The organism is Streptomyces sp. NPDC002809, assembly GCF_040295435.1.
Classification (GTDB): Bacteria; Actinomycetota; Actinomycetes; order Streptomycetales; family Streptomycetaceae; genus Streptomyces.
In genome coordinates this window covers 56,015-112,156 of sequence record NZ_JBEOVJ010000016.1, presented here as the reverse complement: position 1 = coordinate 112,156, position 56,142 = coordinate 56,015, and the positions used below count along the sequence as shown (strand labels likewise).

Sequence of the window (56,142 nt, the reverse complement as noted above, 5' to 3'; positions counted from 1 at the left end):
TCACTTCCGGTGCCGAAGCGGACCCTCGACCTCGTCGGTGACCTGATACGCCGTGAACGTAATCGGATGGGCACCCGCTGGCGCAAGGTCCCTGCGGGAACCCAGGCGTTGATCGTGCTTGTCGTCCTCCGCTATGACCAGCGGCTTTCCGACATGGCCGGCGGCAACCAGATCTCCGCCTCCACCGTGCGCCGCTGGGTCCAGGAGGTCCTGCGTCTGCTGGCCGCCCGCGCCCCGCGCCTGGACCGAGCTCTGAAGAAGACCGCCAAGAAGGGCGGAGTTGTCGTCCTGCTCGACGGCACCCTGATCCGCACCCGACGCCGCACCGGGACGGAGAACCGCAAGAACTGCAGCGGGAAGCACAAGTCCCATGGCCTGCTGTTTTCTCGCGCTGGCCGACGAGAAGGGCACTCTGATCTGGATCTCCTCCGCCCGGCCCGGCCGGTCCAGCGAGATCACCGCCGCCCGCCACGACAAGATCACCGCACACCTCCGCAAGACCGGCCTCGGCGCCCTGGCCGACCTCGGGTTCGTCGGCCTGGACGACGAACCCGACGACCACCCCGTCATCGCCGGCCGCAAGGCCACCCGGAACCACAAGCTCACCGAAGCGGAGAACGAGGCTAACCGCCATGCTCAGCCGCGAACGCGCCGCCGTCGAGCATGGCTTCGCGAACTTGAAATCCTGGCGCATCCTCACCAAGGTCCGCATGAGCACCCGCCACGCGACCACCCTCCTGCGGGCCTCCTCGTCCTCGCGAACACCGAAGTCCAGAGGTGACCGACGATCTCCCCGCAACGATCATGACGCCGACCGGGGCGAGTACGTCACTCCTGCCCCACACCAGCCCCCTGACCTGCAAAATCAGGATGAAAAGTTCTCAATGAGTTCCCGCGTGTTCCAGGGGTCGTCGTCCCAACAGGCGCCGGTGCGACGGGAAAGGCCAAGTAGGAAGCCGCCTCGCCCGACCGGAGCGATGTTCCTCACAAACATTGAACGGGGGTGCCGGTGTAAGGTCGAGACCGCCCTTGACCTGCACAAAGCAGGCAGGGAGCCGTCTTCGAGGAGTCCACAGTGCTGCGCACTCTGTTCAAGTCAAAGATCCACCGGGCCACCGTGACCCAGGCCGACCTGCATTACGTCGGCTCCGTCACGATCGACGCCGCGCTGATGGAGGCCGCCGACCTGCTGCCGGGCGAGCTTGTCCACATCGTCGACATCGACAACGGTGCCCGCCTGGAGACGTACGTCATCGAGGGCGAGCGCGGCTCCGGTGTCATCGGGATCAACGGCGCGGCAGCCCACCTCGTGCACCCAGGTGACCTGGTCATTCTGATCAGTTACGCGCAGGTCGACGACGCCGAGGCGCGCGGACTGGTTCCGCGTATCGTCCATGTCGACGCGGAGAACCGGATCGTCGAGCTCGGTGCCGACGCCTCCGCACCCGTGCCGGGTACCGACACCGAGCGCAGTCCGCACGCCGTGCCCGCGGCGCGCTGAAGTGCCTCACTGAGCGAGGGAGTATCTCCATGGCAGAGCAGGCCGGACAGACCGGACGGGTCGTGCCCGACATCCGTGACGACAGGGCGGCGGGCAAGTTGCTCGCGTACGTCGACGGCGAGGCCGCCGGGATCATCGTGTACTTCGTGCTGGACGGGACGCCCGCGGCGCTCGTCGCCGTGCACACCGTCGTCGAGCAGGGGCACGAGGGCAAGGGCATCGGCGGTTCCCTGGTCAAGGAGTTCTACGCCATGGCGGCCCGCGAGGGTGTCCCCGTCGTCCCGCTCTGCCCGTACGCGGCGAAGTGGGCGTCGCGCCACCCCGACGAGGCCCCCGAGGCCCCGGTGGAGCTGGTGGAGCGGGCGAAGAAGGAGCTCGCCGTTCACCCCGAGCTCTACTGAGGCCTCGGCAGGTGCCCGCGTCACGGCCGATGGCTTCCTCGTCCGAGGCGGCGCGGTTCCGGACGCGGGCCGGGGTGCCGGTAGCGTGTCGCGGATGAGCCTCGCACTCCTGCACACCTCTCCGGTCCATGTCCCGGTCTTCGACGCCCTGCGCGACGCCCACCACCCCGGTCTCGTCCTGCGCCACCTCGTGCACAAGGACCTGCTCGACCGGGCCGGCGTGCAGGGGCCGGAGGCGGTGACGGGCGACGTCGAGGCACTCGTCGCCTCTGCAGTAGCCGACGGGGCCACCGCAGTGCTCTGCACCTGTTCGACCATCGGTGCGGTCGCCGAGTCCGCCGGGGCGCGGCTCGGTGTCCCGGTCCTGCGCGTCGACCGGCCGATGGCGGCCGCTGCTGTCGGCGCGGGACGGGTCGCCGTCCTGGCGGCGCTCCCCGCCACCCTGAAGCCGACCTGCGCGTTGCTCGAGCAGGAGGCGGAGCGGGCCGGGGAGGCGGGCCTGGAGGTGCGCACCGTGCTGGTCGACGGCGCCTGGGAGCGCTTCGAGGCCGGTGATCATGACGGGTATCTGGATCTCGTGGCGGCCGCGGTCGACGCCGTGACGGAAGCCGATGTGATCGTGCTGGCCCAGGCCTCCATGGCGGGCGCGGTCACTCGTACGGCCACCCGCATCCCGGTCCTGTCCAGCCCCCGGCCGGGTCTGGACGCCGCGGCCGCCGCGGCCGCGCACTGACGCCCTCACCGGCGACAGCCGGCGGGCGCCGGGTGACCGCGTGGACGAGGCAGTGGGCCGGCCGGAGCATCCGCAGCCCGGACGTGTGGGCTCGCCGGGCGCGGGCAGCCGCTCCGGGAGACGGTGGAGGAGATCCACCCCGATTGTTCGGAGGCCCGAGATGACCCACCCGTTCCCCGACCCGGTACCGCCGGCGCCCACTCCCGGACCGCTGCCGGGCCCGCCCCGGCCGCTGCCGGAGCCCACTCCGGTGCCGCCCGGCCCGGGGCCGACGCCGCCCGTGCCCACGCCCCCGGGCCCGGCGCCCGACCCGATCCCGCAGCCGCCCGCGCCGAACCCCGAGCCGGTACCGCCGCCCGAGCCGGAACCCTCACCGGTCGGCTGACCGCACCGGCGCCTGCGGCCGAGGGGCTCAGCCCTCGGCCAGTACGGCGTTGGCGCGGGCCGTGAGTTCGGTCAGTATCCGGCCTGCCGCCGCCATGTCCTCGGCCGGCAGGTCCGCGTACAGCCGGGCGGTGATCGTGGCGATGCCGGCCCGCTGCGCACGGTGCGCCTCCTTGCCCGCGGCCGTCAGGGCCAGCCGTGCCACGTCGGCCGACCGCTCCTCCAGCAGCCCCTGTGCGAGCAGTCCGGACAGGGCCGCTTCGGCGGTCGTGGTGTCGACCTTCAGCGTGGAGGTCATCCGCTCGACCAGCCGGTCGCGCTCGATGATCCCGTCGCTGTCCGCCGTCGCGTTCAGTGCGACGGACTGGTGGAAGGTGGCGCCTGTCTCCGCCAGCAGCCGTTCCAGAACGGCGCGCGTGGCGTAGTGGGCCTGGCCGATGACCTGGCCGTTGACGCCGGGTGCGGTGGTCATGATGACTCCTCGGTGGATGGATCGATGGCTGGGGGAACCGGCGCGTCGAGCAGTGCTGTCAGCGTCCGGGTGAACGCCTCGGTGTCAGGTCCGTCCAGACCGCCCAGCGGTGCGAGCAGTCCGTCGACGAGCCGGCGCACGATCTCGACCGCGCGGTCGGCGACCGCGAGGCCTTCGTCGGTCAGGGACAGCTGGACGGCCCGGGTGTCGGCGGGGTCGGTGGCCCGCTCGACGAGCCCGGAGGCTTCCAGGCTGCGTGCCAGCTTCGAGACATAGAGCGCTTCGAGCCCGGTGTGGTCCGCGAGTGCGCGCTGACTCGGCCGCAGCCCCGCCCGCTGCATCCCGAGCAGGGATCCCAGCAGTGAGTACTGCGCGTGTGTCAGCCCGAGCGGTCCCAGTGCCCGGTCGATGGACACCCGCCATTTCATCGACAGGCGCCAGACCAGGAAACCGGGGGTCGGACCCTCAGGTGCTTTGCTCATGACAGATACAGTACATGGATACTATGTACATGGCTACTAAATGGTGGCGGGCGGCTCGGCGACCGCCCGTGAGGGGGTCAGGAGTGCAGGCGCAGCAGGGCATCGGCATGCGCCAGCCCGCTCTCCGCGACGATCGAGTCCAGCGACTGGGCGTCGCGTACCGGAGCGAAGCGGATCGCCGGCCCGTCCTGCCCCGAGCCCGCCCCGGTGCTGAATCCGTACACAGCGGGCCGCGGCAGGCTGTTGTAGGCCCACGGCGTGGAGAAGTAGTACGCGCCGGTGTCGTACAGCACGACGTAGTCGCCTGCCCGTAGCTCGGGCAGCTCCCGGGCGTGCGCGACGACGTCTCCCGCGAAGCAGCACGGGCCCGCGATGTCCTGGACAAGCGCCGGTCCCGTCTTCGGGAGCCCGTCGGCGTCGAACGCGCCGACCCGCAGGGGCCAGGCGTCAGGCATGAAGACGGTACGGGTGGCGGTCTGCGCGCCCGCGTGGGTGAGTGCGATCCGGCGGCCCCCGGCGTCCTTGGTGTACTCCACCAGCGCGCCGATGAAGCCGTTCTTGGCCAGCAGCGACCTGCCGAACTCGGTGACGAGCTCGTACCGCCCGTCGAACAGCCCCGGCACCGCTCCGCGCAGCGCGGCCGCGTAGGCCGCGAACGTGGGGCGGACCGTGTCGTCGGCGAAGTTGACCGGCAGGCCGCCGCCGATGTCGAGACCGGTGATCTGCCGACGGCCGAGTGCGGTGTTGATCTCCTCGGCCAGCCCGTACGTCTCACCGATGCCCGCCGTGATCAGCTCCAGGGAGCAGCCCTGCGAACCGACATGGGCGTGCAGGCGAGTGAGCCACGGGTGCGCCGCGAACGCCTCCACGACCCGCTTCCGCGCGCCGGGATCGCGCAGCGCCACGCCGAACTTGGAGGTGGCCGTGGCCGTACTCATCGCATCGATGGAACCGCCCCCGACCTGGGGATTGACCCGGAGCCCGATGGCGGACACCGCGTCAGATGGCCGCAGTGCGGCGATCCGGTCCACCTCGTCGAGGTTGTCGGCGTTGAGCGCCACCCCGAGCGCCAGCGCCATTCGGATCTCGTCACGCGTCTTCGCGGGGGAGTCGAGGACGATCTTCGACGGCGCGAACCCCGCGTCGAGCGCGATGCGCAGTTCACCAGGGCTCGCGACCTCGCAGCCCATGCCGCAGTCCGCGAGGAGCCGCAGCACGGGCACGAGCGACGCGGCCTTCGCGGCGAAGGTGTGGAGCACTCCGGGGACCTCGGCGAACGCCTCGTGGAGGGCGGCGACCGAGTCGCGTACCCCGTCGGTGTCGACGAATCCGGCGACCGGGCAGGACTCGCCGAGCAGCCCGCCGGCGACGGCGTGGCGGACCGCGGCCGCGACACGCACGGAGGAGGACGGGGCGGATGGGGACGGAACGGAGGAGGGCGGGGAAAGGCTCATGGGATCGGAGTCGGTGATGGTCGCCCCACAGTCTCTGCCCGGCAGGACAGCATCGGTGCAGGCTCTTGTCCGGACGGTCAACGGACCGTACGGACCATATGGACCGGAGCCAAACCTATCCGCTGAGGTGTACCGCGAGCGTGATGAGCAGCCGGGTGTCGGAGTCGTCCAGGTCCACACCGAACCGCTCCCGGGCGCGCCGCGGCCGGTACCCCGGCGCGGTGGCGGCCACCGGGCCCGCACCGGCCGTGAAGGGGACGCCACCGGGCAGCGACGCGGCCGGCATCCCGGGCTCGCGGCATCCCGGGCTCGCGGCCCCGCGGGCCAGGCGCAGTGCGTCACGTTCCTGACCTTCGCCGACGGGAAGCTGGGCGAGCAGCCGGTCGCCGTCGTGCAGCACCTGGACCGAAGGGCGGTAGGGGCACGGCGTGCGGCGCGAGGACATCGAGGGTGCGGTCGCCCACGGCCGGCTCCGGACCGTGCCGTTCGAAGACGACCGCCGGGCAGGTCGCCGCACCGGGCGACAGGCCCAGGGGCCAGGGATCAGGCATGGGCGCGGCGTTCCCGTCCCGCGCAGCAGGACGTGCGTTGCCGGCTCCCGGCTCCCGGCGGCAGGCCGCTCCGCGCCCGCGCAGCCGGTGGCGTACAAGGAGGGGTGCGGCGGCCTCCGCCGCACGACGCGGCGCACCGGCGGCGTGCGGAGACAGCGTGTTCCTGTCCGCGGCGTCCCGGATGGAGCGGAGCCCCCTCGGGACCGCTGCGGACTCCGATGAGGTGGATGCCCTGCTCGTCGTGGCCGCCGAGCACACGAGCGGTGGGCCATGTCCTGTCCGTGAAGCCCGCTCCGGCCCGCCCGCAACGCTCCCGAGGAGCCGCGCCGCAGGTCAGGCGATGATCGGGACCACGGCCTCCGGGGTCAGCATCCGGAACGTGAACGACTGGTGGAAGTACAGCCGGATATCCGTCGCGTCATGGTCCTCGTAGCCGATGGACAGGTCCTCGCCCAGGCACAGCTCGAAGTCGCCGCCCCGGGTGGACAGGAGCACCCCGCCGGCCACGGCCGGGGCCCACAGGATCTGGTCGTCCAGCAGCCTGGCCAGATGAGTGGAGACGGGATAGCCGTGGTCGGACGTCTCGGTCGCCTCCGTGAACGCGTCCGCGCCCAGGAGCAGCCGGTACGGCCCGTCGACACCCGCCAGCCGCAGCCGGGTCAGCGCCTGGCTCACCGTGGCCGGATAGTCCCGGGCGTCGGCGGGCAACGGCAGCGGGGCGTGCGAGGAGCCGTCCCGCAGACCGGCGATGCCGGCCGCGGCGTAGCCGTCGATGATCGCCATGTCCTCGGCGAACGCACAGGTCCGGGCCGCGTCCTTGACGGGCTGCCAGTCGCTGTCGTCCGAGCCGCGCTCGACGTCGTCGACGGCCGCCCGCGTCACGGTGAACGGCACCCGCCACTCGATGACGGGCATCGACGTACGGGCGCGCGCGACGACGTCCGGGGTGGGCGGATCGATGTCGCGCAGATGGCCGTCGCCGACCGCGGCAAGTTGCGGCCCCTGCGGACCGCTGACGTCGATGACGCGGCGGCCGGCCAGATGGCGGCTGAAGGTGCGCCGGGCCTCCTCTTCGATCTGGTCCCAGGCGGCCTGGGTGACAGGGGCGAGTTCGCGATGGAGGTTGTTCATCTCTGGGCGCTTTCTTGCAGGCTGCCGATGCGCAGCGAACCGTTCCGGACCACCGGCGCGACCACGGCCCTGGCCACCGGCGCGGACGCCGGCTCCGGCTGGGGTGTGGCCTCGGCGGAGGCGGGCGACGGCGGCGGGGCGCCGAGGAAGTCGGCGTCGGGGGCGTGGAAGAGCGTGCCGGTGACCGCGGTCGAGAAGTCGAGGATGCGGTCGTGGGTGCCGGGAGGATCACCGAGGAACATGTTGCGCAGCATCCGCTCGGTGACGTCGGGGTCGGCGGCGTACCCGATGAAGTACGTTCCGAACTCGCCCTGCCCGAAACTGCCGAACGGCATGTTGGCGCGCAGGATGTCGCGCTCCGTGCCGTCCGGGTCGGTAATGGTGTTCAGCGCGACGTGCGAGTCAGCGGGTTTGACGTCGTCGGCCAGCTCGACGTCGGTGAACTTGGTCCGCCCGATCACCCGCTCCTGCTCCTCGGTCGTCAGCGCGTTCCAAGTCGTCAGGTTGTGCAGGTACTTCTGTACGACGACGTAGCTGCCACCCGCGAATTCGGGATCCTCGTCCCCCACGAGGGCCGCCGACCGGGCATCGTCGCCCACCGGGTTCTCCGTGCCGTCGACGAACCCGAGCAGATCCCGGTGGTCGAGGTAGCGGAACCCGTGCGTCTCGTCGACGACCTTCACCGCCCCGCCCAGCCGGTCCAGCAGCTGCGACGCCCACTCCCAGCACACGTCCATGCGCTCGGCCCGGATGTGGAACAGCAGGTCGCCCGGGGTGGCGGGGGCGTGATGGCGGGCGCCGTGCAACTCCTGGAAGGGGTGCAGCAGAGCCGGTCGCGGACCGGAGAACAACCGGTCCCAGGCATCGGAGCCGAACCCGGTCACACAGACCAGCCCGGCATCCGGGTAGCGGAACCCGATGGAGCGGGCGAAGGCAGCCAGATCCGGCAGCGCCTCACGGACGACCGGCTCACCACCGGGCTCGATCGTGGCGACCAGGATCAGCGCCGCGCTGGTCAGCGGGGCTACGACGGGCCGCGCCGCGGCCCGTTCCTCGTTGATGTCGGGCATGCGGCGGCTCCATGAGCTGGCTCGGCGGTACGGCGCGGTGGAACACGGCCCCGTCGCAGTACGGCGAGCGGGGCCCGCTGCCACTTACCCACACCCCGGGCCCCGCCGCACCCCGGGTCACCCGACCGGGCGACCCTGCAGCGAGCCCGGCGCCCCCTGGGCCCGACGGCCGGAACCGGGCCGGCGACGCGCCGGCAGGCGGACCGGCAGGCGGACCGGGCTTGTGTCTCCCCCGGGGGGAGACAGCAGGGTGTGCACATGAACGGCGACACACATCTCTCGATCGGCGAGCTGGCCCGGCGGACCGGGCTCACGGTCAAGACCGTCCGCTCGTATTCGGACCGCGGGATCGTGGCGCCCTCGGGCCGAACCCCGGCCGGCTACCGCCGCTACGGGCCCGACGCCGTGGCGCGTCTTCAGCTGGTGCGGACGCTGCGTGCGCTCGGACTCGACCTGTCCACGATCCGCGAGGCAGTGGCCCGGGACACCCCGCCGGCCGAGCTCGCCGCAGCGCACGCGGAGGCGCTCGCGGCGCAGATCCGAGTGCTGAGCGTGCGACGCGCGGTGCTCATGGCTGCCGCCAGACGCGAATCGACCCCTGAGGAGATGGATCTCATGCACCGACTGGCCACACTGTCCGAGGAAGAACGACAGGTACTGATCCGCGAGTTCCACGACGAGGTCTTCACCGGTTCAGGTATGGGGACGGGCATGTCGGGCGTCATGAGGTCGATGACGCCGCAGTTGTCGGACCACCCCGCCGAGGAAGAGACCGAGGCATGGATCGAACTGGCCGAACTGTCCCTGGACCCCGGCTTCCGGACGGTCATGCGACGCACGGCCGAACACCATGCGGCGGACCGGGCCGGTCATGGAGCCGGCCTCCCCGGGCGCGGTCCGGAAGTGGTGATCCGTGACCACGCAGCCCCGGCACGCGAGGCGGGTGTCGCCCCGGGCTCCGCGCAGGCCGGTCCCGTCGTCGACGCGGTGACGGCCGCGTACGCGCGACTCTGCGGCCGACCGGACGACGACGCTCTCCGGAAGCGGCTGCTGGCCCGTCTCGACACCGTCAACGATCCGCGCAGAGAGCGGTACCTCCATCTGCTCGCCGTGGTCAACCGATGGCCTGCTCCGGACCGGCTGTCGCCCGAACTGGACTGGTTCAGCGCGGCGCTGCGAGCCCGGATCCCCGACTGATCCGGCCGGTCCCGGACTGCCGGGCGGGCGCGCCCGCCTGCAGGAGATGGCCACGGACCAGGCCGACGCAGGGGTTCGCGGGGTGGCTCAGACCCTGCGGGTGGTGGCAGCCGTCTGCCTCATTCCCGTCATCCCATGGGCTCTTCCGTCGATGTGCTCGCGATCCTGCGCGGGTCCATGCGGGCGCGCGGCCGTACCGTCGGATCCGTCGGCGCTCCTGCGGTCCGGGTCCGGGCAGCAGGAGCGCGTAACCCTCCCGGGCGCGGAGCGCCCCGGCTCGCCGAAAGATGTGACATGGCAAAGATCCTTTTCGTTGTGACCGGATCCGACCACTGGATTCTGGCCGACGGAACCGCGCACCCGACCGGCTTCTGGGCGGAGGAGGTCGTCGCCCCGTACGAGCGCTTCCGGGCCGCGGGACACGAAATCGTCGTCGCCACCCCCGGTGGAGTGGTTCCGACGGTGGACCGGGGGAGTCTGGCCCCCGAGTTCAACGACGGCCAGGAGAACGCCGACAGGATGGCGGCGTCCGTCGCCGGCATGGCCGAGCTCCGGCAGCCGCTGAAGCTTGAGGACGTGGACCCGGCGGACTACGCGGCGGTGTTCTACCCCGGCGGGCACGGCCCGATGGAGGACCTGGCAGTGAACGCCCACTCCGGCAGGCTGCTGACCAGGGCTCTGGAGTCGGGGATGCCGCTCGGTGTCGTCTGCCACGCCCCGGCGGCCATGCTCGCCGCCACGAAGGACGACGGCACCAACGCGTTCGCCGGGTACCGGCTCACCGGCTTCACCAACACCGAGGAGAGCCAGGCGGGCTTCGCCGACCGGGCCAAGTGGCTGCTTCAGGACCGTCTCGTGGAGGTCGGCACCGACTTCCAGGAGGGCGAGCCGTGGACGCCGCACGTGGTCGTCGACCGCAATCTGGTCACCGGTCAGAACCCGGCATCGTCCGGCCCGCTCGCCGACGAGCTGATCAAGCGGATCGGCTGAAGCGGATCGGCTGAGCGGGTGGGCTGAAGCGGGTCGGCGGAAGCGAGTCGGCCACGCCTGTTGTCGACCGCTGGATCAGTCCGCCTCCACCTCCGACCGGTCTCCGCCCCAGAGGGTGTGGAAGGAACCCTCCACGTCGACGCGGCGGTAGGTGTGGGCGCCGAAGAAGTCCCGCTGCCCCTGGGTGAGCGCCGCCGGCAGCCGCTCGGCGCGCAGACCGTCGTAGTACGACAGCGCTGCGGCGAACCCGGGGGTCGGCACTCCCTGGCGCACCGCCTCGGCCACCACCGCACGCCAGTCGTCCTGCGCCGCGCCGATCTCCTCGGCGAACTGCTTGTCGGAGAGCAGGCTCAGCAGCTCGGGCCGCGTGTCGTACGCCGCGCGAATGCGGTCCAGGAAGGCCGCCCGGATGATGCAGCCGGCCCGCCAGATCGAGGCCACGGAACCGAGGTCGATGTTCCAGTCGTACGCCTCGCTGCCCGCCCGGATCTGATGGAACCCCTGGGTGTACGAGACGATCTTGGACGCGTACAGGGCCTGTTCCACCCGGTCGGCGAAGGCGGCGGCCTCCCGTTCGCCGAGCGGCGCGGGCGTGGGCCCAGCGAGCTCCTTCGCCGCATCCCTGAGGTCGGCGTGGCCCGACAGCGACCGGGCGAAGACGGCCTCAGCGATGCCGGAGACGGGCACGCCCAGATCCAGTGCGATCTGCACCGTCCAGCGCCCGGTGCCCTTCTGCTCCGCCCGGTCCTGCACGATGTCGACGAAGGGCCTTCCGGTCGAGGCGTCGGTGTGGGCCAGGACCTCGGCCGTGATCTCGATCAGATACGAGTCGAGGCGTCCCGTGTTCCAGCTGCGGAAGGTCTCGGCGATCTGCGCGGGGGAGTACCCGGCCACCGTGCGCAACAGGTCGTACGCCTCGGCGATCAGCTGCATGTCGGCGTACTCGATGCCGTTGTGCACCATCTTGACGAAGTGACCGGCGCCGTCCGGACCGATGTGTGCGGTGCAGGGCGTGCCGTCCTTCGCCTTTGCCGCGATCTTCTCCAGCATCGGCCCCAGCGACTCGTACGATTCGGCCGAACCGCCCGGCATGATGCTGGGCCCGTTCAGCGCCCCCTCCTCGCCGCCCGAGATGCCCGCGCCCACGAAGTGGACGCCGCGCTCGCGCAGCGCCTTCTCGCGGCGCCGAGTGTCCTCGAAGTGGGCGTTGCCGCCGTCGATGATGACGTCGCCCTCGTCCAGCAGAGGCGCGAACTCCTGGATGACCGCGTCCGTCGGCTTACCCGCCTTCACCATGACGACCAGGCGCCGCGGCCGTTCCAGCGCAGCGACGAACTCCTCGGGAGTGTGCGCGGCCACGAAGGACCCCTCGTCGCCGAACTCGTCGACCAGGGCGTCCGTCTTCGCCGTCGTGCGGTTGTGTACCGCGACGGTGTAGCCGTTGCGGGCGAAGTTGCGGGCCAGGTTGCGGCCCATCACCGCGAGTCCGGTGACGCCGATCTGCGCAGTGCCGCTCATCTGTCTGCTCCTGCAGTGTGTCGGGATGCGGGGGACCGATCCGCAGGCGGGGAGGCCGGTGGTCGGTGGTCGGTGGTCGGTGGTCGGGAGGCTGCGATGTCCAGTATGGATACGGGACGGGGGGACGGCCTGTTCAACGGCCGCACGGCACCCGAACCTCGCGCGTGGGACCCGGTCCGTGCACGGGCGGACCGGGCGTAGGCCGCGATCCCGACGGCTCGTCCGGCGCCGGCCGTGTTCCGCGTCCGAACACCAACAGGGCGCTCCGCTGCTGTTGTTCACCGGCTCTTGACACTCCTGGAGCGGTGACGCGACACTGACAACGCCTTGGAGAGCGCTCTCCCAACGGATCCGGGTCCGTTCCCTCTCCTGCAGTCTGCCCGCGTCGTCCCACTCCCCGCTGTCGGCGCGGTGCACAAGCCCGCGGTGATCACGGCGATCCGTGACTACCGCGGGCCGGCGGCTTTCCCGGCCGGGCGCCCGCCTGTGTATATTCCGGAGAAAGCTAAGGGGTCTAGGCAGTACTTCGGTGGGGGTGGGGATGGTTCGCGCGGGACTCACGACCGACCGGGTCGTGGCGGCGGCGGCCGACCTGGCCGACTCGATCGGGTTCGACAAGGTCACCATCTCCGCGCTGGCCCGCGGCTTCGGCGTCAAGGACGCCAGCCTCTACTCCCATGTCAAGAACCTCCAGGATCTGCGGACCCGGGTCGCGCTGCTGGCCGCCGGTGAGTTCATCGACCGGATCGAGGCGGCGGTGGCCGGCCGGGCCGGGAAGGACGCCCTGACCGCGTTCGCCGACGCCTACCGGTCCTTCGCTCTGGAGTGCCCGGGCCGGTACGCGGCGACGCAGATGCGCGTCGATCCTGCCGTCGCCGCCGAAGCGCCCGCGTACCACCGGACCATCGGGACCACCGCGTCGATGCTGCGCGCCTACGGCCTGGCCGAACCCGACCTCACGGACGCGGTGCGGCTGCTGCGCAGCACGTTCCACGGGTTCACGGCCCTGGAGGCCGACGGCGGATTCGGTGCGCCGCGCTCCGTGCAGGTGTCCTGGGAGCGCGCGGTGGAGGCCCTGCACTTCCTGCTCTCCAACTGGCCGTCGGCGATCGGCGGGGCAGGGCGCGGCGCGTGAAGCCGTGGCGGCCCCGCTGCCGACAGGCGGGCCACCAACCTTGCGCAAACGGTCGTCCCGGCCGCCCGGAACCGCTGCGGAGGTCTCTGAGAGCGATTCGGCCTGCCGGGAGCTCTGCTGAGCCATGATGGCCGTGCTCTTCTCGCGTGCTCGCGCAGACCCTTCTCCACTTCAAGGCGACCCGGCGCGGACCCGCAAGCGGGCGAGCCGGACGCTCGGCCACTCGATCAGCAGCGGCATGCCCTGACGAGCTTCCGAGTCGTCTCTTGATCGCTCTCTCCGGCCCGTCCGACGTACAGCCGCCGTCAGCCGGAGGCCGAGGGCAGCGCGCTTGCTGCGGGTTCGGTCTCGGGAGCGAGGAGGAAGTGCTGGGCGGGGCTGTCGGTGCAGGGGCCGGCGACCGCCACGGCTGACGCGGCCTTGGGATCCGTACCCGAGATGCCGATGCACCGCCCGTCGCTCGCGGACCGGATCCGGTACGGCTTGCTTGCCCCGGCGGGTGAGGCCGGCGCCCCGGTCGCGTCGACCCGCTCGAACGTGAACACCTGGGCGGTCCTGCTGCTGCGGCAGTCGTCCCAGGGTTCGAGCAGCCCGCTGGTGAGAACCGTCAGACAACCCCAGCCCTGCACGGGATGCACCCACTTGACGAAGTAGCGGCCGTCGCCGAGTGGTTCGATCCTGGTGTACGGGGGCGTGGACCGAGAACACGCGAGCTGCACGGCGACCGTGTCGCCGCCGGGCTCACGGCCCTCGGTCACGCACAGGCCGGTGGCCCGGACCGGTCGGATGCTGTACCACCCGGTTGCCGGGTCCTGGGACGAGGGCGCGGTCGCTGCGGGACCCTTGCCCGGATCGCCGGGCAGGATCAGCCAGGCGGCGATGCCCACCACCAGCACGGTGGACAACGACACCAACAGGCGGGACCCCACGGTACGGCGCCTACCCCGCGGCCACCTCGGCAGAGATCCGGGCTCCGACCGGGTCGTGGGGTGCCCGGCACCCTCCTCCATGCTGCGACCGCGTGCACCTCCGGCTTCGGAGCGGCCTTCGATGCCGTCACCGTCGTCGGCCGGTGACGATGACGACAGGGCGGCGCGGCCGTCGGGGGCACCGGCCTCCGTCGTCGGGCGTTGTGCCGAACCGCCTTCCACTGCAAGGCGGTTACGCGCCTGGAGCCAGGCCTCGACATGCTCGCCCGCGCCGCAGGCGTGGACGAAGGCATTCAGCATGTGCGGCCGCGGCAGCGCCTGCCTGCGCAGTACGTCCGCAATCGTGCTGCGCGGCAGGACCCGCCCCTCCCGCTCCGCGCGCTCTTCGAGTTGACGGTATGTCAGCCCAGAAGCGTCCTTGAGCCGCTTCATCATGGCCACGAACTGCTCGACACTGTCGGCTCGTTCGGGCTCTGTGCCCCCCGTGGTGTTCATGACTCCATCCTTGGCCCTCCGTCCGGCGGGCAGCAAGAGTGCTCTGCGCAGCCCGGAGCTTTGTCCGAAAGGCGGTGGTGACCAGCCCGGACAGCAACGGACTGTCCGGGACACCGGACATCCCTTGCCGGACGCAGCTCCGGCCGAGCAGTGTCGGTGCTGCCCGGCGGAACAGCCAGGCACATCCACAGGCCACACAGGAGTGTTCTCATGCGCAACAACGCACGGACCGCACGCATCGTCCCCCTGGCGCTCGCCGCCGTCTTCGTCAGCGGGCTGAGCGCCACCACTGCCGCTCCGGCACAGGCGCGCACCGAGACGCAGGCGTCCGTCAAGGTGAGCGACGCCCACTACCTGCGCTTCAACAAGGGTTCGGTCACGAACTCCCGCCTGGAGCTGGTCAAGCGCACACCCGGCCGGGACAAGGTGATCAAGTCGTACAAGGCGGGCTCGGGCCAGGTCAAGAACACCTGCGCCGTCGGCAAGGGCTGGCTCCCCAACGCCGGCGCGAGCAAGCCGTACGCCATCGAGTGGCACCGCAAGAACTTCGACGGCATCATCAACGGCCTCGTCATCAAGATCGCCGACCGCAAATGCCACAACGGCACCAAGCGCACCGAACTGTTCATCCACAGCGAGATGAAGCCGAACGGCAAGAGCGGCGTCATCGAGTCCGAGCGGTGGACCAACAGCAACCCCAACGACTACTACTCCAACGGCTGCATCAAGCTCAACCCGACCAACATCAGGGACCTGTTCAAGCGCCTGGACCGGATCGGCTGGCCGAAGAAGCTGTACGTGGTGAACTGACCTGCCTCAGCTCTCTGTTCACGGTGCCCGGGAGGACCTCCCGGGCACCGCCTGCTGCTTGCGGGCTCCGTGTGGCACAGGGCCGGGGCGGGCGTCCCCGCTGTGCACGGCCTCGGACCTTGCCGGTGTTCCCGCGGCGGCCTCGGGCAGACAGGTGTTCCCCGCGCGGCCTCGGGCAGGGTGCGCGGGATTCGGAGCCGCAACGAACGGATGACGAGTCCGCTGCTCCGGCCACATCCACGGACAGCGCGAAACCTCCGGCGACGGCGGTCGTCCGCCGCGGCCGGAGGCTGCTGGGTGGCCCCTGGACCCTTGCTCCCTTACCGGGCGGGGGGTCAGGCGGCCCGGCGCGAGCGGCCTGCCGCTGCTTCGCGGATCAGCTCGGCGTAGCGCCGGCCGCTGCTCTTGACGGTCCGGCGCTGCGTCGCGTAGTCGACGTGGACCAGGCCGAACCGCTTGTCGTAGCCGTACGCCCACTCGAAGTTGTCCAGCAGGGACCAGGCGAAGTAGCCGGCGAGCGGGGCGCCCTTGCGGACGGCGCGGGCGCAGGCGGCGAGATGCTCCTCCAGGTACCGGGTCCGTTCCGGGTCGTGCACCGATCCGTCGGCGAGGACGACGTCCTGGTACGCCGAGCCGTTCTCGGTGACGTAGATGCGCTGGACGCCGTATTCCTCGGTCAGGCGCAGGAGCAGTTGTTCCAGTCCCTGGGCGTGGACCTCCCAGTCCATGTGGGTGTGGCGGGATCCGGGCAGATAGACCTGCTTGGCGTGCGGGACGGGGCCCTGCGCGTCGGCGGTGACGACCTGGCGGAAGTAGTAGTTCACTCCCATCCAGTCGAGCGGCGCCGCGATGAGTTCCATGTCGCCCTCCTGCACGGGGAGTTCGACTCCGTACAGGTCGACCATGTCCTGCGGGTAGCCGCGCCCGAGGATCGGGTCGAGCCACCAGCGGTTGGTGTGCCCGTCGCCGCGCACGGCGGCCGCACGGTCCGCCTCGCGGTCGGTGGCGGCCTCCACCGGGCTGAGGTTGTTCACGATGCCGACCCGGGCTTCCGGGCACGCGGCCCGTATCGCCTTCACGGCGAGACCGTGTCCGAGGTGCAGGTGGTACGAGGCGCGGACGGCGGCGGTCAGGTCGGTGAGACCTGGCGCCATCGTGCCCTCCAGATGGCCGATCCAGGCCGAGCAGAGCGGTTCGTTGAGTGTCGCCCAGTCCTTCACGCGGTCGCCGAGGCGGTCCACGACGACGGAGGTGTAGGCGGCGAAGTGCTCGGCGGTCTCGCGGACGGTCCAGCCGCCGCGGTCCTGGAGCGCCTGCGGGAGGTCCCAGTGGTAGAGCGTGGGGAACGGGGTGATCCCGGCGTCGAGGAGGCCGTCGACCAGCCGGTCGTAGAAGTCGAGACCGGCCGCGTTGACCGGGCCGTCGCCCCCCGGGACGATCCGCGGCCAGGCGAGCGAGAAGCGGTACGCGCCCGCCCCCACCTCCTTGATCAGGGCGATGTCCTCCGGGACCCGGTGGTAGTGGTCGCAGGCCACGTCCCCGGTGTCGCCGCCGTCCACCTTCCCCGGGGTGTGGGAGAACGTGTCCCAGATGGAGGGCGCGCGGCCGTCCTCGGCCACGGCTCCCTCGATCTGGTACGCGGCTGTGGCGACGCCCCAGGTGAAGTCGGCCGGGAGGGCGCTGAGGTCGTTCACGGACTTCCTTTCCGAAGTGGTCACTTGACGGCTCCCGCCGTGAGACCGGCGACGAGGTAGCGCTGGAGGAGCAGGAAGCCGGCGACGATCGGCACGCTGACGACGAGCGAGGCGGCCATGACCTGGTTCCAGTAGACGTCGTTCTGTGTGGCGTAGCCCTGCAGACCGACGGCGAGCGTGCGGGTGGTGTCGTTGGTCATGACGGAGGCGAAGAGCACCTCGCCCCAGGCCGTCATGAACGCGTACACGGCGACGGCGACGATGCCGGGCACCGCGGCCGGGACGACGACCCGGAACAGGGCGCCGATCGGACCGCAGCCGTCGACGAGCGCGGCTTCGTCCAGGTCCTTGGGGATCGAGTCGAAGTACCCGATGAGCATCCAGATGGAGAAGGGCAGCGAGAACGTCAGATACGTGAGGATCAGTCCGCCGCGCGAGCCGTACAGGGCGATGCCGGTGCTGTTCCCGATGTTGACGAAGATGAGGAACAGCGGGAGCAGGAAGAGAATGCCCGGGAACATCTGGGTGGAGAGCACCGTGACGGTGAAGACGCGCTTGCCACGGAACTTGTAGCGGCTGACGGCGTACGCCGAGAACACCGCGATGATCACGGACAGCACCGTCGCCGAGCCGGCGACGACCAGCGAGTTGACGAAGTACCGGGCGAGCGGGACGGTCTCCCAGATGTCGAGGTACGGCTTGACTGTCAGCCCGGACGGGATCCAGTGGAACTTCCCCGAGACGTCCTGGAGCGGCTTGAGGGAGCTGCTGACCATCACGTACACGGGCAGCAGGACGAAGGCGGTCAGGAAGGCCAGGATGACGCGGCGGGTCCAGAGGAAGGACTGCGGCGCGGCCATCGGCGACCGGGACCGCGATCTCGATTTCGCCGCTCTCGGCAGTGCGGCCGGCTGGGCATGGCTAGGCATCTGCACCCTTCCTTCCGCGTGAGGTGATGAGCAGGTAGACGGCCGTCACGACCAGCAGGAACAGCAGCAGGAGCACGGACATCGCGGATCCGGTGCCGAAGTTCCAGGTGACGAACGACGACTGGTAGATGTGGATGGAGATGAGGTCCGCGTTCTCCGGTGCCGCCTTGCCGAACAGCACGTACGGGGTGTTGAAGTCGTTGAACGTCCAGAGGAACAGGACGAGCACCAGGACCTGGTTGACCGGGCGCAGCGACGGCAGCGTGATCTTGCGGATCTGCTGCCAGATGCCGGCGCCGTCGATCGCGGAGGCTTCGTACAGCTCGCGCGGGATGTTCTGCAGCCCCGCCATCACGATGAGGAAGGCGAACGGCCAGCCCTTCCAGACCGATACGACGATCAGCGCGTAGATGCTGTTGTCACCGATCAGCCAGAAGGACGGCTGGTCGGTCAGCCCGAGCTGGTCGTGGAGCACGTGATTGACCAGCCCGTTGTCCCGCTGGAACATGAACGCCCAGGTGATGACGGCCGCGTAGACCGGCAGTGCGTACGGGACGAGGAAGATCGCCCGCAGGAAGCCACGGCCGCGGAAGTTCTCCTGCAGCATGATCGCCGCCGTGACACCGAACAGCCACGCCAGGCCGACGGCGAAGAACGTGAAGACACAGGTGACGAAGAACGAGTGGAGCAGCGCCTCGCCGATCGGGGCGTTGAAATCGACGGCGATCCTGTAGTTGTCGAGGCCGGTCCAGGGCGCTGCGCCCCAGTTGCCGATGAAGAACTGCGTGAGCTGGCGGAAGCTCATCACGATCCCGATGATCATCGGAATCACATGGACGAGGAGTTCGAGCAGGACGGCCGGCAGGAGCAGGAGATAGGGCAGTCCGCCCTGGCGGATCCGGCCGGGGATGCGCGGCAGTCTCCTGCGCGCACCCCCGGCGCCCCGGCTCGTCACCCTGTCCGACTTCTCGGTACGGCTGTCGGTGGTCACGGTGGCGGTCATGGAAGGTGCCTTACTGCTGCATCGTCTGCTGGGCCTTTTCGAGGCGCGCCTTGACGGATTCGGTGGTCACGGGGCGTCCGGCTGCGGCGTCGGCCCACAGCTCCTTGACCGCGGTGCCGACGGCCGTCTCGAACTGCGACTCGTTGGGCACCTGCGGCAGCGGGGCCGCGCTCTTGGCCAGCGTGTCGCGCAGGACCGCGAGGTCGGGCGCCGAGAACGCGGCGTCGGCCTGGGCGGTCTTGACCGGCGGGATGGATCCGTAGGTCTTGTTGAGCAGCTTCTGCTCGGCGTCGCTCGTCATGAACTTCACGAACTTCTTGGCGCCGTCGATGTTCTTGGTGTTCTTGAACACCGCCATGTTGATGCCGGCGACCATCGAGTTGATGTTCTTGCCCTGGCCGGGGGTGCCGGACGCGACGGGCACGGGGGCCGCGCCCCAGTCCTCGGGCTTCATGCCCTGGGCGGCGAACGTCGAGGCGGCGGCCTGCCACAGCACCATCGCGGTCTTGCCCTTGGCGAAGTCCGTCAGGGACTGGTTCTGGGCGTACTCGGCGTTGCCCGGCGCGATGATCTTGTCCTTGGCCATGAAGTCGATGTACTGCTTCACGGCGGCGACGGCGCCATCGGAGGTGAACGTCGGCTTTCCGGCCGCGTCGAAGAAGTCCGCGCCGTGCTGCTGTGCCAGGACGAAGGTCTGGTGGATGTTGTTGGAGAGGTTGGCGCCCTCCGCGCCCAGGCCCCACTTGCCGTTCCTGGAGAGCTTCTTGCCGTCCTCGACCAGCTCGTCCCAGGTGGCCGGGGGCTTGGCTATGCCCGCTTCGGCGAAGCTCTTCTTGTTGTAGTAGAGGGCGTACGCGAGCGAGTACAGCGGGACCGCGGAGGGGTCCTTGCCCTTCGCGCCGGCCGAGGCCACCGCCGAGTCGACGAAGCGGTCCCGGCCGCCGATCGCGTCGAAGTTCGCCTTGTCCCAGGGGAGCAGCGCGCCCGTCGCCTGGAGGGAGGCCGACCAGGTGTTGCCGATGTTCAGCACGTCGGGGCCCTGACCGGACGTGGTGGCGGCGAGGATCCGGTTGAGCAGGTCGGCCCAGGGGACGACCTCCAGCTTGACCTTGATGCCGGTCTGCTCCTCGAACTTCTTCAGCTCGGGGGTCAGGATCTTCTTGTCGGCCTCGATGCTGGGGCCCTGGTTGGACGCCCAGTACGTGAGGGTCTTGGGCGAATCGTTGCTGCCGCCGCCCGAGGACGTACCGCCTCCGCAGCCGGTGACTCCGGCGGCGATGGAGATGGCGAGGGTGGCGGCTGCTGCGGCTCTGATGGTGCGCATGCGGGATGGCCCCTTTCCGGGGAGGAAGGCCGCGTTCGAGAAACGAACGACCTTCAGGGCTTAATTTATGACGTGATTTAAGAGGTGAGAGAAGGTCGCGTCAAGTCCCGCGGTCACGGTATGTTGCGGGAAGGGAAGGAGCCACATGGCTGAGCGCAACAGACGGACCGTGCGTGACCTGCGACGGGGCAACCGGGCGAGGGTATTGCAACGGTTGTATTTCGACGGCCCGCTGAGCCGCCAGGAGCTCGGTCCCGTCACAGGGCTGAGTTCAGGTTCCATCAGCAACGTCGTCGCGGAACTCGCCGCGGAGGGTCTCCTGGAGGAGGCCGGTGTCGTCGACTCCGACGGCGGTCGTCCCCGCACGCTGCTGCGGGTGGCTCCCGGGGGCGGCCTCCTCATCGGCATCGACATCGGCGAGACCCGGATCAGGGTCGAGCTCTTCGATCTCGCCCTCACCGAACTCGCCCGCACGGAAAGGCTGCTGGCCCAGCACGGCTACGACGTCAACCGCATCGTCGGCCACGTCCGCAGCGGGGTCGCCGACGTCCTGCGGGACGCCGGCGCCGATCCGCGCCGGCTCCTCGGCATCGGGATCGGCGTCCCCGGCATCATCGAACGCGACGCACCGGACGGCTCGGTCGGGGACGTGGGCTCCGTCGTCCACGGCCAGACCATCAACTGGAGCGCCGTCCCCTTCGAGCGGCTGCTCCGTGACGCCGTCCGGGTCCCCGCGGAGGTGCCGTTCTTCATCGACAACGGCGCCAAGACGCTCGGCCAGGCCGAGATGTGGTTCGGCGGCGGACGCGGCGCGGGCGCCTCCGCTGTCGCTCTCATCGGCTCAGGCGTCGGTGCCTGCGTCAACCACGGCGACCTGCTCGACGAGGACCGCAGCAGCATGGCCCTCGAATGGGGTCACACCACCGTGCAACTGCGCGGCCGACGCTGCCGGTGCGGCTCGACAGGGTGCCTGGAGGCGTACGCGGGCGCCGAGGCGATGCGCGAGCGCTGGCACGAGGCGGGCGGCCCGCTGCCCGCCGACGCCGACGACGAGACCGCACTCGCCGCGCTGCTCGCCGCCGCCTACCCCGGCCCCGGCGGCGAACCCGACCCGCTGGCGGTCTCGGTCCTGGACGAGACGGCCGCATGTCTGGGCGCCGCCCTGGGCGACCTGATCAACCTCTTCCTGCCCGAGCGGATTCTGCTCGGAGGGTGGGCGGGCCTGCTGATCGGCCCGCATCTGCTGCCCGACATCCGCCGTTACGCACAGGAGTACGCGCTCCGCCATGCCGCGGCCCGGACCACGATCGAGCTGGGCCGGCTCGGGCCCGACGCGGTCACGGTCGGCGCCGCGACACTGCCGCTCGCCGACTTCCTGGCGAGGGGCGGCAGCCGCCCCTCGCCCGAGCCGCAGTCCGGCGGCCCGGCACCGGGTTTCCGGACCGCCGCGGATTCCGTACGGAACCGGGAACGGACGACGTCGGACGCGGCGGGGTGAGGTGAGACGCGTTGAGGTGGGACGCGGGGAGGCGGGAGCCGACGGGTGTGCATGGCGGCGGCGCGCACCGGCGGCGTCGGCACCCGGGCAGGGCCGGAATCAGGGCGGGGTCGGTACTGGGGCAGGCGAGCGCCGCAGGTCCGGCCGCCCTGGCTCATGGTGAGGGCGATGACCGGGATGTGGGGCGCCACGCGGCCGGCCAGGTCACCTCCTGCGCGACGGCCCCCGGCACGCCGAGGCTCGCCCGGGCGCGTTCCACGTAGCGGCTGCGCGCACTCCGGAACTCCTGGAACGCCTGATCCCAGTTCTGTTCGACTTCTGTGGGAACGCCCCGGGCCAGGGTCTCCAGCCGCCACAGGCAGTGGTCCAGTGTCTTGGACGCGGTGTTCGCCTCGGTGTCACCGAGGAGCCCGAGCGTCTCGGACAGGGCGGAACGGCGTGACTCCAACTCGCCCAGCTCCGTGAGGACATCGGGCGTCGGCTCCAGCTCCATGGGCCCGGACACCAGACCCCGGGCGGCGGCGATCATGTGATAGCGGGCCGCCAGCTCCTTCACGGCATGGGCGTACTCCGCGTAGGCGGTCAGGCGGTGCTCGTCCCACCGCACCGCCTGCTGTCTGCGCCACCTCGCCCGCTCGTTGAGACTGCTCACCAGGAAAGACATCAGCGCTCCGAGAGCGACGCCCGCCAGGGGGAGTATCCGGTCGGTCAGACTCACACAGGACCCCGATCACGTAGTGCGGCACCTACCTGATCTTTTCCGTTGCGGCCGGGCAGCACAACACCTCCCGGGGCGGCGGGCGATGACCGTGCCGGCACCGGCACCGGAACCCGCGCCGACGCGCGCACCGCACCGGCATCGGCACCGACGCGCGGCCCAGCACCCGCGCCGAAGCGCAGACCCGGACCCCGATCGCACCCGGACTACGCCGAGTCGCGGACCACCAGTGCGGGTTCGAAGATCACCGACGTCGTCGCCCCGTCCGGCTTCGACAGCCGGTCGATCAGCAGCCGGGCCATCTCGGCTGCCATCGCCTCGACCGGCTGCCGGACGGTGGTCAGCGGCGGTCGGCAGGCGGATGCCGCGCTGCTGTCGTCGAACCCGATCACCGCGACGTCCTCGGGCACCCGCCTGCCGTGCTCCCGCAGGACGTGACAGGCACCCATCGCCATCAGGTCGTTGGCGGCGAACACCGCGTCCAGATCAGGGTGCTCGACCAGCAGCCGTTCCATCGCAGCCTCGCCGCTCTCCTGGGTGAACTGACCCTCGGCGATCGGGATGTACGGGTGCCCGTGTTGCGCCATCGTGTCGCGGAAGCCGGCCAGCCGCTCCTGCCCGGCCGGAACGTCGAGCGGCCCGGTGATGGTCGCGATGCGCCGGCAGCCGCGGGTCAGCAGATGCTCGGCGGCCAACCGCGCACCGTCCTGGTGGGCCAGGTCGACGTAGCTGATCCGGACCGGCCGGGCGGGCCGGGCGTACAGCACCGCGGGCAGTCCGGCCTCCGTGAGCAGGCCGGGCAGCGGGTCCTCCGCGTGGGTCGAGACGACCAGTGCGCCGTCGGCGCTGCCCTGGCGCAGGAACGAGACCACGTCCTCGCGGGCCCGTGACGTCTCGGCGAACATCAGGACCGGGTGCATCCCGCGCGGCCGGAGGTAGTTGACCACCCCGGTGACGACCCGGCCGAAGAACGGGTCGGCGAAGACCTGCGCGGTGAAGGACGATCCGCTCTCCGGATCGGCCGCGTCCGCCGCCGGCCCACCGTCGGAGGCTTCGGGCTCGACGCCCGCGCCCGACACCACCAGGGCGATGGCGTCCGTGCGCCGGGTCACCAGGGAGCGTGCGGCCCGGTTGGGCGCGTAGCCGGTGAGGGCGACCGCCTGGCGCACGGCCTCCTGGATCACGGGGTCGACATTCCGTACGCCGTTGATCACCCGGGAGACGGTGGCGCGGGAGACACCGGCCGCCCTCGCCACGTCTTCAAGGGTGGGTGTACCGGCCGAGCGCAGATCATCCGTCATGAGCGCATTTATAGCATCAGTGGAGAGCGCTCTCCGTGACGTTCCGAACCGTTACCGGAGTCCGTTCCGGAGTCGTACCGGAGTCCGCACCGGCCGGAGTGTTCGTTTCGGTTGCCGTCACCGTCGCGCCCAGCGGCAGATCGCCCGCCGAACGGCCGCTCAGCAGCGTGAAGTCGCCCGCTTCCGTGTCCCACCCGTGCAGCGGGACCGACCAGTGCGCCAGGCCGCGGCCGGACACCCGGACCACCGCGACCACGCTCTCGCCGGGATCCGCCTCGACCGCCGCGTACCCGATCAGGCGCAGGGCCGGCCGCTCGACCGACGACCCGCTCCTGGCCAGATACACCTGGACCACCTCGCGACCGCGCCGCGGTCCCGAATTGCGCACCCGGACGTGCACGTCGAAGGCCTCCCCGGCCCGTACCGTCGCCGGGGTCGTCAGCTCCTCGTACTCCCAGCCCGTGTAACCGAGGCCGTGGCCGAACCAGTAGGCCGGCACGGCCCCGGACCGCAGCCAGGCCGCATAGCCGATGTGCAGGCCCTCCTCGTAACGAAGCTGCCCGTCGGCTCCGGGGGCGGTGTCGAGCACCGGTACGTGGTCCTGGGCGGCGCCCCACGTGGTCGGCAGCCGGCCGCCCGGCTCGGACCGGCCGAACAGGACGTCCGCCAGCCCGTTTCCGGCCTCCTGGCCCGGGAACCACTGGAGCAACAGCGCGGGCACCCGGGCGTGCCAGGGAAGGGTGACGGGGCCGCCCGAGTTCACCACGACCACCGTGCGCGGATTGGCCCGCGCCACCGCCCGTACGAGCGCGTCCTGGCCCTCAGGCAGGCTGAGGTTCCCGCGGTCGTGGCCCTCCGACTCGCTCTCCTCGGTCGTGCCCACGACCACCACCGCGACATCCGCCGCCCGCGCGGCGGCCACGGCCCGGGCGAGCTCGTACCCCGCGTCCCCGGCCGGCGGGGCGGCGGCGAGGACGGTCGCCACTCCGGTCCCGGGGTCCAGCGAGCGCCGTGCCACCACCTCCACCTCCCGGCCCGCGACCACTTCGGTCTGCACGGAGCGCAGGGGAGGCGCGACATGCACCCGGGTCGGATCATCGCTGTCCGGCGGGAACGACCCGGAGAGGACTTCCCGGCCGTCCACGGACAGCGAGAGGTCGCCCCAGCCGCCCACCGCCCAGGTCCACAGACCGCCCACGTCGGGGCGGACCAGGGCCCGGATCTCCACGGCCGCGGAGCCCTCGGCCACGACGGAGGGCTCCACGATCCGCCCGGACAGCCGGTGCTCGGTGTGGAGTTCGTCCCCGTTCCCGTCCAGCAGCCTGACGAGCACGCCCGGTTCCCCCGTGCGCGGATCGCGCGACCCGTCCCGGGCGAGCGGGAGGGGGCGGGCGGACGGCGGCAGCCCGGGACGATGGGTCACTGTCGCCGAGCCGTCGAGCGCCTCCTCGATTCCCGCCAGTGGCGTCACCACCGAGTCGGGGAACACCTCCGCGCTGCCCCCGCCCTGAATGCGCACCGCGACGGCGTGCGGGCCGATGACCGCGACCGAGCGCAGCTCCGCCGGATCGAGTGGCAGCAGATCCCCGTCGTTGCGGAGCAGCACCGAACCGGCGGCGACGGCCCGGCGCAGCAGCGCCCGCTGGGCACCGGGCGCCACCACCGGCCGCCACACCGGCCCGGGTGATCCCAGCGCACCCACTCGCCCGGCGAGCCGGAGCAGGCGCCGCACCTTGTCGTCGATCACCTCGGGGGAGACCAGACCCTGCTCCAGGGCGGTGAGCAGACCGGCCGCCCACGGGCCGGCCGGCCCCGGCATCGCCAGGTCCTGCGCGGAGCGCGCGGTGTCCAGGAGTGTGCGCACGCCGCCCCAGTCCGAGACCACGGGCCCCTCGAACCCCCAGTCCTCCTTCAGCGGGTGCTCCAGCAGCGGAGAGGCGGACATGGTGACGCCGCCGACCTTGTTGTACGCGGACATGACCGCCCAGACGCCGGCCGCCACCGCTGCCTCGAACGGGGCGAGGTAGAGCTCGTGGAGCGTCTGTTCGTCCATGCGCACGTCGACGTTCAGCCGGTCCGTCTCGGCGTCGTTGGCGACGAAGTGCTTGGCGGTGGCGGCGACCCCGCCGGACTGGATGCCCCTGACGAGCGCCGCGCCGGTCCGCCCGGTCAGGAGGGGGTCCTCGGAGAAGCACTCGAAATGCCGCCCGCCCAGCGGGGACCGGTGCAGATTCAGCGTGGGCGCGAGGAGGACGTCCACCCCTTTGCGCCGCGCCTCCGTGGCGAGCAGCGTACCGAGATCCGTGAGGAGACGCTCGTCCCATGAGGCTGCCAGTGCGGTCGGGGAGGGCAGGACGAGCGACGTCTCGCGCTCGTCCCAGGTCTCGCCACGCACCCCGGCGGGTCCGTCGGAGAGGACGAGGGGGCGTAGCGCGACGGTCGGCTCGCCGTGCGTGCGCCAGGTGCTCGCACCGGTCAGCAGACGCACCTTCTGTGCCAGGTCGAGCTTCTCCAGCAGCGGATCGATCTCTTCGTCCGTCATGACGGTCATGCCCCTTCAACCCCCCGCGCCCCGAACGGATCGGAGAGCGCTCTCCCGAACTGCCGCGCCCAGCGTCGCTGGCCGACGCCGACCGTGTCAATGGGGGACGGTTCCGGACGGGGCCGGGTGCCACCCGCCGCCGGTGGTGGCCGGAACTCGCTGTGCCCTTGTCATCACCCGCTGTCTGCACATAAGTTGACCGCTTGCGACGTGTCCTACTGCCTGTGGGGGAGCCACATCATGGCCGCGAACGGACGGCACCGCAGATACCAGCCCAGCCGCATCAACCGTGCTTCGCTCACGGTCACGGCGGGCGGCGCGGGCATTGCACTCCCGCTCATCGCCGCCGCATCGGCGGGTGCTGCGTCAGGAGATGTCTGGGAGAAGGTCGCCGCGTGCGAATCCACCAGTAACTGGCACATCAACACGGGGAACGGCTACTTCGGCGGGCTTCAGTTCACCCGTTCGACCTGGGCGGCCTACGGCGGCACGGTCTATGCGCCGCGCGCGGACCTGGCCACCAGGGACCAGCAGATCGCCATCGCGGAGAAGGTCCTTCAGGGACAGGGCCCCGGTGCGTGGCCGGTCTGCTCCGGGAAGGCGGGCCTGACGCGGGGCGGTGACGGACCGGACATCAGCGCGCAGTCCGAGCGGACGGCCGAGGTCGCGACGCCGAAGAAGGCCGATTCCCGGACATCCGTGCCGACACGGGCCGAGACGAAGAAGACTTCGTTACCGGCCACCCCGACGACGGTGCCGGGCAAGCGGGACTCGTACACCGTGGCCCGCGGGGACTCGCTCTCCGGGATCGTGGCAGACCGGCGTCTGGAGGGTGGCTGGCAGCGGCTCTACTCGGCGAACCGCACGGTCGTCGGAGACGACCCGGACCTGATCTTCCCGGGCCAGCGCCTGAGCCTCGACCTGGCGGGGACCCCCAGGACGGCCACCGGCGCTGCCCCGAAGCAGGCTGCCAAGCCGGAGCCGCGGGCCAAGGAGAAGGCGGCGCCCGCTCCGAAGAAGGCGGCGCCCGCGCCGAAGGGGACGGCGCAGCCCGAGCGAAAGCAGACGGCGCAGCCCGCGCAGCAGGCGAAGCCGAAGCCGGCGGCGCAGCCGAAGCAGACACAGCAGGCGAAGCCGGCACCCAAGAAGACCGAGAGCCACAAGACCGAGAGCCACAAGACGGAGACCCGCAAACCCGCGCGGGCCGAGAAGCACTCGGGGCTCACCGCACCGGTGGCGGCCGGTACGGGCACCCCGTACCACCAGGCAGGTTCCTGGTCCAGCGGCTACCACACGGGCGTCGACTTCCCCGTGCCCACCGGCACGTCGGTGAAGGCGGTCGCTCCCGGCACGGTCGTCTCGGCGGGCTGGGGCGGGGCGTACGGCTACCAGATCGTCATCCGGCACGGCGACGGCAAGTACAGCCAGTACGCGCACCTGTCGTCGCTCCTCGTGCGCTCCGGTCAGCACGTCGGCGGAGGACAGCGCATCGCCCGCTCCGGATCCACCGGCAACGTCACGGGGCCGCACCTGCACTTCGAGATCCGGACAGGACCCGACTACGGTTCCGACGTCGACCCGCTGGCCTACCTCAGGGCGGGCGGCGTCAGGGTCTGAACACCGGGGTGCTCACCGGCCGCGGTGGCGGAGGCGGAGGTGGCGGACTCCGCGGATGACGCGCCCTTTCGCGCGGCGCCTCCGCGCGGCCGCGGGTCCGGTCCGAACTCCGCCTGACCCACCCGACGCTCCAGCGGCGTCCGTACGGGCAGCGGCAGCGGGGCGGGAAACGTTTCCGCGGCCGCCACCGGCGGCGTCGGCCCCGTGGGTTCGGGAAAGGCCACCACGGTCGGCGTCGTCGCCCGGACCGGGCGGGGCGGAGCGCCCGCCGGGTCGGTCGCTGTCTCCGCCGGTTCCGGCGAGCCGGCGGGCCCGGCGAAATCCGCCGAGTCCTCGCCGGAGGCGCTGGAGGCGGCGGGGGACAGGGGCCCCGGCGGAGGTGCGGGGGCGCTGTTGCCATCGGACGCCCGGTCCGTGCGGGCAGCGGCCTGAGAGTGCTCGCCGACGGTCTGCCGGCCCTCCCGGCGCTCCGCGCTCATCCGCTCCGTGGTGAGCATGATCAGTCCGCCCGCCGCGACGGCCCCGCAGGCGAGTGCGAGCATCGCGCCCGCGGTGCCGTAACGGAACTGCTCGCCGAACAGCGTGATGCCGACCGCAGCGGCCACCACCGGGTTCACCACGGTCACCGTGGCGAGCGGGGCGGTCAGACCCGCGCCGCGGTAGGCGGCCTGGGACAGCAGCAGCCCGGCCCCGGCGAGGGCCGCGATCACCAGCAGTGTCGGAAGGCCCGCGCCCACCGAGCCCGAGGTCCACTGCATGGCAACGGTCTTCGTGAACACCGACGCGATACCGAAGGCGACACCTGCGGCCCCGGCCAGGACCACGCTGCGGATCACCGGCCGGCGCATGGCCTTCGCGAGCAGGATGAGCGCGGCCACCGCACCGAACGTCACGACGGCGAGCATCAGTTGCTGCGGCCCGCCCAGGGAGTGCGCGTCGGAACTTCCGGTCAGGGCCAGCAGTCCCGCAAGCCCCACCGTCGTCATGACGGCGCCGCGCCAGGCGGTCGCCCCTGCCTTGCGGCGTACGAAGAGGGCTGCCATCGGCAGGGCGAAGACGATGGTCAGGGCGCCCAGCGGCTGCACGAGGCTGAGCGGGCCGTACGCCAGCGCCACCACGTGCAGGACGGCACCCACACCGTTCAGTGCCACCGCGGCCCACCAGATCCGGTTGCGCAGTGGTGCGAGTGAGCGGCCGTCGGAGGCCGTGGCCACGCGCTCCTGCACGATCGCCCCGGCTGCGTAGGCGACCGCGGAGACCAGCGACAGGAGCACGGACAGCGCGAGGGAACTCATGTACACCACGATCTCCCTTCAAAGCGCCCGCGTCGTCGTCCCTGAGACGGCGATTCGGCGTACTGCTTTGGTAGTACGGGAGCGGTCCCGGTGTCCTCCTCCCGACGGTAGTCCTCCCTGTGGCCGACGTCAGAACGATCATCCCGCACAGCTACGGTGAACCGCGAGCCGCGGCACTGCCGGTGTCCGCGGGGTCACATCAGGTGGCCGGGCGGAACAGAAGGGGCAGCGCGATGGGCGAGAACGAGGCGGCCGGCCCGGGCGGGTTCTTCACGCTGCGGACGACCGCCCCCGTGCCGGATGGTGGGCACCTTACGCTGGCACGGTTGTACGCGGGGCAGGACGCACCGCTCACAGCCCGGATCGACACCGTGGCGGAGCGGCTCGGCACGTCCGAACGACGGGTCGCCGCCTCCGTCGCGCATCTGGGGCTTGCCGCGCGGCTGTGGTCGACCGCTCTGGGCCAGGCCGCCCTCACCGGAGGATTCCCCGCTCTGCGGGCCGAGGACCTTCACTGGGACCCCCGGCTGTCCGCCCCGGACGACCTGTGGCTCGATGGGGGCGCGATGCTTCCTGGTTCGGCGTCCCGGATCAGGGACGCCGTCCAGTGCGGCCATCTCGAACCGCTCTGCGCGGCGATCCGCCGGGACACCCCCGTGCCGGTCCGCCTGCTGTGGGGCAACGCCGGATCCGCGCTGGCGGGAGCCGTGCGCCAGCTGGTCGTGTGGGCGCGTACGCACCGCAGGCCGGACGTTGCCGCGCGCACCCGCGCCCTGGCAGCCGAACTCTTCGACCACGCGGATCTGCGCGGCACGGGCGCACCGCACGGGCCGGGCTTCCGCAGGCGCACCTGTTGTCTCTACTACCGAGTCCCCGGCGGCGGGCTGTGCGGTGACTGCGTCTTCGACGAGGCCCCCCGCAGACCGCCGGGGCGGCCCGGACCGGACTGAACGGAGAGGGTGCGTCATGTGCCGGACCGACGCCGGAACGCCGGACAGAGCCTTTCGGGTGTCTCCCACCGGCCGCGCGGCATGTACTGCACCGGATGGAAGGCGCGGGTTGTGAAGTCGACGGAGAATGGTTCTTCTCTGCGACGAGGAGCTCGGACATGCAGCAGTCCACCGTGGGGGCGCTCGGTGCAGGGCGGCCCGCCCGCATCCGCAGGACGATCGGCGCCACGCATGGTTCTTGACCTCGTCGTCATCGGCCTCGCCATCAATGTGGGCCCTCTGCACAACAGCGCGTTCATCCTGCTGCTCTCCGCGCCCCGCGGTGTCCGGAAGGGACTGGCTTTCATCCTGGCGTGGCTCGGCTGTCTGGTCCTGGTGCTCGCCGTGGTGATTCTGCTGACCGGTGGCAAGCCGCCGGCTCCCCGAAGCGCGCCCTCCACGGTCGCCCTGGCGCTCAAACTGGCGCTGGGTATCGGAATGGTGGTCTACGCGGAGTCGAAACGGCGCCGGAGCGGCAGCGGGCGGCCGCACGCGACCCCCAAGTGGCTGGGGAGGCTGGACAGCGCCTCCGGATGGACCGCCGCGGGGCTGGGCGTCATTCTGCAGCCCTGGGGTCTGGTCGCCGCGGGCGCCGCCACGGTCGTCCAGGCGCATCTGTCCTCGCTCGGCTCGTACGTGGCGCTGATGGCCTTCTGCCTGCTCGCCACCTCCGGCCTGATCGCGATGGAGTTGTACACGACGTTCCGGCCCGCGAAGTCCCGCGCGAAGCTCGGTGCGTTGCGCGACTGGACCGAGAGTCATCAGGATCAGGTGATCGTCACGTTGTCCCTGCTGGTCGGAGTGTGGCTGGTCGCGAAGAGCATTTACCAGCTCGTCTGATCCACGTTTCCCTACGTCCGGCCGAGCATGCCCGATCCATGATCTCGTTCTCCGTCGTGCGTGCCTGATCGGTGCGCGGACTCCCGGCCGGGCACGCCTGATCCGTGATCTCGCCCTCCGTCGTGCGCGCCTGATCCGTGCCCCGATTCCCCGTCGTGCGCGCCGTGTTCCACGGCATGCACAACGTCCCGCCGGGCATGCCGGAACGCGGCGCGGCGTTGGGGTCCGCGCCGTGGTGCCAGGGGCTCTGACGTGGGCTCTTCCGGTGTTCCTCCGCTCCCCACCTGGGCTTGTCATGGACCTGGACAGCGCCACACGCGGCGTGCTGTCATGCCAACGGCCAATCCTTCCAACGTTGTACATCGTGTGGCAACGAGTCGCCACCCTTCCTCACCAAGGAGGATCCGTGCGCATCGACAAGAGACTGATTCTGTTCCTGGCAGGCGCTGTCGGCGCCGCCGGACTGTCCGCCGTACCCGCCGCGTCGGCGGCCGGGCAGCAGTCCGGAGGCTCCGCCGAAGTGCAGGGGCTGAAGGGGGAGTACTACACCCAGTCCGCCCCGGGCGCCTTCGACTTCGGGGAGCTCAAGGCCACCGGATTCGATCCCTCCATCGACTTCCCGACCCTGGAGTCGCGGCTGACCTCGGCCACCGGACAGGCGGACGACGCCAGCATCCGGTGGACCGGGAAGATCGTGCCGGAGAAGTCCGGCGCTCATACGTTCTCCATGATCGGGGACAACGGCTTCCGCCTCTGGATCGACGGGAAGCCGGTCATCGACCACTGGGTCGACGACTGGGAACGGGAACAGACCTCCCAGCCCGTCGAGTTGACCGCCGGTACCGCCTACGACTTCAAGGTGGAGTTCTTCGAGCACCAGGGAGGCTCCAACCTCCATCTCAAGTGGACCGAACCGGGCGGCACGAAGGTGCCGGTACCGCAGTCGGCCTTCCGGCTGCCCGACGACTTCGCGTACGACGGGGCCGTAGGTGCCACCGTGCTCGCCGACGGCCGCACCCTCAAGCTCGACTTCGCACAGAAGCTGGGCGCCCTGCCGGCCGGTCTGGTGAACCACCTGGACGTCGTGATCGGCGGGGCCGAGTGGCCGCTCGGGGCGGTCAAGGCCGACCCGGCCGACCCGCGGAGTCTGACCGTCGCCCTCAAGGAGCCGGTCGTCGGGAACAAGGCCGGTGACGCCACGGGCCTGGCCGACATCCGCTACGACGGGGACGGCGCACTGTCCGGCGAGGACGGCAAGGCGGTCGGTGCCTTCTGGTCCAGCGGGCCCAACCACTCCATGTACCAGCTCCGCACGAAGTGGGCCGACGAGGTCGGGCCGAAGAACGCCCTGCCCGAGTATCCGCGTCCCCAGCTCACCCGTGACAACTGGCAGAACCTCAACGGTTCCTGGGAGTTCGCCGCGGCGAGGGCGGGGGAGCAGCCGCCGGTGGGCAGGAAGCTCGGCGAGAAGATCCTCGTCCCGTACCCGGTCGAGTCGCAGCTCTCCGGGATCGAACGGCACGAGGACCGCATGTGGTACCGCCGGACCTTCACCGTCCCGAAGGACTGGAAGGTGGGCTCGGGCAAGCGTCTCCAGCTGAACTTCGGGGCCGTGGACTGGCAGTCCGAGGTGTACGTCAACGGCCACAAGGTCGCCGAACACAAGGGCGGCTACGACAAGTTCGGCGCCGATGTCACCGACGCGCTGGAACCCGGCCGCACCCAGGAACTGATCGTCGGCGTCTACGACCCGACCGACGCCGCGGACGGCGAGAACCCGCCGATGGGCAAGCAGCGCCTGGACCCGAGCGGCATCTGGTACACCCCGTCCTCCGGCATCTGGCAGACCGTCTGGATGGAGCCGGTCGCGGCCGACCACGCGGACTCCCTGAAGCTCACCCCGGACGTCCCGGGCGAGAGCGTCGCCGTCGAGGTGCGCGGGGTACGGGACGGGGTCCCGGTCACGGCGACCGCGTACGACGGGAGGCGCAAGGTCGCTACCGCCACCGGCCGGACCGGATCGGCGCTGACGGTGCCCGTCCCGGACCCGCACCTGTGGTCCGCCGACGATCCGCACCTCTACCAGCTGAAGGTCACCGTCGGGTCCGACCGGGTCGGCAGCTACTTCGGGATGCGGTCCATCGCCGTCGAGAAGGTGAACGGCACCCCGCGCACCGTTCTCAACGGCAAGCCGGTCTTCCTGATGGCCACCCTCGACCAGGGTTTCTGGCCGGACGGGCTGCACACCGCACCCACCGACGAGGCGCTCGCGTACGACCTGAAGATGCACAAGGCGCTGGGCTTCAACTCGGTCCGCAAGCACATCAAGGTCGAGCCCGACCGCTGGTTCTACTGGGCGGACAAGCTGGGTCTGATGGTCTGGCAGGACATGCCGGCGATGAACACCGTCAACCCGTCGGCCGCCGCGCGTGCCGAGTACGAGCACGAGATGAAGGAGATGATCGACGAACACTCCAGCCACCCGTCCGTCGTCATGTGGGTCACCTTCAACGAGGGCTGGGGCCAGTACGACGAGGCCCGGATCGCCGACCAGGCCAAGGCGTGGGACCCGACACGCCTGGTCAACAGCATGTCCGGCATCAACCTCGGCGTCGACGGCGGCACCGGGGACATCATCGACGAGCACGGCTACCCGAGCCCCGCGCTGCCGAAGCCGGACGGTCGACGGGCCCTGATCAGCGGCGAGTACGGCGGACTCGGCCTGGCGGTGCCGGGCCACGCCTGGGCCGTGCAGCAGTCGTACATCGCGGTCGACCCGGCCACCTACACCGACGACTACCTCACCAAGCTCGACGAGGTCCACGCGCTGGCCTGCAAGGGCGGCAACGGCGCCGTGTACACACAGATCTCCGACGTGGAAGGCGAGCTGAACGGTCTGTTCACCTACGACCGCAGGGTCGTCAAGCCCGATGTGAAGCGGGTCCACGACGCTCAACAGGCGCTGATCCGCGACGCGTCGAAGCCGGTCGTGGCGGGCTGCCCCGCCGCATGACCTTGCGTGCCGCTCCGGTCCGCCCCGCAGCGGGCGGACCGGAGCGGCACCGTCCGACCCCTTGACGCGGATCAACGGGGAACCAAGAATGATCGCGCTCTGACAACGTTGTCCGAAGGAGTATCCCCATGCACCGGACCCCACGGCCACGCCTGCGCGGCCCCGCGGCCGCACTCGCCGCCGTCGCGCTTCTGGGCGGTGTCCTCACCACCGGGGCCACGGCCCAGGCCGCGCCCCGGACCGACGGCCGGCTGACCGACCTGGTCAACCCGTTCATCGGCACCCAGAACGAGGGCAACACCTACCCCGGCGCCTCCGTGCCCTTCGGCATGGTGCAGCTCTCCCCGGACACCGGTCACAACACCGGCTACGACTACGGCGAGAACCACATCCGCGGCTTCTCCTCGGTCCATCTCTCCGGCGTCGGCTGCGGCCTGGGCGGCGACCTGCCGACCCTGCCCACCACCGGTGACGTCACCGAGACCGACTACGCGAAGTACGCGGCCGAGTTCAGCCACGACGACGAGAAGGCGAGCCCCGGCTACTACAAGGTCGGGCTCAGGACCGGCATCGAGGCCGAACTGACCGCGACGCAGCGCACCGGCGTCCAGCGCTACACCTTCCCGGCCACCGAGAAGGCCAACGTCCTGCTCAACGCGGGCCAGTCGCTGCACAGGACGCTCTCGTCCAAGGTCGAGATCCTGGACGACCACACCGTGCGGACCGCGATCACCGGCAGCGGATTCTGCCAGGACACCAAGCCGTACACGGTCTACACCGTCACCCACTTCGACCGGCCGTTCACCACGTCCGGTACGTGGAACGGCGACACCGTCACCGAGGGTTCGAAGCGGTCCTCGGCCACCGACGCCCGCAACGGTGCCTGGCTGCGCTTCGACACCACCAAGGACCGCACGGTCGAGGCCACCACCTCGCTGAGCTACGTCGACGCCAAGGGCGCCGCGCTCAACCTCCGCGCCGAGGGCGGCCGCAGCTTCGACCGCGTCGAGCGCGCCGCGCAGCGCAGCTGGGAGGACCGCCTCGAAGGCGTGAAGGCCCAGGGCGGAAGCGACGAACTGCGCCGCACCTTCTACTCCTCGCTCTACCGCTCCTTCCTCGCGCCCAACGTCGGCAGCGACGTCGACGGCCGCTACACCGGCTGGGACCAGAAGAAGCACCGCGCGAAGAACTTCACCTACTACCAGAACTGGTCGCTCTGGGACACGTACCGCACCCAGGCCCAGCTCCTCTCGCTGCTCGCCCCGCGCGAGTCCCGCGACATGGCGATATCCGTCCTGCGGATCGACGCCGAGAGCGGCTGGCTGCCCAAGTGGGGCTACGGCACCGTCGAGACGAACATCATGACCGGCGACCCGGTCACCCCCTTCCTCACCAACGCCTACCAGCAGGGTCTGCTGAAGGGGTATGAGGAGGAGGCGTTCCGCGCCCTGAAGAAGAACGCCGACGGGGTGCCCGCCACGGACTCCGCACCGGTGGGCCGCGAGGCCAACGTCGAGTACCTGAAGGACGGCTACGCCCCGTACATCAAGGACCGTCCGCACGCCAAGCCCGGCGACTCCGACTACGACCACGGCGCCTCCGCCACCCTGGAGTACGCCCTGTCCGACGGCATGCTCGCCGAGATGGCCCGCGACCTCGGCCACGACGCCGACGCCGCACGCTACGACGCCCGCGCCCAGAACTACCGGAAGATATTCGACCCTTCCACCGGCTTCTTCCGTGCCCGCGACGCCTCCGGTGCCTTCACCGGCCCCGTCGACCCGGCGCAGAGCGAGGGCTTCCACGAGGGCACGTCCTGGCAGTACCAGTGGATGGTGCCGCAGGACATCCCGGGCATGGTCGGCCTGATCGGCGGCAAGGATGCCGCCAACCAGCGCCTCGACTCCTTCTTCGCTTACGACAAGCTCCTCGCCGACCCGGCGAAGACCGCGCGCGAGGTGTGGGTCAACGGCCCGTACGCGTACTACAACGCCGACAAGTACAACCCGCAGAACGAGCCCGACCTCATCGCCCCGTACACCTATCTCTCCACCGGCCAGCCGTGGAAGACGACCGATGTGGTCCACGCAGCCCTGACGCTCTTCACCAACGGGCCGACCGGCATGACGGGCAATGACGACCTGGGCACCATGTCCGCCTGGATGGTCCTCTCCTCGATCGGTGTCTTCCCGGTCCAGCCGGGCACCGACACCTGGGGTCTGTCCACGCCGGCCTTCGAGCGCGTCGACATCGAGCTCGACCGCCGGTACTACCCGCACGGATCGCTCACCGTGAGCGCGCCCGGGGCCTCGGACACCGACCGGTACATCCAGTCGGCCCGGCTCGACGGTGCGCAGCAGTCGCGCACGTACCTCACGACGGACGACATCCGCTCGGGCCGCTCGCTCTCTTTCACGGTGGGCAGCGAGCCGTCGGCCTGGGGCACCTCGCCCGAGGACGCTCCGCCCGCGCTGGGCTGACCCGGCACCGCACCGCATGTGAGCGCCCCTTCCCTCGTCCGAAGAGGGAAGGGGCGCTCACATGCCGTGGCCTCAGGCGGGCGGCGGCGGGTCGATCGCCTCGGCTACGGTCGGGAAGACCGGAAGGGCGCTGTCGAGGCCGAGCACTCCGATGAGCCGTTCCATGAACGGGGACGGCGCGGCGAGCCGCAGTCGGGGGCCCAGCAGGGTCTGGCCCTGAAGAAGCACGTTCACCGTCGTCGAGTCCGCGAAACTCACTTCGGAGAGGTCGACGACGACCGGTTCACCGCCGTTCGATGCCGCGCTCTCCAGCGCGGCGCCGAGCGGGGCGACGTTGTCGATGTCGAGGTCGCCCGTCACGGCGAGGACCAGCGCTCCGGGGTCCTGGCGTGGGACGATTCTCATGGCTCTGCCGGCGCTGGGGGATGGAAGCACGGTCACCTCGTGATGCACTGGACGGCGGGGGATGAAGCCGGTTGGTGTGGACGGTCCGGTGCAAGTCCGTCCCTGCTCGCGGCGGGTGTCGGCCAACGATAGAAGTAACAGTTGCCATTTGACAACATTCTTCGGTGGGTAACAATCTGTACCCAATGATCAACGTACGCACCCCCTCGAGGAGTGCCTCAGTACGCGGAAGCAGGGGCTCGATGAAGCTAGGCGCTGTCCGCGATGTCGTCGCGGAGCCGGTCGGCCGGGCTCCGGCCGGCAGCGAGACGCTGCGACGCGGCCGAGTGGAAGGCGGCCAGTCCTTCGGCGAGCGCCGCCACCTCGGCGGGTTTCATCTGCTCCAGCACGGCGGAGAGCTCGCGCGTGCGGATCGCCCGGCACTCCTCCAGAAGGGCGCGGCCCCGCACGGTCAGCCGGAGCTCGACCTCGCGGCGGCTGGTCGGGCTGGGATCCCGCTGGACGAGGCCCATGGCCTCCATCCGGTCGCAGAGCCTGCTCACCGACGGGGCGCGCGAACCGAGCGCCTCACCGAGCGAGCGGAGGTTGCTGCCCTCCTGCCTCTCGATCACGAGCAGGGCCCGCAGCTGCGAGGGCGAGACCGTGCCGGGAGGCGCGGCCTCCTGACCGCGCCCCCACAGCACCTCCAGCAGTTCGGAGGCGGCGCAGACATCCTCGGAGACCCGCTCGAGACGGTGAGGAAGGCCGGTGCGGTGGGGCATCCATCCACTCTGTCATCCGGAGCGGCCTCCTGTCAGCCCGGCCCCACCCCTGTCACCCGGCGAAGAATGAGCGGAAGACCGTGAACGCCCGTACCGAAATCGAACGAGCCGTGCGCGCCGCCACGCCGCACGCCCTGGTGGAGACGGTGCGCGACGCACTCGCCACCGCGTACGACGCGCGGTCCGTCGAGCTGCTGCTGGCTGACTACGGGATGACCGTGCTCAAGCCGGTCGGCACCGCACCGGGGCACGAACGTGCTGTGTCGATGCACAACAGCCCGCAGGGCCGTGCCTTCGGCAGCCAGCGTCCGCACGAGGAGCCGGCCGACCACGGCGACCAGGCCGACCATCACTTTCCCGTGACGGTGCGCGGTGAGCGCCTCGGAGTCCTCAGCGTCCGCCTCCCGGCGGACGGGGCCACCCCGCAGGCCATGGACGAGCTGGCCCAGGTGGCCGACCTCCTGGGACACGAGATCGTAGTGGCGGAACGGGGCACCGACCACTACCAGCGGGCCCGCCGCATCACCCGGCTCACGCTCGCCGCTGAGATGCAGTGGCAACTGCTCCCTGCCAGGTCCTTCACCGCGGCCGAGTACGCGATCGGCGCGCAGCTGGAACCCGCCTACGCCGTCCACGGGGACAATTTCGACTGGGCCGCAGACGGTGACCAGCTGACTGTCTCCGTGACCAACGGCCAGGGCGAGGGCATCCAGGCCTCCTTGCTCACCAACCTCGCGGTGAACGCGTTGCGCAACGCCAGAAGGGCCGGCATCGGCATCGAGGACCAAGCCGCCCTCGCCGACCAGGCGCTGTATGAGCAGCACCGCGGCAGCGCACATGTGTCGACCCTGCTGCTCCGCTTCGACCTCGACACCGGAACGGTCGGCGCAGTGGACGCGGGCTCCCCGCAGCTGTGGCGGCTGCGCGGCCGGACGGTCGCCCGGATGGAACTGGACGCCCAGCTGCCGCTCGGCATGTTCGAGGAGTCGCAGTACGTGGTCCAGAACCTCCGGGCACTCCCCGGCGACCGGCTGCTGCTCGTCAGCGACGGGGTGTACGACACCGTGTCACCTCTCGGCGAGGCGTACGTGGAGCGTGGCCTGGCCAGGGCGATCCTTGCGACGCGGCTGCTGCCCGCAGCGTCGGTCCCGGGCGCCGTCCTGCGTGAACTCGCGGACTACCGCGACGCGGAAACGCTCGATGATGCTCTGGTCGTCTGCATCGACTGGTTCGGCAGACAGGGGCGTGACGGCTGATCCCGCGGCCCGTGCGCCGCCGGAGCCGGTCAGCTGCTGAGCATGAACTCGGCACGGATGCGCTTGCCGACCGGCACCCGCTCGGCCGTCAGGCGGTCGCACAGGGCCACGACGATCTCCATGCCGTGGCCGCCGAGCCGGCTCGGGTCGGGGGCGTAGAAGACCGGGAGCGCGCTGCTGCTGTCGTACACCGTGACGCTGATGCGCTCGGCGGTGCCTTCGAGTTCCAGCAGGTAGGGACCGTGGCTGTAGCGGTCGGCATTGGTGACCAGCTCGCTCACGGCGAGCATCAGATCGTTGCGGGTGTGAGTGCCGAGTACGGCTGTCCATTCAGCCACGAGCCGCGCGAGAAAGCGGTCGGCCAGCGCGCGTGCCTGGGAGATGCACCCCGGTTCGCCGTCGAAGACCTCGGCGCTGTGCAGTGCCTCCGTGGGCGGAGAACTCTTCGGGGAGTCGTCCGGCCGGGAGATGGCCTGTTCGTTCATGTGCTCCAGCCAGGGCGCAGCGGGGGAGGCCGTGGACCTCTCTTCTCGCTGATCGTGTACCCGCGCCGGGAGATCCCACTCACGAGTGATGTCAGCAGATATTACGCCCGTCCGGGAAGCCGCACCACGGTCACGAAGAACTCGTCGATCTGGCGGACCGCCGCGATGAACTGGTCGAGGTCGACCGGCTTCGTGACGTAGGCGTTCGCATGCAGTTTGTAGCTGCGCAGGATGTCCTCCTCGGCGGAGGACGTGGTCAGCACGACCACGGGAATGAGCGAGAGCTCGGGGTCCTGCTTGATCTGCTCCAGCACCTGGCGCCCGTCGTACTTGGGCAGGTTCAGGTCGAGCAGGATCAGGTCGGGACGCGGGGCGTCACCATAGGTGCCGCGGCGGTAGAGGAAGTCGAGCGCTTCCTGCCCGTCGCGGACCACATGGAGGGTGTTGCGGATCTTGTTGTCCTCGAACGCCTCACGCGTCATGAGCTCGTCGCCGGGGTCGTCCTCGACGAGAAGGACCTCGATGGGCTGTACGGGGTTGGTCACGCGGTGTCTCCATTGGTCTCGTCGGGGCCGGCCGTTTCCTCGGCCGCTGCCGGGGAGGTGTCGGCGTCGGCGGGCAGGCAGAAGTGGATGCGAGTGCCCTGGCGGGGTTCGCGGTCGAGCCAGATCCGGCCGCCGTGGAACTCGATGATTTTGCGGCAGAGGGCGAGTCCGATGCCCGTTCCGTCGTACTCGTCGCGGGCGTGCAGACGCTGGAAGATGACGAAGACCTTCTCGGCGAACTCGGGAGCGATCCCGATGCCGTTGTCCGTCACGGTGAAGTGCCAGACGTCCTCCTCCCGCACACAGCCGACCGTGATGACGCACGGCTCGTCCGGGCGCCGGAACTTCACCGCGTTCCCGATCAGGTTCTGCCAGATCATCGCGAGCGTCGTCGCGTCGCCGTTCACCTCGGGCAGCGGGTCCGCACGCACGATCGTGGTTTCCGACTCCTCGATGACGAGTGCCAGATTTGCCAGGCCACGGTCCAGCGCGCGGTCGAGGTCGACGGTGCTCCAGCTGTCATGGACCCGGCCGACCCGGGAGAAGGTGAGCAGGTCGTTGATGAGCACCTGCATTCGCTTGGCGCCGTCGACCGCGAAGTCGATGTACTGCTTGCCGCGCGCGTCCAGCTCGCTCCCGTACCGCTTGTCCAGCAGTTGGCAGAACGACGCGACCTTCCGCAGCGGTTCCTGGAGGTCGTGCGAGGCGACGTAGGCGAACTGTTCCAGCTCGGAGTTGGAGCGGCGGAGCTCCTCCGTCTGCTGTGCCAGCAGCTCCTCGCGCTCCTGGGAGGCGTCGAGCTCCTCGACCAGCCGGCACCGCATGTCCTCGACGGCGGCGGCCACGGCCCGTACGTCGGACGGCCCACGCACCTGGATCCGTCGCCGGAAGGTGCCGGACCGCACCTGGCGGGAGGCCTCGGCCAGGGCCTTGAGTGGCCGTCCCACCACCCGGTGCAGCAGCAGGCTGAGGGCGATCACGCACACGACGAAACAGGCCACCAGTGAGATCAGCGTCTTGTCGCGTGTGGCACGTGCGTCGTCGAGCTGGGCGCGCGCGTGGTCCCTGGCGGTGTCGAGATGGGACTGCTGCACGGTGTAGAGCTGCCGGAGTCTGTCGAAGGCGGCCTTGCTCCCGGCAGTCCTGGCGGACGACCGGCCCTCAGGGCCGTCACGCCGGACGGCGGCGATCAGCGGTTCGGCATGCTCCTTGCGCCACTGTGCCGAGGCGGCGGCGATCCGGTCCAGATCGTGGGTGTACGGCTCGCCGTCACCCATGGCGGCGCGGACCCGTGCCATGCGCTGCCGCTCGTCGCGCTTCCCGCTCGCGTACGGCTGGAGGAAGGAGGGGTCGCCGGTGAGGGCGTAGCCACGGACCCCGGTCTCCTGGTCGAGCAGCGCGTTCTGCAGTTGGAAGGAGGCCGAGCGGGCCGGCTGGATGCGGTCGACCAGCTCGGTGGTCCGGTCGGATATTCGGGCCAGGACGAGTCCGCCGGCCACCAGGCAGCCGCACACGACCAGGACGAAGCAGGCCAGGATCAGATGGACCCAGTTCTGGACCGAAAGCCGCGCCAGCCGTCCCGGCCGCTGCGGGGTGTCGTCCGGTGAGTCACTGCTCATGAGCTGTCCTTTTTCCAGGCGAGATGCAGCACGGCCACATCGTCGGCGAGGCCGCCGTAGGGGGCAGCCCCCTCGGAGGCGCCTGCGACCAGCGCGTCGACGAACGGCCGGGCCGGCAGCGTCGCCCGGTCGCGGGCCATGGCCAGCAGTCCTTCCTCGCCCAGCCGGGTGTCCGGCCCGGTACGGCCTTCGAACAGCCCGTCGGTGAAGAGTACGAGTCCGGCGCCGGACGCCAGCGCGTGCTCGGTCGAGACCCACTGTCCGTGGCCCGGCAGCAGCCCGAGCGCGATCCCGCCCTCGGGCTCCACCCAGTCGATGTCCGTGCCGTGGCGCAGCAGGAGCCCCGGGTGTCCCGCCCTGACGATGCGGACGTGGTCCCCGCCGGGCGGAAAGACGAGCGAGGTGACGGTCGCGAAGACATGGGGGTCCGAACGCTCGGCGACGAGCATCTCCTCGAGCAGTGCGAGCTGTTCGAGCTGGTCGGTGCCGCACAGGACCGCGGTGCGCCAGGCCACCCGCAGGCAGACCCCGAGCGCGGCCTCCGCCGCACCGTGCCCGGACACGTCGCCGATCACGGCGTGCACCGTACCGTCGGCTCTCTGGACCACGTCGTAGAAGTCGCCGCTGAGCAGACCGTGGGCACGGCCCGGCTCGTAACGGGCGACGGCCTCGAAGGAGTCGTCGTTCAGCAGCGGGACGGGCAGCAGTCCTCGTTCGAGGCGCGCGTTCTCCTGGGCCATCAGCTGAGTGGAGCGAAGGGCGGCCGCGGCCCGCTCGACGTGCTTGCGCTGGAGGGCGTAGCGGACCGCGCGCGACAACGCCTGCGGGTCGATCCGCCCCTTGACGAGATAGTCCTGCGCACCCGTGGCCACCGCGTCGAGCCCCGCCTCGGCCTCCGCCAGGCCGGTCAGCACCACGATGGCGGCGTCCGGGGTGGTCTCCAGGATCCGTTTCACGGCACTCAGTCCGTGCACATCGGGAAGGTGCAGGTCCAGCAGTACGCAGACGGGTGTCCGGCGGCGGCTCAGGAAGGTCAGCGCCTCGGTCAGTGTCTTGCACCAGGTGAGCGCGGAGTCCAGTTCGCCGTCGGCGAGCATCTCCTCGACCAGCAGAGCGTCGCCGGCGTCGTCCTCGACCAGGAGGATGGCTGCGTCGACGTCCCAGACGGAAGGCCGTTCACCCGGTACCGAGCCGGCCTGCACGGGAAACGCCGCCGGGACCGGCTGCCGGGTGTGGGAGCCGGTACGCATCTCAGCCACGGTTCACCCTCTCGTCGCGCCCGAGCGGGCCGCCAGTCTTCGCCCCGCAGCATATGTGAACAACGCCCGCCGCTCTGCGGTCGGGGCGGGCGTCGTCCAGCCGCCGAAGGGGGTTCGGGCCACGGTGGTTCAGCTCGGGGGGATGTCGCCGGTGAGCTTCTCCAGCCTGAGCAGATCGTGCGGGGCAATGCCGGCGAGCCCGGAAACCGCGTCGATGTCAGCGCCCGCGCGGACCGCGAGCACCGCTTCCAGTTCTACGTCCGCGCGGGAGGCGTCGGCTGCCGCCTCGGCGTCACGAAGCCGGTGCACGGCCAGTTCCAGTGGGGAGAGATCCATGGGACGGGATGCTCTCACGTGCCGGAGGTCACGCCTCGACGGACATCCCTGCCCGCAGCTGCTTGACGATGCGCGCGATCAGCCGGGAGACGTGCATCTGCGACACCCCGAGCTCGGCACCGATCTGGGACTGCGTCATCTCCTGACCGAAGCGCATCTGCACGATCCTGCGCTCGCGGTCGTCGAGCTGTTCCAGCAGCGGCGCCAGCGTGTGGAGGTTCTCGACGGTGTCCATCCCCGGATCGGCCTCGCCGATCACGTCGGCGATGGACCGCTGGTCGTTGCCGGAGTCGGTCTCGGCCGAGGGCGTGTCCAGGGACCCCGCCGAATAACCGTTGGCCGCGACGAGCCCCTCGATGATCTCTTCCTCGGGAAGGCCGAGGTGGTCGGCGAGCTCCTTGACCGTCGGGTCACGGTCCAGGTCCGCGGCGAGCTGTTCCTTGGCCTTGGCGAGTTCGACCCGCAGCTCCTGGAGCCGTCGCGGCACATGGACCGCCCAGGTGGTGTCCCGGAAGAAGCGCTTGATCTCCCCGACGATGTAGGGGACGGCGAAGGTGGCGAACTCGACCTCGCGCGAGAGGTCGAACCGGTCGATGGCCTTGATCAGCCCGATGGTGCCCACCTGGATGATGTCCTCGGTGTCGTCGCCACCACGGTTGCGGAACCGCGCGGCGGCGAACCGGACCAGCGTGAGGTTCATCTCGATGAGGGTGTTGCGCGCGTACTGGTACTCGTGCGTGCCCTCTTCGAGGACCTGAAGACGGTCCAGGAACACCTTCGACAGGGCACGGGCGTCCTTCGGGGCCACCTTGCCGGTGTCCTCGATCCACGGCAGCTCCGAAGCTCCCGCATCGTCCTGCCCGGGCAGCTTGCGCGTGCCACCGAGGATGGTGCCGGTCTGCTCCGTCGTGCACGTCATGATGTCGCCCCTCCATGTTGCCAAGTGCGTTGGGCTCCGTGTGCCCGTGTGTTGCCAAGTGCGTTGGGCCTCGTGTGCCCGGTATCGGCGAGGTCATGCAGAACGGGCGCGAATTCTTTCGGCGGCCGTCGCGGCGGAGAGCCCGTCGCGGCGGAGAGCCCGTCGGGGGTGAAGCCGCTCCCGCACCCGAATGGAGCAGCACCCGGGGCATGGCAGACTTGACGAGGGCGTTCGGCCCGCAGTGCGGCGGCTTTGCGCAGAAGCCCGCGGCCGGGCCTCAGTCCCGTGGACGGCAGTCCTCGTGAGCCCGGCTCGGCGGCGCGCCACGGTCCGCCGAGAGAATCCGGCGGCACAAGCAACAGAGGAACGGCAATGACGGTGACAGAGGACAGCCCGGAGCTCGCGCCCGGTATCGAGGAGTTCGGTCCCGGTATCGACCCGCAGCGGCTGGCCGTCTGCCTGAGTGTGCTCGACGAGCTCGACTCCATCGACGTCGACCACCCGGACGCCATCGCGGTGCGCCGCGCCACCGCCGGCGTCTACCGCACCGTGAAGCAGCGGCGCCGCCAGGAGCGCCGCGCCGCGAAAACGGCGCACGACAAGGCCGTGACCGAGGCCACCGCGACGGGCTCGGCCGAACGCATCGACGACGAGACCCAGGGCGTTCTCCCCTCGTCCTCCGCCGCATCCGAGATCGCGGGGGTCCTTCAGCGGCCCAGGTCCTGCTACATCTGCAAGACGCGGTACGTCGAGGTCGACGCCTTCTACCACCAGCTCTGCCAGGACTGCGCCCGCGAGAACCGCGCCCGGCGCGACGCCCGCACCGACCTCACCGGCCGCCGGGCGCTGCTCACCGGTGGGCGCGCCAAGATCGGGATGTACATCGCGCTGCGGCTGCTGCGCGACGGCGCGCACACCACGATCACCACCCGCTTCCCCAACGACGCGATCCGTCGCTTCAAGGCCATGCCGGACAGCGACGAGTGGATCCACCGTCTGAAGATCGTCGGCATCGATCTGCGCGACCCGGCCCAGGTCGTCGCCCTCACCGAATCGGTGGCCGCCGAGGGGCCGCTGGACATCCTGATCAACAACGCCGCGCAGACGGTCCGCCGTTCCCCGCAGGCGTACAGCGAACTGCTCGGTGCCGAGTCCGCCCCGCTGCCCGCGGGTGAACTGCCGGCCGCCGAGGTGATCGGCACCTTCGGCAGCGGCACCGTCGACCGCGTGGCCGCCCTGCCCGCCGCCCGCAAGGAGGGGCTGAGCGCGCAGGACGTCACCGAGCTCGCCCTGGTGACCGGATCGGCGTCGCCGGCGCGAATCGCCGCAGGCACCGCGATCGATGCGGGCGGACTCGTCCCGGATCTGCACCACACCAACAGCTGGATCCAGACGGTCGACGAGGTCGAGCCGATCGAGCTGCTGGAAGTCCAGCTCTGCAACTCCACCGCACCGTTCATCCTGATCAGCCGGCTCCGCCCGGCGATGGCCGCGACCGCCGCCAAGCACTCCTACGTGGTCAACGTATCCGCGATGGAAGGTGTGTTCGGCCGTGGCTACAAGGGCGCGGGCCACCCGCACACCAACATGGCGAAGGCCGCGCTGAACATGCTGACCCGCACCAGCGCCCAGGAGATGTTCGAGAAGGACGGCATCCTGATGACCGCCGTCGACACCGGCTGGATCACCGACGAGCGCCCGCACCCGGACAAGATGCGGCTCGCCGAGGAAGGCTTCCACGCCCCGCTGGACCTGGTCGACGGAGCTGCCCGCGTCTACGACCCGATCGTCCGCGGTGAGGCGGGTGAGGCGATGTACGGCTGCTTCCTCAAGGACTACGCCCCCGCCAACTGGTAGCACGTCCGGTGGTCGCAGACCCGGTCCGGGAACCTTCCCGGGCCGGGTCTTTTCCATGGCTGGTGGCTGAAAGTGAGCCAAGGCACACAGTCCATCGAGCATGGGCGCGCTCATTTGGTTACGCTGAGGGCAACGGACGTCATCAAGGGATCCACGAAGGTTTCTCGACCGTCCTGGGACAGGCTCGTCAACCGGGCCGCAGTCCCGTCCCGTACCCGGCGCCACCGCGACCGAACAGATTCTGCCCTGCCCCGCACCATGGGCGGTCGACCACCGGATGTGATGCCGGGACGTCGGATGCGCCCGGGGCTACGTGACACAAAGGAGTGCGCGGTGACGACACCAGAACTGACGAAGCGCGACCAGGGGACGGCGGAAAGGTACGGAGACCGGGCCCGCAGGCCCGAGAAGCTCCGGAACATCGAGGTCTGGGCCAGGTCCGCACCGATCCGGCTGGCCGGCTACGAGGACGACCTCGCCGAGCCGCACATCCTGCCCGGCATCGACTGAGCGCTTCCCACTCGGGCTCCGGCCCGCGCCCCGAGGAGGGTGCGGGCCGGAGCCCGGTCGTGCCGCGGTGTTCGCGGTCGTCAGAAGACCGCGTTCGCGACGGCGGCCCCGGCGAACGAGAGCCCCACCCCCACGCCGACCGTGAGCAGCAGATATCCCGCCGCCAGGCTCAGCCGGCGGGCGGACGTCAGGGTGAGCAGCTCGTAGGAGAACGTCGACCAGGTCGACAGGGCCCCGCAGAAGCCGGTGGCCAGGAGCAGATTCAGCCGGGTTCCCAGATCGCCGTCGGTCGCCGCCTCGGCGATGAAGCCGAGGAGCAGGGCCGCGCTCGCGTTGGCCGCGAAGGTGCCCCAGGGGAAGACGGAGTGGAGGCGGAACTTCGCGTCGACCCCGAGGTAGTAGCGCAGCGGTGCGCCCACCAGTCCGCCGGCGAGTACGAGCAGCCAGTCGGTCATGAGGCGTCATCCTCCGAGCCGTAGGAGCGCCCGAAGGCGAAGTGGGCGGCGAACGCGCCCGCGGTCACGGCGGCCAGCGCGGCCACCACGGTCAGGAGGAGGCAGCCGACCGCGTATCCGGGCTGATCGTTCTCGAACAGCTCACGCACGTTGTCCGTGTAGTGCGAGAACGAGGTGAACCCGCCCAGCACGCCTGTGCCCAGCAGCGGACTGATCAGCCGGGGCGCGCCAGGGAAACGCAGCTTCAGGGTGACCATCAGGACGCCCATCAGGAAACAGCCCACCGTGTTGACCAGCAGGATCGTCCACGGGAAGGCCGATGTTCCGGTCGGCCACAGGCGCTCGGCGCCATAACGGGCTGCGGCCCCGGCGGCGCCGCCGATCGCGACGGCGCCCACGATCGACAGCTGCACTCCGGGATGGTGATCGGGGTGGCTGTGGCGGTGCAACTGCATCTTGAGGGACATTCCGCGAACCTACGGAACCGGCCGCGGCGGCACGGGCGGAGCACGCTGGCAGCCGCGCGTCCATACCCGTCTGGGTCAATCCAACCGCCACGTAACGCGACATAGCGGTCACTTTGTGTCTAGATGTTGGTTGTAAGGACTTTTCCTTTCGGCCCGCGGGCCGAAAGGACCCCTCGCTGCCGAGTCGTTGGAGCCAGCCTTGCCCCTCGCCGAGCCGGAAATCGTCCGGCGGCTGGAGAAGCGTCAGCCGTCTGCATACCTCCTTGCCTCCATCCGGGGCGTCGGACAGGTCGACCTCCAGCCCGCCCTGCTGACCGGCGTGGCGATCCTCGTCGCGCTCTGGGTGTCGGGCTGGGAGAACGGCCTCTTCGCCACCCTCGGCACGCTGATCGCAACCGCGACGGCCTACGCGCTCGGTGTCGACCGTGCGGGTATCGCGCTCGGCCTCCAGGGATACGCGGGCTGCCTCACGGGTATCGCCCTCTTCTCCTCGCTGGGCAACCACCCGGCCACCTATGTACTGACCGTCGTCGGCGCCATCATGTGCACCCTTCTGATGGCCGCTCTGGGCACCTTCCTCACCCCTTACGGACTCACCCCCCTGACCGCGCCGTTCTGCCTGGTCTCCGGAGTGATGGTGCTGGGAGCCCCCTCGTTCGAGCGGGTCTGGCACGGGGCCCCGGCCGCGGTCTCCAGTACGACGAGCGGTGACACCGGACTGTCGTGGAACGACCTCTGGCACGCGTTCTTCAACAACGTCTCGCAGATCTTCCTGATCGAGAGCTGGTACGTCGGGCTGATCATGCTCGTCGGACTGGCCCTGGCCGGCCTGCGCGTCGTTCTCTACGCGGCGGCCGGCAGCGTGATGGGAATCATCGCCGCGTGGGCGCTGGGTGCGCCGACTGCGCTGATCGCCAACGGCATCTACGGCTACAACGCGGTGCTCGTCGGCATCGCCATCGGTGCCGTCTTCATGGCCAACACGGTCTGGACGGGTGTCTACGCCCTGTTCGGTGCGGCGGCGACCACCGGCCTCACCGCGTCGCTGACGTCCTTCTTCAAATCGTTCGGCGGCCACACCTTCACCTGGCCGTTCATCCTCACCACCTGGGTGCTGATGGCGGCCGTACCCCTGCTGCCCCGCCTGCGCCGGAGCGAGTGACCGCTTCCGGCCGGCACCTCCTGCCCTCAGCCCGTACATCACCGAGGAAGGTACTGACGATGAACCTCGCCCCTCGCGAGATCGACAAACTGCTGGTCTACGTGGTGGCCGACCTGGCCCGCAAGCGCCAGGACCGCGGCCTCAAGCTGAACTACAGCGAGTCGGTCGCGCTGATCACCGAGGCGATCCTTGAAGCGGCCCGCGACGGCAAGAGCGTCGCGGACTGCATGGAACTGGGCCGCCATGTCGTTGGTGAGACCGACACCATGGACGGTGTACGGGAGATGCTCGGCCTGCTGCAGGTCGAGGCGTCCTTCGTGGACGGGACCAAGCTCGTGTCCTGCCACGACCCCATCGGCGGCTGAACCGTGGCCGAGCCCGTTGCCGTCATCGCCGTGTGCGGTCACGAAGCCGCCTACGGACGTGCGCTGGAAGGCGTAGTGGACGCCGGGGTCAGCATCGTGCCGAGCGGGCGCGAACTGTTCCGGAGCATCGCCGCGCACGGGCGCCGGGGCGCGGAGACCGTGGTCGTCCCCATGACGCTCGGCCGCGACCCCGAACTGGTCGCGGACACCGCCCGGACGCTTCGCGCCGTACCCGCGGGCGAGCGCGGCACCACCGTGCTAGCCGAACCGTTCGGCACCGCCCAGCACCTGGTCGCATGGCTGCGAGCGGCGGCGGGCCGGGTACCAGCGACCTCCGCGCTGCTGGTCACCGCCCCGTCCGGCGACCCGTTCGAGGACGCCGAGCTGTACCGGATCGCCGCGCTGGTACGCCGTTACGGCCGGCGCGGCCTCGTCGAGGTGGCGTTCACCGGGGGAGACCCGGACCCGGCCGAGGGCATCCGGCGGTGCCGGCTGCTCGGTGCGGAACGGGTGACGCTGCTTCCGGCCGCGTTCGCGCTGCCGGAAGTGCCCGAGTCGGCCGGTGAGGGATCGGTGCCCGTCGACCGGGCGGGTCCGCTCATCCCGGCGTCGGCACTTCGACGCGTCCTCGGCGAGCGGGTCGCCGACGCGCGACGGCGCTGGAACGAGAACGGGGACGACGGCGTCGCGGCCGGCCTGACCGCCGCCGACAACCACGGCCACTCCCACACTCACCCACCCGGTGAGGGACACGACCACGGCCATGCGCACTCCCACGCCCCAGGTGAGGGACACGACCACGGGCACGGCCACCACCACGATCCGGGCCACCAGCACGTGCACGGCCCCGGACCCCTGCACACGCACCACCACCCGTCCGCCCCTGGCGCGGACCGAGTCATCAGGAGCATCGCATGACGTTCCGTCAGAAGTATCTGTACGGCAAGGGACCCATCGAACTGAACGCGGGCCGCCGCACGTTGAAGCTCACCGTGAGCAACACCGGTGACCGTGCCGTTCAGGTCGGTTCCCACTACCACTTCTTCGAGGTCAACTCGGCACTGTCGTTCGACCGCCAGAAGACGCTCGGTATGCACCTCAATATCGCCGCCGGCACCTCCGTGCGGATCGAGCCCGGGGGCTCGCGCGAGGTGGAGCTCTGCGCGTACGGCGGCACGGGCCGTCTCGTCGGCTTCAGCGGGCTGCTCAACGGCAGCCTCTCCTCCCACCCCGCCCGCGTCGAGGCCGTCCGCAGGGCCATCGAGCAGGGATTCGAGGGAGCGCAGGGCACCCCCGACGCCAAGCGCGCCACCAAGGAATCCAAGGGCTCCAAGGCCACCAACGAAAAGAAGAAGGGTTCGAGCTGATGCCCATCCTGCCCCGCAAGCAGTACACCGACATGTTCGGTCCGACGGTCGGCGACCGGTTCCACCTCGCCGACACCAACCTCATCGTCGAGGTCGAGAAGGACTACAGCGAGGGCCAGTACGGCGACGAGGTCCTCTACGGCGGCGGCAAGACCATGCGCGACGGCATGGCCTCCGACCCGCAGGCCACCGCAGCGCAGGGCGCACTCGACACCGTCATCACCAACGTGGTCGTCATCGACCCGATGGTCGGCGTCGTCAAGTGCGACATCGGCATCAAGGACGGCTTCATCGTCGGCATCGGCAAGTCCGGCAACCCGCAGACGCAGAACAACGTCGACCCCGACCTGGTCATCGGTCCCGGCACGGAGGCCATCGCGGGGGAGCACCTCATCGCCACCGCGGGTGCCATCGACACCCACGTCCACCTGATCGCCCCGCAACAGGCCGAACAGGCGCTGACCAACGGCATCACCACCCTCATCGGCGGTGGTACCGGTCCTTCGGACGGCTCCAACGGCACCACCTGCACCCCCGGCCCGTACAACATCGGCAAGCTCCTCCAGGCCGCCGAGACCATGCCGGTCAACCTCGGCATCATGGGCAAGGGCAACGGCAGCCTGCCGGAAGCTCTCAACGAGCAGGTTGTCGCCGGTGCCTGCGGGCTCAAGGTGCACGAGGACTGGGGCGCCACCCCGGCTGTCATCGACAACGCGCTGAACGTCGCCGACCAGCACGACGTCCAGGTCTCCATCCACACCGACAGTCTGAACGAGAGCGGATTCTTCGAGGACACCCGCTCCGCGATCGACGGCCGGGCCATTCACACCTTCCACAGCGAGGGCGCGGGCGGCGGTCACGCCCCCGACATCCTGCGCATCGCCGGCGAGCCCAACGTCCTGCCGTCCTCCACCAACCCGACGCTGCCGTACACCGTGAACTCGGTGGACGAGCTCCTCGACATGGTCATGGTCTGTCACCACCTCAGCCATGACATCCCCGAGGACGTGTCCTTCGCCGACAGCCGGGTCCGGGCCGAGACGATCGCCGCCGAGTCGGTACTGCACGACCTCGGCGTGATCAGCATCTTCTCCTCCGACTCCCAGGCCATGGGCCGTATCGGCGAGTCCGTCACGCGTGCGTTCCAGACCGCGCACCACTGCAAGGACAAGCTCGGCACGCTGGAGGGCGACTCGGCCCGCAACGACAACCAGCGGGTTCTGCGCTACCTCGCCAAGGTCACCATCAACCCGGCCATCGCCTCCGGCATCTCCGACCACGTGGGATCGATCGAGAAGGGCAAGCTCGCCGACATCGTGCTCTGGCCCATCCACTCCTTCGGTGCCAAGCCGAAGATGGTGATCAAGGGCGGCATCATCTCCTGGGCGCAGATGGGCGACCCCAACGCCTCGCTGCCGACCCCGCAGCCCGTCATCTACCGGCCGATGTTCGGCCAGTACGGCAAGGCGATGCAGGCGACCCACGCCACCTTCATGTCCCAGGCGGGCATCGCCGCCGGGGTCCCGGCCGAACTCGGCCTGGAACGCACGGTCCTGCCGGTGCGCCGCACCCGCACCATCGGCAAGCACAACATGGTCCGCAACGATGCCCTGCCCGAGATCAAGGTCGACCCGGAGACGTTCAAGGTCACGCTCAACGGCAAGGTCGCCACCATCGACCCGGCCGAGAAGCTGCCCCTCAACCACCTCTACTTCCTGGTCTAGGGCCGATGTACCGCAATGAGGGCGACACTTCCGCTGACACCGTGTCCGCGGTGAACGGGACCGGCACGGGTACGGGTCTGGGACCGCTGCTCGTCAGCCTCCAGCTGACCGACTCCGCGTTCCCGAGCGGCTTCTACACGCTGTCGCACAGCCTGGAGGGTTTCGCGCAGGCCGGGGCCGTCGACTCCGGCAGCCTGCCGCTGCTGCTCAAGGACCTGCTGCTGCACGGCGTAGGTCCCGCCGACGCCACCGCGCTCGCCCTCGCCCACCGTGCGACGGCGGCCGGTGACCCGGCGGCCGTCGTCCGGATCGACGAGCATCTCCTGGCCACCAAACTGGGCCGGGAGATGCGCCAGGCCGCCACCCGGACCGGCCGCCAGCTCCTGGACCTGGGCCAGGAGGTCTTCGACCGGCCGGAGATCGCCGACTACTTCGACCGGGTCGTGCGGCGCGAAGCCCCCGGAACCCAGGCGGTGGCCGCAGGAGTCATCTACGCGGCGACGGGCGTTCCGGTCCGGCAGGCCATCGCCGCGGACCTGTTCGCCTTCTGCGTCAGCTTCGCGGGCGCGGCGCTGCGGCTGCGGCTGACCGACCACCGTACGACGCAGACGCTGATCCGGGGCGCCGTCCCCGTCATCGAGGAGACCGTCGAGGCCGCTCTGCGGCGCGAACTCGATGACGTCGGCGCCACCGTCTTCGCCTCGGACATCATGTCGGGCCGTCATGAACGTGCCGAGGCCCGGCTCTTCGCCAGCTGACACCCACCCCGAATCACACAGGGAGCACCATGGACGACAACGTACTGCGGGTCGGCATCGGCGGACCGGTCGGATCGGGCAAGACCGCGCTCATCGAGGCGCTGGTCCCGATGCTGATCGAGCGCGGCCGCCGCCCCGCCGTCATCACCAACGACATCTACACCCAGGAGGACGCCCAGCACGTCCGCCGCACGCTGGCCGGGGTTCTCGAACCGGAGCGGGTCGTCGGTGTCGAGACGGGCGCCTGCCCGCACACCGCCGTGCGCGACGACCCCACGATGAACCTGGCGGCCGGCGCGGAGATGCTGGAGCGCTTCCCGGACACCGACACGCTGTTCTACGAGTCCGGCGGCGACAACCTCACCCTGACGTTCAGCCCCGCCCTCGTGGACCTCTTCATCTTCGTCCTGGACACGGCCGAGGGCGAGAAGATGCCCCGCAAGCGCGGCCCCGGCATCACCGATTCGGACCTCCTGGTCATCAACAAGATCGACATCGCGAAGTACGTGCGCACGGACATCAACATCATGGAGTCCGACGCCCACCGGGTGCGGGACAACCGCCCCGTGGTCCTCACCGACTGCCTCACCGGTGTCGGCATCGACGACATCGCGGTCTACCTCGAATCGCGCCGCAAGGTGCTGATCTGAGATGCAGCTCGCCCCGTACCGCCCCCGTGCCGTCCGGCTCGCCGAGGAGTACTACGCCGCGGTCCGCGTCCCCCCGGACGTGGCGGCGCTGGCCTCCCTGCCCGACACGCTCGCCCCCGGCTCCCCGGCCAAGGTCGGCATCCTCGACCTGGCCTTCGCGGTACAGGGCGGGCGCACCGAACTCGTCGAGCGCTACCAGAAGACACCGCTGCAGATCATGCGGCCGCTGTGGATCGACCCCGAGATGCCCGGCATGAGTTACGTCTACGTGATGGCGACCGGCGGCGGCGTCGCCCAGGCGGACCGCTACCGGATGGACTTCCGCTGCGGACCGGACACTCAGGTCCATCTCACCACCCAGGCGGCCACCAAGATCTTCCGGATGGAGCACGACTACGCGAGCCAGCGGGTGCACCTGACGGCGGAGGCCGGGAGTTACGTCGAGTACCTGCCGGATCCGCTGATCCCGTTCAAGGACGCCCGCTTCTACCAGCGCACCGAGGTGACCGTCGCGCCCGGAGCCACCGTCGTTCTCGGCGAGACGGTCACCGCCGGACGGCTGGCCCGCGGCGAACGGCACGCCTACCGGGTGCTCGCCACCGACCTGCACGTCAGCCGGCCCGACGGCACCCTGCTCGCCGTCGACACCTTGCGCCTGGCCCCCGGCCGGCGCGGCGAAGGAGCCCTCGGCCCCGGTGTGTTCGCCGGCCACGACCACGTCGCCTCACTCTTCGCCGTGACCGACCGGGTCCCCGCCACCGAACTCGCCGACGCCCTGCACGACGCGCTCGCCGGGCTCGGTGTCCTGTACGGGGTGAGTGTTCTGCCCCGGGACTGCGGCGCCTGGGTGCGGCTGCTGGACGACAGCCCGATCCGGGTCGCCGCCGCGCACGAGGCCGCCCGCCAGGCCGTGCGCCGCCTGCTCACCGGTCACTCGGCCCCCGACCTGCGCAAGCCCTGAGAGCTCCCCACCGACACGAGGATCCGCCGATGAACACCGCTCCCGCGCCGATGCCGGCCGCGTACGACTCCGGGGACACCGCCTGGCTCCTCGCCGCCACCGCCATGGTGCTGTTGATGACGCCAGGTCTCGCCTTCTTCTACGGCGGCATGGTGCGCACCCGACAAGTGCTCATGATGATCAAGATGAGCTTTGCCGCGCTGGCCTTCGGCACCCTCGTCTGGTGGGTCATCGGGTACACCCTGGCGTTCGGCCCCGATGTCGGCGGTGCCGGAATCATCGGGAACCTCGACCACGTGTTCATGCACGACATCGAGCTGAACACGCTGACCGGAGCGATCCCCACCTACGTCTACAGCACCTTCCAGATGGGCTTCGCCATCATCACGGTGGCGCTGGTCAGCGGATCGATCGCGGACCGCGCCACGATGAAGGGGTGGCTCGTCTTCGTCGTACTGTGGCTGCTCATCGTCTACATCCCCATCGCGCACTGGGTGTTCGACCCGGACGGCTGGATCGTGAAGCACCTCGGAGCACTCGACTTCGCCGGCGGTCTGCCGGTGGAGCTCAACTCGGGCGTCGCCGGCCTAGCCGTCGCCCTCGTCCTGCGCGCGCCGCGGGACTTCGCCCGTCGTGAGGAGCGCCCCAACAACATTCCGCTCGTGGTCATCGGTGTGGGGCTGCTCTGGTTCGGCTGGTTCGGCTTCAACTCCGGCTCCGCGCTGACCGACCAGGGCACAGCGGCCGCGGCGTTCATCAACACCCAGCTCGGGGCGGCGGGTGCCATGGTCACCTGGCCGCTGGTGGAGAAGTGGCGCACCGGCAAGGTCACCACCATGGGCGTCGTCTCCTCCGCCGTCGCGGGCATGGTCGCCATCACCCCGGCCTGCGGTGAGATCGACACGCTCGGCGCTGTCATCACCGGTCTCGTCGTCGGCGCGGTGTGCGCCTTCGCGATCACGCTCAAGTTCCGCTTCAACGTGGACGACACGCTCGACGTGGTGGGCGTGCACGGTGTCGGAGGGCTGATCGGCCTGATCATGGTCGGGCTCTTCGCCACCGCACGCATCAGCGGCAAGGAAGGGCTCTTCTACGGCGGTGGCTGGGGGCTGCTGGGCAAGCAGCTCGTCGCCATCGTCTCCGTGATCGCCTTCTCGTTCATCCTCACCTGGCTCATCGCCAAGGCCGTGGACCTGACCGTCGGATTCCGCGCCAAGGAGGAGTACGCGAGCGTTCCCGGCGAGGATGCGGAGCGCGCGTACGACTTCCAGACCGCCGAGCGCCTCGGCGCGCTGGTCTCCGGCAAGCCGGCGTCCGAGGACGACGAACTCGTCAAGCAGATCAGTACGTTGCTGCGGGCTCGCGAGAACGACCGGTAGCCGGCCCGGTCCGGCCGGGCGCCGTGCGCCCGGCTCGGCCCGGTTCCTCCCCTCAGTCATCCGATGGCTATGGGCGAGGAGTTTCCTTCTGTCTGGAAGATTGCATTGACAGGTTCACGTCGTGCTCCAATCATCGGATGTCATGACCGAACTTCCCAGGCGCCATGTACTCGGAATGACGGCAGGGGCGGCAGTCGGCGCCGCCCTGCTCACCCCCGCCACCGCCGAAGCGGCCCCACGCGCCGGAGCCGCCCCCGAGCCCCCGCACCGGGACGACTGGGGCGCCGTACCCCCGGCCGTTCCCGTTCCCCTCGACGACTGGTTCGACAACGACGGCATCGACACCGCCGAGGCCCGCGGCGGCAACTTCGACGGCTCCGGCTACACCTTCCCCGGTGAGGAACTC

The 56,142-nt window shown here is 70.4% G+C and carries 53 protein-coding genes (1 of these 53 running past the window's edge); 27 read left to right on the top strand and 26 right to left on the bottom strand.

All coding sequences use genetic code 11. From position 1 onward, the window contains the following. The first annotated feature begins 370 nt into the window (after positions 1-370). The 4 genes from ABT025_RS13355 to ABT025_RS13340 all read left to right on the top strand — a co-directional run bounded on the left by ABT025_RS13355 (position 371) and on the right by ABT025_RS13340 (position 2,635). A complete protein-coding gene (locus tag ABT025_RS13355; RefSeq protein WP_350993246.1) occupies positions 371-781 on the top strand; it encodes a hypothetical protein in 411 nt (136 codons plus the stop codon). Positions 782-1,075: 294 nt separating this feature from the next. Next, on the top strand, positions 1,076-1,501 hold the full coding sequence (panD, locus tag ABT025_RS13350; RefSeq protein ID WP_350993244.1) for an aspartate 1-decarboxylase: 426 nt from the start codon (positions 1,076-1,078) through the stop codon (positions 1,499-1,501). A gap of 29 nt (positions 1,502-1,530) precedes the next feature. Further along, a complete protein-coding gene (locus ABT025_RS13345; protein ID WP_350993242.1) occupies positions 1,531-1,902 on the top strand; it encodes a GNAT family N-acetyltransferase in 372 nt (123 codons plus the stop codon). 94 nt (positions 1,903-1,996) lie between these two features. Then, on the top strand, positions 1,997-2,635 hold the full coding sequence (locus ABT025_RS13340; RefSeq protein WP_350993240.1) for an aspartate/glutamate racemase family protein: 639 nt from the start codon (positions 1,997-1,999) through the stop codon (positions 2,633-2,635). 412 nt (positions 2,636-3,047) lie between these two features. On the opposite strand, the gene ABT025_RS13335 is transcribed toward ABT025_RS13340, so the two are convergent. The 6 genes from ABT025_RS13335 to ABT025_RS13310 form a co-directional block, all read right to left on the bottom strand. Then, the gene (locus ABT025_RS13335; RefSeq protein ID WP_350993238.1) at positions 3,048-3,491 is read right to left on the bottom strand and encodes a winged helix DNA-binding protein; all 444 of its coding nucleotides are present in this window, start codon (positions 3,489-3,491) and stop codon (positions 3,048-3,050) included. Beyond that, entirely contained in the window at positions 3,488-3,973 is a 486-nt protein-coding gene (locus tag ABT025_RS13330) for a MarR family winged helix-turn-helix transcriptional regulator (RefSeq protein WP_350993236.1), read from the bottom strand. Before ABT025_RS13330 ends, ABT025_RS13335 begins: the two co-directional genes overlap by 4 nt. Before the next feature lie 77 nt (positions 3,974-4,050). After that, positions 4,051-5,427 (bottom strand): type III PLP-dependent enzyme domain-containing protein, encoded by a 1,377-nt coding sequence (locus ABT025_RS13325; RefSeq protein ID WP_350993234.1) that lies wholly within the window; start codon positions 5,425-5,427, stop codon positions 4,051-4,053. Between the two features lie 115 nt (positions 5,428-5,542). After that, the gene (locus ABT025_RS13320) at positions 5,543-5,872 is read right to left on the bottom strand and encodes a helix-turn-helix domain-containing protein (protein WP_350993232.1); all 330 of its coding nucleotides are present in this window, start codon (positions 5,870-5,872) and stop codon (positions 5,543-5,545) included. A 439-nt stretch (positions 5,873-6,311) separates the two neighbouring features. Further along, positions 6,312-7,109, bottom strand: a complete 798-nt coding sequence (locus tag ABT025_RS13315) for a family 1 encapsulin nanocompartment shell protein (RefSeq protein WP_350993230.1) — start codon at positions 7,107-7,109, stop codon at positions 6,312-6,314. After that, positions 7,106-8,179 carry a Dyp-type peroxidase gene (locus ABT025_RS13310; RefSeq protein WP_350993228.1) on the bottom strand — a complete coding sequence of 358 codons (1,074 nt, stop codon included), beginning with the start codon at positions 8,177-8,179 and terminating at the stop codon, positions 7,106-7,108. The genes ABT025_RS13315 and ABT025_RS13310 overlap by 4 nt, the downstream gene beginning before the upstream one ends. Positions 8,180-8,437: 258 nt before the next feature. On the opposite strand from ABT025_RS13310, the gene ABT025_RS13305 reads away from it, so the two are divergent. Together ABT025_RS13305 and ABT025_RS13300 are read left to right on the top strand one after the other, a co-directional pair. Beyond that, the gene (locus tag ABT025_RS13305; RefSeq protein ID WP_350993226.1) at positions 8,438-9,376 is read left to right on the top strand and encodes a MerR family transcriptional regulator; all 939 of its coding nucleotides are present in this window, start codon (positions 8,438-8,440) and stop codon (positions 9,374-9,376) included. Between the two features lie 294 nt (positions 9,377-9,670). Continuing rightward, complete coding sequence (locus tag ABT025_RS13300; protein WP_350993224.1) at positions 9,671-10,366, top strand: type 1 glutamine amidotransferase domain-containing protein; 696 nt, start codon at positions 9,671-9,673, stop codon at positions 10,364-10,366. A gap of 75 nt (positions 10,367-10,441) precedes the next feature. Here the strand turns inward: ABT025_RS13300 and gnd are convergent, their stop codons facing one another. Beyond that, positions 10,442-11,884, bottom strand: coding sequence for an NADP-dependent phosphogluconate dehydrogenase (gnd, locus tag ABT025_RS13295; RefSeq protein WP_350993223.1), 1,443 nt, complete (start codon positions 11,882-11,884; stop codon positions 10,442-10,444). Positions 11,885-12,425: 541 nt separating this feature from the next. Between gnd and ABT025_RS13290 the strand changes: the two genes are divergently transcribed. Beyond that, positions 12,426-13,019 carry a TetR-like C-terminal domain-containing protein gene (locus tag ABT025_RS13290; protein WP_350993222.1) on the top strand — a complete coding sequence of 198 codons (594 nt, stop codon included), beginning with the start codon at positions 12,426-12,428 and terminating at the stop codon, positions 13,017-13,019. Positions 13,020-13,324: 305 nt separating this feature from the next. Here the strand turns inward: ABT025_RS13290 and ABT025_RS13285 are convergent, their stop codons facing one another. Then, positions 13,325-14,443, bottom strand: coding sequence for an RICIN domain-containing protein (locus ABT025_RS13285; protein ID WP_350993221.1), 1,119 nt, complete (start codon positions 14,441-14,443; stop codon positions 13,325-13,327). 210 nt (positions 14,444-14,653) lie between these two features. Between ABT025_RS13285 and ABT025_RS13280 the strand changes: the two genes are divergently transcribed. Continuing rightward, positions 14,654-15,253 carry a hypothetical protein gene (locus tag ABT025_RS13280; RefSeq protein WP_350993219.1) on the top strand — a complete coding sequence of 200 codons (600 nt, stop codon included), beginning with the start codon at positions 14,654-14,656 and terminating at the stop codon, positions 15,251-15,253. A gap of 335 nt (positions 15,254-15,588) precedes the next feature. Here ABT025_RS13280 and ABT025_RS13275 read toward each other — a convergent pair whose 3' ends face one another. Genes ABT025_RS13275 through ABT025_RS13260 form a run of 4 tightly spaced genes read right to left on the bottom strand, consistent with a single transcriptional unit; the run spans position 15,589 to position 20,203 of the window. After that, complete coding sequence (locus ABT025_RS13275) at positions 15,589-16,947, bottom strand: GH1 family beta-glucosidase (protein ID WP_350993217.1); 1,359 nt, start codon at positions 16,945-16,947, stop codon at positions 15,589-15,591. Between the two features lie 20 nt (positions 16,948-16,967). Beyond that, positions 16,968-17,876, bottom strand: coding sequence for a carbohydrate ABC transporter permease (locus ABT025_RS13270; RefSeq protein WP_350993215.1), 909 nt, complete (start codon positions 17,874-17,876; stop codon positions 16,968-16,970). Continuing rightward, positions 17,869-18,879, bottom strand: a complete 1,011-nt coding sequence (locus ABT025_RS13265) for a carbohydrate ABC transporter permease (protein WP_350993213.1) — start codon at positions 18,877-18,879, stop codon at positions 17,869-17,871. The genes ABT025_RS13270 and ABT025_RS13265 overlap by 8 nt, the downstream gene beginning before the upstream one ends. Before the next feature lie 10 nt (positions 18,880-18,889). Further along, on the bottom strand, positions 18,890-20,203 hold the full coding sequence (locus ABT025_RS13260; protein ID WP_350993211.1) for an ABC transporter substrate-binding protein: 1,314 nt from the start codon (positions 20,201-20,203) through the stop codon (positions 18,890-18,892). 145 nt (positions 20,204-20,348) lie between these two features. On the opposite strand from ABT025_RS13260, the gene ABT025_RS13255 reads away from it, so the two are divergent. Then, positions 20,349-21,701, top strand: coding sequence for an ROK family transcriptional regulator (locus ABT025_RS13255; RefSeq protein WP_350993206.1), 1,353 nt, complete (start codon positions 20,349-20,351; stop codon positions 21,699-21,701). Positions 21,702-21,855: 154 nt separating this feature from the next. Here ABT025_RS13255 and ABT025_RS13250 read toward each other — a convergent pair whose 3' ends face one another. The 3 genes from ABT025_RS13250 to ABT025_RS13240 all read right to left on the bottom strand — a co-directional run bounded on the left by ABT025_RS13250 (position 21,856) and on the right by ABT025_RS13240 (position 26,262). Next, positions 21,856-22,365: a hypothetical protein gene (locus ABT025_RS13250; RefSeq protein ID WP_350993205.1), complete on the bottom strand. Its 510-nt coding sequence runs from the start codon at positions 22,363-22,365 to the stop codon at positions 21,856-21,858. 260 nt (positions 22,366-22,625) lie between these two features. Next, positions 22,626-23,720: a LacI family DNA-binding transcriptional regulator gene (locus ABT025_RS13245; RefSeq protein WP_350993203.1), complete on the bottom strand. Its 1,095-nt coding sequence runs from the start codon at positions 23,718-23,720 to the stop codon at positions 22,626-22,628. Between the two features lie 16 nt (positions 23,721-23,736). Beyond that, on the bottom strand, positions 23,737-26,262 hold the full coding sequence (locus ABT025_RS13240) for a glycoside hydrolase family 3 C-terminal domain-containing protein (protein ID WP_350993201.1): 2,526 nt from the start codon (positions 26,260-26,262) through the stop codon (positions 23,737-23,739). Between the two features lie 240 nt (positions 26,263-26,502). Here ABT025_RS13240 and ABT025_RS13235 point away from each other — a divergent pair, with 240 nt between their 5' ends. Continuing rightward, positions 26,503-27,879: a transglycosylase family protein gene (locus tag ABT025_RS13235; protein ID WP_350993199.1), complete on the top strand. Its 1,377-nt coding sequence runs from the start codon at positions 26,503-26,505 to the stop codon at positions 27,877-27,879. On the opposite strand, the gene ABT025_RS13230 is transcribed toward ABT025_RS13235, so the two are convergent. Continuing rightward, on the bottom strand, positions 27,849-29,183 hold the full coding sequence (locus ABT025_RS13230) for a DMT family transporter (RefSeq protein WP_350993197.1): 1,335 nt from the start codon (positions 29,181-29,183) through the stop codon (positions 27,849-27,851). The two genes, ABT025_RS13235 and ABT025_RS13230, sit on opposite strands and share 31 nt — an antisense overlap. A gap of 224 nt (positions 29,184-29,407) precedes the next feature. Here ABT025_RS13230 and ABT025_RS13225 point away from each other — a divergent pair, with 224 nt between their 5' ends. The 4 genes from ABT025_RS13225 to ABT025_RS13210 all read left to right on the top strand — a co-directional run bounded on the left by ABT025_RS13225 (position 29,408) and on the right by ABT025_RS13210 (position 36,496). Further along, entirely contained in the window at positions 29,408-30,124 is a 717-nt protein-coding gene (locus ABT025_RS13225) for a (2Fe-2S)-binding protein (RefSeq protein WP_350993196.1), read from the top strand. A gap of 231 nt (positions 30,125-30,355) precedes the next feature. After that, positions 30,356-31,003 carry a GAP family protein gene (locus ABT025_RS13220; RefSeq protein WP_350993194.1) on the top strand — a complete coding sequence of 216 codons (648 nt, stop codon included), beginning with the start codon at positions 30,356-30,358 and terminating at the stop codon, positions 31,001-31,003. 406 nt (positions 31,004-31,409) lie between these two features. Next, positions 31,410-34,016 (top strand): PA14 domain-containing protein, encoded by a 2,607-nt coding sequence (locus ABT025_RS13215; protein ID WP_350993192.1) that lies wholly within the window; start codon positions 31,410-31,412, stop codon positions 34,014-34,016. A gap of 128 nt (positions 34,017-34,144) precedes the next feature. Further along, positions 34,145-36,496, top strand: coding sequence for a GH92 family glycosyl hydrolase (locus ABT025_RS13210; protein ID WP_350993190.1), 2,352 nt, complete (start codon positions 34,145-34,147; stop codon positions 36,494-36,496). A gap of 72 nt (positions 36,497-36,568) precedes the next feature. Here ABT025_RS13210 and ABT025_RS13205 read toward each other — a convergent pair whose 3' ends face one another. Both ABT025_RS13205 and ABT025_RS13200 read right to left on the bottom strand, forming a co-directional pair. After that, positions 36,569-36,901, bottom strand: coding sequence for an STAS domain-containing protein (locus ABT025_RS13205; protein ID WP_350993188.1), 333 nt, complete (start codon positions 36,899-36,901; stop codon positions 36,569-36,571). Positions 36,902-37,149: 248 nt separating this feature from the next. After that, positions 37,150-37,662, bottom strand: a complete 513-nt coding sequence (locus ABT025_RS13200; protein WP_350993186.1) for a MarR family winged helix-turn-helix transcriptional regulator — start codon at positions 37,660-37,662, stop codon at positions 37,150-37,152. 80 nt (positions 37,663-37,742) lie between these two features. Here ABT025_RS13200 and ABT025_RS13195 point away from each other — a divergent pair, with 80 nt between their 5' ends. After that, positions 37,743-38,918: a PP2C family protein-serine/threonine phosphatase gene (locus ABT025_RS13195; RefSeq protein ID WP_350993184.1), complete on the top strand. Its 1,176-nt coding sequence runs from the start codon at positions 37,743-37,745 to the stop codon at positions 38,916-38,918. 29 nt (positions 38,919-38,947) lie between these two features. Here the strand turns inward: ABT025_RS13195 and ABT025_RS13190 are convergent, their stop codons facing one another. The 6 genes from ABT025_RS13190 to ABT025_RS13165 form a co-directional block, all read right to left on the bottom strand. Next, positions 38,948-39,403, bottom strand: a complete 456-nt coding sequence (locus tag ABT025_RS13190) for an ATP-binding protein (RefSeq protein ID WP_350993182.1) — start codon at positions 39,401-39,403, stop codon at positions 38,948-38,950. A 101-nt stretch (positions 39,404-39,504) separates the two neighbouring features. Continuing rightward, entirely contained in the window at positions 39,505-39,948 is a 444-nt protein-coding gene (locus ABT025_RS13185) for a response regulator (protein ID WP_350993180.1), read from the bottom strand. Next, the gene (locus tag ABT025_RS13180) at positions 39,945-41,567 is read right to left on the bottom strand and encodes a sensor histidine kinase (RefSeq protein ID WP_350993179.1); all 1,623 of its coding nucleotides are present in this window, start codon (positions 41,565-41,567) and stop codon (positions 39,945-39,947) included. Before ABT025_RS13180 ends, ABT025_RS13185 begins: the two co-directional genes overlap by 4 nt. Next, positions 41,564-42,826 (bottom strand): PP2C family protein-serine/threonine phosphatase, encoded by a 1,263-nt coding sequence (locus tag ABT025_RS13175; protein ID WP_502971935.1) that lies wholly within the window; start codon positions 42,824-42,826, stop codon positions 41,564-41,566. Before ABT025_RS13175 ends, ABT025_RS13180 begins: the two co-directional genes overlap by 4 nt. Before the next feature lie 129 nt (positions 42,827-42,955). Next, positions 42,956-43,162 carry a hypothetical protein gene (locus tag ABT025_RS13170; RefSeq protein ID WP_350993177.1) on the bottom strand — a complete coding sequence of 69 codons (207 nt, stop codon included), beginning with the start codon at positions 43,160-43,162 and terminating at the stop codon, positions 42,956-42,958. 28 nt (positions 43,163-43,190) lie between these two features. Then, positions 43,191-44,081 (bottom strand): RNA polymerase sigma factor SigF, encoded by an 891-nt coding sequence (locus tag ABT025_RS13165; protein WP_350993175.1) that lies wholly within the window; start codon positions 44,079-44,081, stop codon positions 43,191-43,193. A gap of 372 nt (positions 44,082-44,453) precedes the next feature. On the opposite strand from ABT025_RS13165, the gene ABT025_RS13160 reads away from it, so the two are divergent. Both ABT025_RS13160 and ABT025_RS13155 read left to right on the top strand, forming a co-directional pair. Beyond that, entirely contained in the window at positions 44,454-45,938 is a 1,485-nt protein-coding gene (locus ABT025_RS13160) for an SDR family NAD(P)-dependent oxidoreductase (RefSeq protein ID WP_350993173.1), read from the top strand. A gap of 333 nt (positions 45,939-46,271) precedes the next feature. Further along, positions 46,272-46,448 (top strand): hypothetical protein, encoded by a 177-nt coding sequence (locus ABT025_RS13155; protein WP_350993171.1) that lies wholly within the window; start codon positions 46,272-46,274, stop codon positions 46,446-46,448. An 80-nt stretch (positions 46,449-46,528) separates the two neighbouring features. Here ABT025_RS13155 and ABT025_RS13150 read toward each other — a convergent pair whose 3' ends face one another. Both ABT025_RS13150 and ABT025_RS13145 read right to left on the bottom strand, forming a co-directional pair. Beyond that, positions 46,529-46,903 (bottom strand): fluoride efflux transporter FluC, encoded by a 375-nt coding sequence (locus ABT025_RS13150; protein ID WP_350993169.1) that lies wholly within the window; start codon positions 46,901-46,903, stop codon positions 46,529-46,531. Then, entirely contained in the window at positions 46,900-47,370 is a 471-nt protein-coding gene (locus tag ABT025_RS13145; protein ID WP_350993167.1) for a fluoride efflux transporter FluC, read from the bottom strand. Before ABT025_RS13145 ends, ABT025_RS13150 begins: the two co-directional genes overlap by 4 nt. 199 nt (positions 47,371-47,569) lie before the next feature. Between ABT025_RS13145 and ABT025_RS13140 the strand changes: the two genes are divergently transcribed. From ABT025_RS13140 to ABT025_RS13095, 10 genes are all read left to right on the top strand, one after another. After that, a complete protein-coding gene (locus ABT025_RS13140; protein ID WP_350993165.1) occupies positions 47,570-48,532 on the top strand; it encodes an urea transporter in 963 nt (320 codons plus the stop codon). A 59-nt stretch (positions 48,533-48,591) separates the two neighbouring features. Continuing rightward, positions 48,592-48,897 carry an urease subunit gamma gene (locus ABT025_RS13135; RefSeq protein WP_350993163.1) on the top strand — a complete coding sequence of 102 codons (306 nt, stop codon included), beginning with the start codon at positions 48,592-48,594 and terminating at the stop codon, positions 48,895-48,897. Between the two features lie 3 nt (positions 48,898-48,900). After that, positions 48,901-49,815: a sirohydrochlorin chelatase gene (locus ABT025_RS13130; RefSeq protein WP_350993161.1), complete on the top strand. Its 915-nt coding sequence runs from the start codon at positions 48,901-48,903 to the stop codon at positions 49,813-49,815. After that, positions 49,812-50,264: an urease subunit beta gene (locus ABT025_RS13125; protein WP_350993159.1), complete on the top strand. Its 453-nt coding sequence runs from the start codon at positions 49,812-49,814 to the stop codon at positions 50,262-50,264. The genes ABT025_RS13130 and ABT025_RS13125 overlap by 4 nt, the downstream gene beginning before the upstream one ends. Further along, complete coding sequence (gene ureC / locus ABT025_RS13120) at positions 50,264-51,988, top strand: urease subunit alpha (protein WP_350993157.1); 1,725 nt, start codon at positions 50,264-50,266, stop codon at positions 51,986-51,988. The genes ABT025_RS13125 and ureC overlap by 1 nt, the downstream gene beginning before the upstream one ends. 5 nt (positions 51,989-51,993) lie before the next feature. Continuing rightward, positions 51,994-52,746 (top strand): urease accessory protein UreF, encoded by a 753-nt coding sequence (locus ABT025_RS13115; RefSeq protein ID WP_350993155.1) that lies wholly within the window; start codon positions 51,994-51,996, stop codon positions 52,744-52,746. Between the two features lie 29 nt (positions 52,747-52,775). Beyond that, positions 52,776-53,396 (top strand): urease accessory protein UreG, encoded by a 621-nt coding sequence (ureG, locus tag ABT025_RS13110; protein ID WP_350993153.1) that lies wholly within the window; start codon positions 52,776-52,778, stop codon positions 53,394-53,396. Between the two features lies 1 nt (position 53,397). Beyond that, a complete protein-coding gene (locus ABT025_RS13105; protein WP_350993151.1) occupies positions 53,398-54,357 on the top strand; it encodes an urease accessory protein UreD in 960 nt (319 codons plus the stop codon). Between the two features lie 29 nt (positions 54,358-54,386). Next, entirely contained in the window at positions 54,387-55,736 is a 1,350-nt protein-coding gene (locus ABT025_RS13100; protein ID WP_350993149.1) for an ammonium transporter, read from the top strand. A gap of 142 nt (positions 55,737-55,878) precedes the next feature. After that, positions 55,879-56,142, top strand: partial view of an alpha-L-fucosidase gene (locus ABT025_RS13095; RefSeq protein WP_350993147.1) — the beginning only. The gene runs 2,091 nt beyond the window's last position; only the first 264 of its 2,355 coding nucleotides appear in the window; its start codon is at positions 55,879-55,881; its stop codon lies off the right edge, out of view.

Excerpts from the sequence above, each read along its gene's own strand:
- ABT025_RS13305 (WP_350993226.1), top strand. The coding sequence starts at position 8,438 with ATGAACGGCGACACACATCTCTCGATCGGCGAGCTGGCCCGGCGGACC.
- ABT025_RS13200 (WP_350993186.1), bottom strand. The coding sequence starts at position 37,662 with ATGCCCCACCGCACCGGCCTTCCTCACCGTCTCGAGCGGGTCTCCGAG.
- ABT025_RS13280 (WP_350993219.1), top strand. The coding sequence starts at position 14,654 with ATGCGCAACAACGCACGGACCGCACGCATCGTCCCCCTGGCGCTCGCC.
- ABT025_RS13125 (WP_350993159.1), top strand. The coding sequence starts at position 49,812 with ATGACGTTCCGTCAGAAGTATCTGTACGGCAAGGGACCCATCGAACTG.
- ABT025_RS13335 (WP_350993238.1), bottom strand. The coding sequence starts at position 3,491 with ATGACCACCGCACCCGGCGTCAACGGCCAGGTCATCGGCCAGGCCCAC.
- ABT025_RS13245 (WP_350993203.1), bottom strand. The coding sequence starts at position 23,720 with ATGACGGATGATCTGCGCTCGGCCGGTACACCCACCCTTGAAGACGTG.
- ABT025_RS13330 (WP_350993236.1), bottom strand. The coding sequence starts at position 3,973 with ATGAGCAAAGCACCTGAGGGTCCGACCCCCGGTTTCCTGGTCTGGCGC.
- ABT025_RS13180 (WP_350993179.1), bottom strand. The coding sequence starts at position 41,567 with ATGAGCAGTGACTCACCGGACGACACCCCGCAGCGGCCGGGACGGCTG.
- ABT025_RS13225 (WP_350993196.1), top strand. The coding sequence starts at position 29,408 with ATGGGCGAGAACGAGGCGGCCGGCCCGGGCGGGTTCTTCACGCTGCGG.
- ABT025_RS13310 (WP_350993228.1), bottom strand. The coding sequence starts at position 8,179 with ATGCCCGACATCAACGAGGAACGGGCCGCGGCGCGGCCCGTCGTAGCC.
- ABT025_RS13105 (WP_350993151.1), top strand. The coding sequence starts at position 53,398 with ATGCAGCTCGCCCCGTACCGCCCCCGTGCCGTCCGGCTCGCCGAGGAG.
- ABT025_RS13285 (WP_350993221.1), bottom strand. The coding sequence starts at position 14,443 with ATGAACACCACGGGGGGCACAGAGCCCGAACGAGCCGACAGTGTCGAG.
- ABT025_RS13165 (WP_350993175.1), bottom strand. The coding sequence starts at position 44,081 with ATGACGTGCACGACGGAGCAGACCGGCACCATCCTCGGTGGCACGCGC.
- ABT025_RS13320 (WP_350993232.1), bottom strand. The coding sequence starts at position 5,872 with ATGTCCTCGCGCCGCACGCCGTGCCCCTACCGCCCTTCGGTCCAGGTG.
- gnd (WP_350993223.1), bottom strand. The coding sequence starts at position 11,884 with ATGAGCGGCACTGCGCAGATCGGCGTCACCGGACTCGCGGTGATGGGC.
- ABT025_RS13170 (WP_350993177.1), bottom strand. The coding sequence starts at position 43,162 with ATGGATCTCTCCCCACTGGAACTGGCCGTGCACCGGCTTCGTGACGCC.
- ABT025_RS13220 (WP_350993194.1), top strand. The coding sequence starts at position 30,356 with ATGGTTCTTGACCTCGTCGTCATCGGCCTCGCCATCAATGTGGGCCCT.
- ABT025_RS13205 (WP_350993188.1), bottom strand. The coding sequence starts at position 36,901 with ATGAGAATCGTCCCACGCCAGGACCCCGGAGCGCTGGTCCTCGCCGTG.
- ABT025_RS13160 (WP_350993173.1), top strand. The coding sequence starts at position 44,454 with ATGACGGTGACAGAGGACAGCCCGGAGCTCGCGCCCGGTATCGAGGAG.
- ABT025_RS13135 (WP_350993163.1), top strand. The coding sequence starts at position 48,592 with ATGAACCTCGCCCCTCGCGAGATCGACAAACTGCTGGTCTACGTGGTG.
- ABT025_RS13250 (WP_350993205.1), bottom strand. The coding sequence starts at position 22,365 with ATGTCTTTCCTGGTGAGCAGTCTCAACGAGCGGGCGAGGTGGCGCAGA.
- ABT025_RS13145 (WP_350993167.1), bottom strand. The coding sequence starts at position 47,370 with ATGTCCCTCAAGATGCAGTTGCACCGCCACAGCCACCCCGATCACCAT.
- ureG (WP_350993153.1), top strand. The coding sequence starts at position 52,776 with ATGGACGACAACGTACTGCGGGTCGGCATCGGCGGACCGGTCGGATCG.
- ABT025_RS13355 (WP_350993246.1), top strand. The coding sequence starts at position 371 with ATGGCCTGCTGTTTTCTCGCGCTGGCCGACGAGAAGGGCACTCTGATC.
- ABT025_RS13325 (WP_350993234.1), bottom strand. The coding sequence starts at position 5,427 with ATGAGCCTTTCCCCGCCCTCCTCCGTTCCGTCCCCATCCGCCCCGTCC.
- ABT025_RS13300 (WP_350993224.1), top strand. The coding sequence starts at position 9,671 with ATGGCAAAGATCCTTTTCGTTGTGACCGGATCCGACCACTGGATTCTG.
- ABT025_RS13255 (WP_350993206.1), top strand. The coding sequence starts at position 20,349 with ATGGCTGAGCGCAACAGACGGACCGTGCGTGACCTGCGACGGGGCAAC.
- ABT025_RS13150 (WP_350993169.1), bottom strand. The coding sequence starts at position 46,903 with ATGACCGACTGGCTGCTCGTACTCGCCGGCGGACTGGTGGGCGCACCG.
- ABT025_RS13340 (WP_350993240.1), top strand. The coding sequence starts at position 1,997 with ATGAGCCTCGCACTCCTGCACACCTCTCCGGTCCATGTCCCGGTCTTC.
- ABT025_RS13240 (WP_350993201.1), bottom strand. The coding sequence starts at position 26,262 with ATGACGGACGAAGAGATCGATCCGCTGCTGGAGAAGCTCGACCTGGCA.
- ABT025_RS13270 (WP_350993215.1), bottom strand. The coding sequence starts at position 17,876 with ATGCCTAGCCATGCCCAGCCGGCCGCACTGCCGAGAGCGGCGAAATCG.
- ABT025_RS13345 (WP_350993242.1), top strand. The coding sequence starts at position 1,531 with ATGGCAGAGCAGGCCGGACAGACCGGACGGGTCGTGCCCGACATCCGT.
- ABT025_RS13290 (WP_350993222.1), top strand. The coding sequence starts at position 12,426 with ATGGTTCGCGCGGGACTCACGACCGACCGGGTCGTGGCGGCGGCGGCC.
- ABT025_RS13235 (WP_350993199.1), top strand. The coding sequence starts at position 26,503 with ATGGCCGCGAACGGACGGCACCGCAGATACCAGCCCAGCCGCATCAAC.
- ABT025_RS13260 (WP_350993211.1), bottom strand. The coding sequence starts at position 20,203 with ATGCGCACCATCAGAGCCGCAGCAGCCGCCACCCTCGCCATCTCCATC.
- ABT025_RS13265 (WP_350993213.1), bottom strand. The coding sequence starts at position 18,879 with ATGACCGCCACCGTGACCACCGACAGCCGTACCGAGAAGTCGGACAGG.
- ABT025_RS13315 (WP_350993230.1), bottom strand. The coding sequence starts at position 7,109 with ATGAACAACCTCCATCGCGAACTCGCCCCTGTCACCCAGGCCGCCTGG.
- ureC (WP_350993157.1), top strand. The coding sequence starts at position 50,264 with ATGCCCATCCTGCCCCGCAAGCAGTACACCGACATGTTCGGTCCGACG.
- ABT025_RS13190 (WP_350993182.1), bottom strand. The coding sequence starts at position 39,403 with ATGAACGAACAGGCCATCTCCCGGCCGGACGACTCCCCGAAGAGTTCT.
- ABT025_RS13100 (WP_350993149.1), top strand. The coding sequence starts at position 54,387 with ATGAACACCGCTCCCGCGCCGATGCCGGCCGCGTACGACTCCGGGGAC.
- ABT025_RS13210 (WP_350993190.1), top strand. The coding sequence starts at position 34,145 with ATGCACCGGACCCCACGGCCACGCCTGCGCGGCCCCGCGGCCGCACTC.
- ABT025_RS13115 (WP_350993155.1), top strand. The coding sequence starts at position 51,994 with ATGTACCGCAATGAGGGCGACACTTCCGCTGACACCGTGTCCGCGGTG.